Annotated in this window: 52 protein-coding genes, 2 tRNA genes and 2 pseudogenes (2 of these 56 cut by a window edge); 27 read left to right on the top strand and 29 right to left on the bottom strand. The window is 59.0% G+C overall.

The genetic code is table 11. The annotated features are described in order from the left end of the window. The 7 genes from AC2T9U_RS02955 to rsmI form a co-directional block, all read right to left on the bottom strand. Nucleotides 1-367: the beginning of a TatD family hydrolase gene (locus AC2T9U_RS02955; protein ID WP_493696915.1), read on the bottom strand. It extends 458 nt beyond the left edge of the window; the window shows 367 of its 825 coding nt (coding positions 1-367); the start codon lies at nucleotides 365-367; the stop codon falls past the left edge of the window. A gap of 38 nt (nucleotides 368-405) precedes the next feature. Beyond that, the gene (metG, locus tag AC2T9U_RS02950) at nucleotides 406-2,265 is read right to left on the bottom strand and encodes a methionine--tRNA ligase (protein WP_493696600.1); all 1,860 of its coding nucleotides are present in this window, start codon (nucleotides 2,263-2,265) and stop codon (nucleotides 406-408) included. A gap of 151 nt (nucleotides 2,266-2,416) precedes the next feature. Next, nucleotides 2,417-3,319, bottom strand: coding sequence for a hypothetical protein (locus tag AC2T9U_RS02945; protein WP_493696599.1), 903 nt, complete (start codon nucleotides 3,317-3,319; stop codon nucleotides 2,417-2,419). Between the two features lie 248 nt (nucleotides 3,320-3,567). Beyond that, the gene (locus AC2T9U_RS02940; protein WP_115031084.1) at nucleotides 3,568-4,326 is read right to left on the bottom strand and encodes a succinate dehydrogenase/fumarate reductase iron-sulfur subunit; all 759 of its coding nucleotides are present in this window, start codon (nucleotides 4,324-4,326) and stop codon (nucleotides 3,568-3,570) included. Beyond that, nucleotides 4,323-6,338 carry a fumarate reductase/succinate dehydrogenase flavoprotein subunit gene (locus AC2T9U_RS02935; protein WP_493696598.1) on the bottom strand — a complete coding sequence of 672 codons (2,016 nt, stop codon included), beginning with the start codon at nucleotides 6,336-6,338 and terminating at the stop codon, nucleotides 4,323-4,325. Before AC2T9U_RS02935 ends, AC2T9U_RS02940 begins: the two co-directional genes overlap by 4 nt. Nucleotides 6,339-6,355: 17 nt before the next feature. After that, entirely contained in the window at nucleotides 6,356-7,054 is a 699-nt protein-coding gene (locus AC2T9U_RS02930; protein ID WP_493696597.1) for a succinate dehydrogenase cytochrome b subunit, read from the bottom strand. A gap of 300 nt (nucleotides 7,055-7,354) precedes the next feature. Beyond that, complete coding sequence (gene rsmI, locus AC2T9U_RS02925; protein WP_493696596.1) at nucleotides 7,355-8,185, bottom strand: 16S rRNA (cytidine(1402)-2'-O)-methyltransferase; 831 nt, start codon at nucleotides 8,183-8,185, stop codon at nucleotides 7,355-7,357. 82 nt (nucleotides 8,186-8,267) lie between these two features. On the opposite strand from rsmI, the gene AC2T9U_RS02920 reads away from it, so the two are divergent. After that, nucleotides 8,268-9,860: a dolichyl-phosphate-mannose--protein mannosyltransferase gene (locus tag AC2T9U_RS02920; RefSeq protein WP_493696595.1), complete on the top strand. Its 1,593-nt coding sequence runs from the start codon at nucleotides 8,268-8,270 to the stop codon at nucleotides 9,858-9,860. Nucleotides 9,861-9,865: 5 nt separating this feature from the next. On the opposite strand, the gene AC2T9U_RS02915 is transcribed toward AC2T9U_RS02920, so the two are convergent. From AC2T9U_RS02915 to AC2T9U_RS02885, 7 genes and pseudogenes are all read right to left on the bottom strand, one after another. Then, nucleotides 9,866-10,345 (bottom strand): hypothetical protein, encoded by a 480-nt coding sequence (locus tag AC2T9U_RS02915; protein ID WP_147279222.1) that lies wholly within the window; start codon nucleotides 10,343-10,345, stop codon nucleotides 9,866-9,868. Nucleotides 10,346-10,467: 122 nt separating this feature from the next. Beyond that, nucleotides 10,468-10,543 (bottom strand) — tRNA-Ala (locus AC2T9U_RS02910). A gap of 54 nt (nucleotides 10,544-10,597) precedes the next feature. Beyond that, complete coding sequence (locus AC2T9U_RS02905) at nucleotides 10,598-11,254, bottom strand: hypothetical protein (protein ID WP_493696967.1); 657 nt, start codon at nucleotides 11,252-11,254, stop codon at nucleotides 10,598-10,600. Between the two features lie 132 nt (nucleotides 11,255-11,386). Next, nucleotides 11,387-11,431: pseudogene (locus tag AC2T9U_RS02900) on the bottom strand (hypothetical protein); the annotation flags it as partial. Nucleotides 11,432-11,768: 337 nt separating this feature from the next. Further along, the gene (locus AC2T9U_RS02895; protein WP_493696594.1) at nucleotides 11,769-12,371 is read right to left on the bottom strand and encodes a MogA/MoaB family molybdenum cofactor biosynthesis protein; all 603 of its coding nucleotides are present in this window, start codon (nucleotides 12,369-12,371) and stop codon (nucleotides 11,769-11,771) included. Continuing rightward, nucleotides 12,368-12,862: a cyclic pyranopterin monophosphate synthase MoaC gene (moaC, locus tag AC2T9U_RS02890; protein WP_493696593.1), complete on the bottom strand. Its 495-nt coding sequence runs from the start codon at nucleotides 12,860-12,862 to the stop codon at nucleotides 12,368-12,370. The genes AC2T9U_RS02895 and moaC overlap by 4 nt, the downstream gene beginning before the upstream one ends. Beyond that, complete coding sequence (locus tag AC2T9U_RS02885; protein WP_493696592.1) at nucleotides 12,859-14,112, bottom strand: molybdopterin molybdotransferase MoeA; 1,254 nt, start codon at nucleotides 14,110-14,112, stop codon at nucleotides 12,859-12,861. The genes moaC and AC2T9U_RS02885 overlap by 4 nt, the downstream gene beginning before the upstream one ends. Before the next feature lie 134 nt (nucleotides 14,113-14,246). Here AC2T9U_RS02885 and AC2T9U_RS02880 point away from each other — a divergent pair. Continuing rightward, nucleotides 14,247-14,339 (top strand): annotated as a pseudogene (locus tag AC2T9U_RS02880) (FmdB family zinc ribbon protein); the annotation flags it as partial. Nucleotides 14,340-14,401: 62 nt separating this feature from the next. Here the strand turns inward: AC2T9U_RS02880 and AC2T9U_RS02875 are convergent. Then, complete coding sequence (locus tag AC2T9U_RS02875; protein ID WP_306747321.1) at nucleotides 14,402-14,587, bottom strand: hypothetical protein; 186 nt, start codon at nucleotides 14,585-14,587, stop codon at nucleotides 14,402-14,404. A 53-nt stretch (nucleotides 14,588-14,640) separates the two neighbouring features. Here AC2T9U_RS02875 and AC2T9U_RS02870 point away from each other — a divergent pair, with 53 nt between their 5' ends. After that, entirely contained in the window at nucleotides 14,641-15,300 is a 660-nt protein-coding gene (locus tag AC2T9U_RS02870; protein ID WP_493696591.1) for an SAF domain-containing protein, read from the top strand. 155 nt (nucleotides 15,301-15,455) lie between these two features. Further along, nucleotides 15,456-15,860 (top strand): large conductance mechanosensitive channel protein MscL, encoded by a 405-nt coding sequence (gene mscL / locus AC2T9U_RS02865; protein ID WP_208303770.1) that lies wholly within the window; start codon nucleotides 15,456-15,458, stop codon nucleotides 15,858-15,860. Nucleotides 15,861-15,948: 88 nt separating this feature from the next. Here mscL and AC2T9U_RS02860 read toward each other — a convergent pair whose 3' ends face one another. Next, the gene (locus tag AC2T9U_RS02860; protein WP_493696590.1) at nucleotides 15,949-16,170 is read right to left on the bottom strand and encodes a hypothetical protein; all 222 of its coding nucleotides are present in this window, start codon (nucleotides 16,168-16,170) and stop codon (nucleotides 15,949-15,951) included. After that, on the bottom strand, nucleotides 16,164-20,078 hold the full coding sequence (locus AC2T9U_RS02855; RefSeq protein WP_493696589.1) for a PDDEXK-like endonuclease domain-containing protein: 3,915 nt from the start codon (nucleotides 20,076-20,078) through the stop codon (nucleotides 16,164-16,166). The genes AC2T9U_RS02860 and AC2T9U_RS02855 overlap by 7 nt, the downstream gene beginning before the upstream one ends. A gap of 283 nt (nucleotides 20,079-20,361) precedes the next feature. Here AC2T9U_RS02855 and AC2T9U_RS02850 point away from each other — a divergent pair, with 283 nt between their 5' ends. Beyond that, complete coding sequence (locus AC2T9U_RS02850; RefSeq protein ID WP_147279226.1) at nucleotides 20,362-21,345, top strand: MinD/ParA family ATP-binding protein; 984 nt, start codon at nucleotides 20,362-20,364, stop codon at nucleotides 21,343-21,345. 35 nt (nucleotides 21,346-21,380) lie between these two features. After that, a tRNA-Arg gene (locus AC2T9U_RS02845) sits at nucleotides 21,381-21,453 on the top strand. 436 nt (nucleotides 21,454-21,889) lie between these two features. On the opposite strand, the gene AC2T9U_RS02840 is transcribed toward AC2T9U_RS02845, so the two are convergent. The 5 genes from AC2T9U_RS02840 to AC2T9U_RS02820 all read right to left on the bottom strand — a co-directional run bounded on the left by AC2T9U_RS02840 (nucleotide 21,890) and on the right by AC2T9U_RS02820 (nucleotide 26,381). Beyond that, nucleotides 21,890-22,564, bottom strand: a complete 675-nt coding sequence (locus tag AC2T9U_RS02840; protein ID WP_493696588.1) for a hypothetical protein — start codon at nucleotides 22,562-22,564, stop codon at nucleotides 21,890-21,892. Nucleotides 22,565-22,590: 26 nt separating this feature from the next. Continuing rightward, the gene (locus AC2T9U_RS02835; RefSeq protein ID WP_493696587.1) at nucleotides 22,591-23,373 is read right to left on the bottom strand and encodes a hypothetical protein; all 783 of its coding nucleotides are present in this window, start codon (nucleotides 23,371-23,373) and stop codon (nucleotides 22,591-22,593) included. Nucleotide 23,374: 1 nt separating this feature from the next. Then, a complete protein-coding gene (locus tag AC2T9U_RS02830) occupies nucleotides 23,375-24,079 on the bottom strand; it encodes an ABC transporter ATP-binding protein (RefSeq protein WP_493696586.1) in 705 nt (234 codons plus the stop codon). Nucleotides 24,080-24,469: 390 nt separating this feature from the next. Next, on the bottom strand, nucleotides 24,470-24,922 hold the full coding sequence (locus AC2T9U_RS02825; RefSeq protein ID WP_493696585.1) for a hypothetical protein: 453 nt from the start codon (nucleotides 24,920-24,922) through the stop codon (nucleotides 24,470-24,472). Between the two features lie 205 nt (nucleotides 24,923-25,127). Then, the gene (locus AC2T9U_RS02820) at nucleotides 25,128-26,381 is read right to left on the bottom strand and encodes an MFS transporter (protein WP_493696584.1); all 1,254 of its coding nucleotides are present in this window, start codon (nucleotides 26,379-26,381) and stop codon (nucleotides 25,128-25,130) included. 633 nt (nucleotides 26,382-27,014) lie between these two features. Between AC2T9U_RS02820 and AC2T9U_RS02815 the strand changes: the two genes are divergently transcribed. Together AC2T9U_RS02815 and AC2T9U_RS02810 are read left to right on the top strand one after the other, a co-directional pair. After that, a complete protein-coding gene (locus AC2T9U_RS02815; RefSeq protein WP_493696583.1) occupies nucleotides 27,015-27,347 on the top strand; it encodes a hypothetical protein in 333 nt (110 codons plus the stop codon). A gap of 87 nt (nucleotides 27,348-27,434) precedes the next feature. Then, entirely contained in the window at nucleotides 27,435-28,820 is a 1,386-nt protein-coding gene (locus AC2T9U_RS02810; protein ID WP_493696582.1) for a TrkH family potassium uptake protein, read from the top strand. A gap of 15 nt (nucleotides 28,821-28,835) precedes the next feature. Here the strand turns inward: AC2T9U_RS02810 and AC2T9U_RS02805 are convergent, their stop codons facing one another. Both AC2T9U_RS02805 and AC2T9U_RS02800 read right to left on the bottom strand, forming a co-directional pair. Next, nucleotides 28,836-29,384: a hypothetical protein gene (locus tag AC2T9U_RS02805; protein WP_493696581.1), complete on the bottom strand. Its 549-nt coding sequence runs from the start codon at nucleotides 29,382-29,384 to the stop codon at nucleotides 28,836-28,838. A gap of 159 nt (nucleotides 29,385-29,543) precedes the next feature. Beyond that, nucleotides 29,544-30,053, bottom strand: coding sequence for a low molecular weight protein-tyrosine-phosphatase (locus AC2T9U_RS02800; RefSeq protein ID WP_493696580.1), 510 nt, complete (start codon nucleotides 30,051-30,053; stop codon nucleotides 29,544-29,546). On the opposite strand from AC2T9U_RS02800, the gene AC2T9U_RS02795 reads away from it, so the two are divergent. The 7 genes from AC2T9U_RS02795 to AC2T9U_RS02765 all read left to right on the top strand — a co-directional run bounded on the left by AC2T9U_RS02795 (nucleotide 30,052) and on the right by AC2T9U_RS02765 (nucleotide 39,113). Beyond that, nucleotides 30,052-30,213: a hypothetical protein gene (locus tag AC2T9U_RS02795; RefSeq protein WP_181816067.1), complete on the top strand. Its 162-nt coding sequence runs from the start codon at nucleotides 30,052-30,054 to the stop codon at nucleotides 30,211-30,213. The genes AC2T9U_RS02800 and AC2T9U_RS02795 overlap by 2 nt on opposite strands. 156 nt (nucleotides 30,214-30,369) lie before the next feature. Continuing rightward, nucleotides 30,370-34,212: a multifunctional oxoglutarate decarboxylase/oxoglutarate dehydrogenase thiamine pyrophosphate-binding subunit/dihydrolipoyllysine-residue succinyltransferase subunit gene (locus tag AC2T9U_RS02790; RefSeq protein ID WP_493696579.1), complete on the top strand. Its 3,843-nt coding sequence runs from the start codon at nucleotides 30,370-30,372 to the stop codon at nucleotides 34,210-34,212. A 106-nt stretch (nucleotides 34,213-34,318) separates the two neighbouring features. Further along, nucleotides 34,319-34,495 carry a DUF6104 family protein gene (locus AC2T9U_RS02785; protein WP_181816068.1) on the top strand — a complete coding sequence of 59 codons (177 nt, stop codon included), beginning with the start codon at nucleotides 34,319-34,321 and terminating at the stop codon, nucleotides 34,493-34,495. 6 nt (nucleotides 34,496-34,501) lie between these two features. Next, complete coding sequence (locus AC2T9U_RS02780) at nucleotides 34,502-35,203, top strand: GDSL-type esterase/lipase family protein (protein ID WP_371667277.1); 702 nt, start codon at nucleotides 34,502-34,504, stop codon at nucleotides 35,201-35,203. Nucleotides 35,204-35,358: 155 nt separating this feature from the next. Beyond that, the gene (locus AC2T9U_RS02775; protein ID WP_493696578.1) at nucleotides 35,359-36,261 is read left to right on the top strand and encodes a DUF4097 family beta strand repeat-containing protein; all 903 of its coding nucleotides are present in this window, start codon (nucleotides 35,359-35,361) and stop codon (nucleotides 36,259-36,261) included. A gap of 1 nt (nucleotide 36,262) precedes the next feature. Next, nucleotides 36,263-36,964 carry a PadR family transcriptional regulator gene (locus AC2T9U_RS02770; protein ID WP_493696577.1) on the top strand — a complete coding sequence of 234 codons (702 nt, stop codon included), beginning with the start codon at nucleotides 36,263-36,265 and terminating at the stop codon, nucleotides 36,962-36,964. Nucleotides 36,965-37,145: 181 nt separating this feature from the next. Beyond that, complete coding sequence (locus tag AC2T9U_RS02765; protein WP_493696576.1) at nucleotides 37,146-39,113, top strand: polysaccharide biosynthesis protein; 1,968 nt, start codon at nucleotides 37,146-37,148, stop codon at nucleotides 39,111-39,113. Here the strand turns inward: AC2T9U_RS02765 and AC2T9U_RS02760 are convergent. Together AC2T9U_RS02760 and AC2T9U_RS02755 are read right to left on the bottom strand one after the other, a co-directional pair. Beyond that, a complete protein-coding gene (locus AC2T9U_RS02760; RefSeq protein ID WP_493696575.1) occupies nucleotides 39,006-39,665 on the bottom strand; it encodes a sugar transferase in 660 nt (219 codons plus the stop codon). The genes AC2T9U_RS02765 and AC2T9U_RS02760 overlap by 108 nt on opposite strands. After that, nucleotides 39,662-40,924, bottom strand: a complete 1,263-nt coding sequence (locus AC2T9U_RS02755) for a DegT/DnrJ/EryC1/StrS family aminotransferase (RefSeq protein ID WP_493696574.1) — start codon at nucleotides 40,922-40,924, stop codon at nucleotides 39,662-39,664. Before AC2T9U_RS02755 ends, AC2T9U_RS02760 begins: the two co-directional genes overlap by 4 nt. Before the next feature lie 78 nt (nucleotides 40,925-41,002). On the opposite strand from AC2T9U_RS02755, the gene AC2T9U_RS02750 reads away from it, so the two are divergent. From AC2T9U_RS02750 to AC2T9U_RS02725, 6 genes are all read left to right on the top strand, one after another. Beyond that, nucleotides 41,003-42,304 (top strand): glycosyltransferase family 4 protein, encoded by a 1,302-nt coding sequence (locus tag AC2T9U_RS02750; RefSeq protein WP_115031127.1) that lies wholly within the window; start codon nucleotides 41,003-41,005, stop codon nucleotides 42,302-42,304. A 128-nt stretch (nucleotides 42,305-42,432) separates the two neighbouring features. After that, the gene (locus AC2T9U_RS02745) at nucleotides 42,433-43,425 is read left to right on the top strand and encodes a polysaccharide biosynthesis protein (RefSeq protein WP_243889214.1); all 993 of its coding nucleotides are present in this window, start codon (nucleotides 42,433-42,435) and stop codon (nucleotides 43,423-43,425) included. Continuing rightward, on the top strand, nucleotides 43,422-44,621 hold the full coding sequence (locus tag AC2T9U_RS02740; RefSeq protein ID WP_115031131.1) for a polysaccharide biosynthesis C-terminal domain-containing protein: 1,200 nt from the start codon (nucleotides 43,422-43,424) through the stop codon (nucleotides 44,619-44,621). Before AC2T9U_RS02745 ends, AC2T9U_RS02740 begins: the two co-directional genes overlap by 4 nt. Further along, a complete protein-coding gene (locus AC2T9U_RS02735; RefSeq protein ID WP_493696573.1) occupies nucleotides 44,618-45,259 on the top strand; it encodes a GNAT family N-acetyltransferase in 642 nt (213 codons plus the stop codon). The genes AC2T9U_RS02740 and AC2T9U_RS02735 overlap by 4 nt, the downstream gene beginning before the upstream one ends. Beyond that, entirely contained in the window at nucleotides 45,256-46,389 is a 1,134-nt protein-coding gene (wecB, locus tag AC2T9U_RS02730; protein WP_493696572.1) for a non-hydrolyzing UDP-N-acetylglucosamine 2-epimerase, read from the top strand. Before AC2T9U_RS02735 ends, wecB begins: the two co-directional genes overlap by 4 nt. Nucleotides 46,390-46,394: 5 nt before the next feature. After that, entirely contained in the window at nucleotides 46,395-47,573 is a 1,179-nt protein-coding gene (locus AC2T9U_RS02725) for a glycosyltransferase family 4 protein (RefSeq protein ID WP_493696571.1), read from the top strand. A 10-nt stretch (nucleotides 47,574-47,583) separates the two neighbouring features. Here the strand turns inward: AC2T9U_RS02725 and AC2T9U_RS02720 are convergent, their stop codons facing one another. Next, on the bottom strand, nucleotides 47,584-49,047 hold the full coding sequence (locus AC2T9U_RS02720; protein ID WP_493696570.1) for a lipopolysaccharide biosynthesis protein: 1,464 nt from the start codon (nucleotides 49,045-49,047) through the stop codon (nucleotides 47,584-47,586). Beyond that, the gene (locus AC2T9U_RS02715) at nucleotides 49,044-50,399 is read right to left on the bottom strand and encodes a glycosyltransferase (RefSeq protein ID WP_493696569.1); all 1,356 of its coding nucleotides are present in this window, start codon (nucleotides 50,397-50,399) and stop codon (nucleotides 49,044-49,046) included. Before AC2T9U_RS02715 ends, AC2T9U_RS02720 begins: the two co-directional genes overlap by 4 nt. A gap of 200 nt (nucleotides 50,400-50,599) precedes the next feature. On the opposite strand from AC2T9U_RS02715, the gene AC2T9U_RS02710 reads away from it, so the two are divergent. From AC2T9U_RS02710 to AC2T9U_RS02700, 3 genes are read left to right on the top strand one after another with little or no spacing between them, the layout of a single operon-like run. Beyond that, complete coding sequence (locus AC2T9U_RS02710) at nucleotides 50,600-51,742, top strand: YveK family protein (RefSeq protein ID WP_493696568.1); 1,143 nt, start codon at nucleotides 50,600-50,602, stop codon at nucleotides 51,740-51,742. After that, nucleotides 51,711-53,165 carry a hypothetical protein gene (locus AC2T9U_RS02705; RefSeq protein WP_147279231.1) on the top strand — a complete coding sequence of 485 codons (1,455 nt, stop codon included), beginning with the start codon at nucleotides 51,711-51,713 and terminating at the stop codon, nucleotides 53,163-53,165. The genes AC2T9U_RS02710 and AC2T9U_RS02705 overlap by 32 nt, the downstream gene beginning before the upstream one ends. 7 nt (nucleotides 53,166-53,172) lie before the next feature. Next, nucleotides 53,173-54,189, top strand: coding sequence for a glycosyltransferase family 2 protein (locus AC2T9U_RS02700; protein WP_115032740.1), 1,017 nt, complete (start codon nucleotides 53,173-53,175; stop codon nucleotides 54,187-54,189). Between the two features lie 76 nt (nucleotides 54,190-54,265). Here the strand turns inward: AC2T9U_RS02700 and AC2T9U_RS02695 are convergent, their stop codons facing one another. Continuing rightward, complete coding sequence (locus AC2T9U_RS02695; RefSeq protein WP_493696567.1) at nucleotides 54,266-54,871, bottom strand: acyltransferase; 606 nt, start codon at nucleotides 54,869-54,871, stop codon at nucleotides 54,266-54,268. 271 nt (nucleotides 54,872-55,142) lie between these two features. Between AC2T9U_RS02695 and AC2T9U_RS02690 the strand changes: the two genes are divergently transcribed. The 3 genes from AC2T9U_RS02690 to AC2T9U_RS02680 form a co-directional block, all read left to right on the top strand. Continuing rightward, nucleotides 55,143-55,496, top strand: a complete 354-nt coding sequence (locus AC2T9U_RS02690) for a MerR family DNA-binding transcriptional regulator (protein WP_220181610.1) — start codon at nucleotides 55,143-55,145, stop codon at nucleotides 55,494-55,496. Between the two features lie 19 nt (nucleotides 55,497-55,515). Then, entirely contained in the window at nucleotides 55,516-56,073 is a 558-nt protein-coding gene (locus tag AC2T9U_RS02685; protein ID WP_208303797.1) for a DUF417 family protein, read from the top strand. 213 nt (nucleotides 56,074-56,286) lie between these two features. Continuing rightward, nucleotides 56,287-57,671 carry the 5' portion of a glycosyltransferase gene (locus AC2T9U_RS02680; protein WP_208303798.1) on the top strand. 13 nt of this gene lie beyond the right edge of the window, so 1,385 of the gene's 1,398 nt are visible here — the first part of the coding sequence; its start codon is at nucleotides 56,287-56,289; its stop codon lies beyond the right edge, outside the window.

Here is a 57,671-nt window from a genome sequence, read left to right as displayed (position 1 = left end):
GTGCCTGAATGCCTTCAGGGCCAGTACGGAAGTAGTCCAGACCGGTCTCTCCGACTGCACGAACACGCTGGTGGCGAGCTAGTTGCTCAATCCGTTCTAGCGACGTCTCGAGCGTGCCCGCTTGAGCCAAAATGGGTGCCTCATTGGGGTGCAGAGCAACTGCTGCAACCAGCGCAGGATGCTCCTGCGCCAGCTGCACCGCAGCTTGCGAATCAGCTAACGAGCAGCCGACGTGGACAACCCGATCCACGCCGAAGCGGGCAGCTTCGGCGAGGATTTCCTCCACCGCGCGAGGGCTCTGCCCCTCGCGCGCCATGTCGAGATGGCAGTGGTTATCCACCACAGGTATTGGCAAGGGGTCGGGCATCTTCACTGGGCGAGATGCCCGACCTGACGTTGAGCTAGTCACTCGGACTCATCCTTGGAGTCACCGTTGAGACGAGCTAGTTCCTCGTCTACTACTGCGGTGTCCAACTTGACGAACACGGGCTTTGGTTTAGCCACAGGTGTACCCGCCACAACCGGGGTGGATTCCCACTTCGGGAAGTTTGAGTAGTCACCGGTGATGATCGGGAACGTTGTCAGTTCGGCAGATGCCCCTTCAACGTCGGTGAGCAATCCCTCCAGCGGCGCATCCAGGTCGCTTACTTCCTCCATGCGTGGCATGGGAGTCAAAGTGCCATCACCGCCGAGCACTGCATGCACTGCATTAGAGCTGTGCGGCAAGAACGGGGAAAGAATGAGGTTGAGGTCGCTGACGCACTGGGCGAGAACGTGCAGCACCGTCTCCAAACGAGGACGTTGCTCTTCGCTCTTGAGTTTGAACGGCTCAGTTGCCGAGACATAGGCATTGACTTCACCGACCACACGCATTGCCTCACCAATAGCAGCGCGTTGCTTATGGCGGGCGATGAGATCACCGACGGTGTCGAAAGCTTCCCGAACCTGGGAAAGAATTGCCTCATCCACAGGCTCCAGCTCACCTAGCGGAGGGATTTCACCGAAGTTTTTAGCAATCATGCTGGCAGTCCGGTTAACTAGGTTTCCCCATCCAGCCACCAATTCGGAGTTGGTGCGTTGGACGAATTCTGACCAGGTGAAGTCCGAGTCGCTGGTCTCAGGGCCAGCGGCAGAGATGAAGTAGCGCAGTGCGTCGGGCTGGTATCGAGAAAGCAGGTCGCGCACATAGATGACCACGCCACGGCTGGAGGAGAAACGTTTGCCCTCCATGGTCATGAATTCGCTGGCTACAACCTCAGTGGGTAGGTTCAGCTTCCCGAAAGTTCCTGGTTCACCACCGTTATCCCCAGCGCCGTTGTAGCCGAGAAGTTCAGCAGGCCAGATCTGGGAATGGAACGTGATGTTGTCTTTGCCTTGGAAGTAGTAAGACAAAGTCTGTGGATCGTTCCACCATTCGCGCCACCGCTCGGGGTCACCGATACGCCGTGCCCACTCGATAGAGGCTGATAGGTATCCGATGACTGCGTCAAACCAGACGTAGAGACGTTTGGTGTTCTGTTCACGCCAATCATCTAGCGGAATCGGGATACCCCAGTCGATGTCGCGGCTCATTGCCCGGGGCTTCATGTCTTTGAGCAGCCCTTGAGAGAAACGAATCACGTTGGTGCGCCAGGTGCCGGAAGCTTCACGCTCATCTAGCCATGCCCCCAGGGCTGTGGCCAGGGCAGGCAGGTCAAGGAAGAAATGTTGAGATTCGACGAATTCTGGTGTTTCGCCGTTGATTTTGCTGCGGGGGTTGATCAGGTCCGTCGGGTCGAGCTGGTTACCGCAGTTGTCACATTGGTCACCGCGAGCGTCGGTGGCACCGCAGATAGGGCAGGTGCCTTCGATGTACCGATCGGGCAGGGTACGGCCTGTGCTGGGGCTGATTGCCCCTTTGGTGGTTTTTTCGACCATGTACCCGTTGGCGTGCACTACGCGGAACATTTCCTGAACAACGGCGTAGTGGTTACGGGTGGTGGTGCGGGTGAACAGATCGTAAGACAAGCCGAGTTTCGTCAAGTCTTCGACGATTACTCGGTTATTTGTGTCTGCCAACTCGCGAGCTGAGACTCCCGCAGCATCTGCGCCGACGAGAATCGGGGTGCCATGTTCGTCCGTACCGCTGACCATGAGGACGTCATGCCCAGCCATGCGCATGTACCGGCTGAAAACATCGGAAGGCACACCGAAACCGGCGACGTGCCCGATATGGCGGGGGCCGTTGGCGTACGGCCATGCGACAGCGGAAAGCACCTTGGTCATGTCACGAGTCTAGAGCGGTACGGGGTGTCCTCTTCACCGAGTTCACGCCAACGCATGCCATAAACGCCGTTCTGGGTGTGTCCTTCAACCGCTCTAGCGTGCTGGGACGAGCAGGTCTGCCCGTTGTGGCAGGCAGATCTGCTCGTTGCCGCTAGGCCTTTATGCGGCCACTGGCCTGCCCGACCCTGCGAATATCTGTACCCAAGCCATCGTGGACATTTTCGTCGGCGAAAACTGTCGCGCCGCCGTTACGGTCAAAGGCGATGAACCCGCCCCTGTCTTCTGGGCACTGCAGCCGCCGCACCGACCGGTAGCCGGCAAATCCAGTTTTCAGCACATTCGTGGTGGCTTTGCCTGAAGCGTAGGGAACCGTGATTTCGCTCAGCTCCCCTGTGCCAGAGTTCACGGCAGTAAGGACGTCAGCCACTGTTGTCGTGGTCCCGTCTTTACCAGGTTGCTCTACGTAGCGCCCAAAAGACAGGTCAGTGATCGCCCCTGCTTTGCTAGCTACGACCTTTGCGCCGCCTAGCCCTTTGACATCGGAGTAGCTGTATCGACGAATGACGCCATTCTTATCTGCGGTGTAAACAAAACCGGCATTGTCTTCTAGCGGATCTACCTGTGCCGCCAAAGCAGTCGTCGTGAATCCGCGACCGATGGTTTTCACCTGCATTTTTGCTCGATAACCATGCTCACTGGCCGTCGCGACCGATATGCGCTGCATACGGCCGCTAGGAGTCACCGCGAAATGAACCCGCATGCCAGCCCCCATATCGCCAGCCTCAGCAGCAAACGTGAATGCCGCAGGACGGCGGTTGAGCTTGCCGTCACTTCCACGCAAGGTAACTTTTGCCCCCGCATCTTCTCCCATCACGTCGTAGGTATTGACCCGCCCGGAGGAATCCACAAATACGGCTTGTCCACCGCAGTCTGCCAACGATGGGGCGGCTGGTACGGCCGCTGATGCCGGGGCAGGCACACCTGCACCCATGCATGCCGCCACCATGACCGACACAGCTATACCAACCTGTCGCGACCTGTCCTTACCGAACATTTCAACCTCCTCTAACACAATCGACGTTTGGGGCCTGGCGCCCAATAGCCACGACGTTTCCCGCCGCCGTATATACCTATTGTGTCTAGGTGCCCCACCGCACAGATAGGTAAATCGGTGACGTTTTGAGCACGAGTTCATACCGACACGCAGACGCTCCCCACCTAAAAGGAAAGAGCGCCCCGGAACTCCGGGACGCCCCTAACTAATTCGCTTATCCCGTTGCTTTAAACAACGGGTAACCGTGGTCAGATATGCAAGAAAGATTTCCGCAGATCTGTATTAAGTCGCGAGATAACATCCATCGGGATGTCCTTCGGGCATGCAGCCGAACACTCACCAATGTTTGTGCAGCCGCCAAACCCTTCGTTGTCATGCGTGGCGACCATGGCCTGCACCCGATCCCAACGTTCTGGCTGCCCCTGTGGAAGCAAGCCCAAGTGCGTCACCTTTGCACCAAGGAAGAGCATTCCTGCCGCGTTCGGACATGCAGCCACACACGCCGCACAGCCAATGCACGCAGCTGATTCGAAGGATCGATCAGCATCTTTCTTCGGCACGGGCACCGAGTGCGCTTCCGGAGCAGCACCGGTGTTAACCGAAATGAATCCGCCCGAGGCAATAATGCGGTCAAAAGCCGTACGGTCCACGATCAAGTCTTTAATCACCGGGAACGCATTGGCTCGCCACGGCTCAATCGTGATTGTCTCGCCATCACGGAAGCTACGCATATGTAGCTGGCACGTTGTCGTGTTGGTGCGGGTAGCACCACCATCATTGCCGTGAGGGCGGCCATTGATAACCAAACCACACATGCCGCAAATACCTTCACGGCAGTCAGAGTCGAACGCGATCGGCTCTTCACCACGATCATTCAACTCTTCATTGAGCACATCGAGCATTTCCAGGAACGACATGTCCTCGCTGATGTCATCAACAACATAGTCATGCAGCGCCCCCTGAGCGGTGGGGCCGGCCTGACGCCAGATCTTCAGGTTGATTCTCACTTGTAGCTCCGCTGCTTCATCTCGATGAACTCGTACACGAGGTCTTCCTTATGCAGGATCGGCGGGTTGCCCTCACCATTCCATTCCCACGCCGCGACATATGCGAACTCGTCATCGTGACGCAACGCCTCACCGTCTTCGGTCTGCGATTCCTCACGGAAGTGACCACCACAAGACTCACGACGATGCAGAGCATCGATACACATAAGCTCACCCAGCTCGAGGAAGTCAGCCACACGGCCTGCCTTCTCCAAAGACTGGTTCAGCTCATCAGCCTTGCCAAGCACACGTAGATTGCTCCAGAACTCCTTGCGCAGCTGGCGGATCAAATCAATCGCCTTACGCAGGCCCTCTTCGCTGCGAGACATTCCGCAGTACTCCCACATGATCTGGCCGAGTTCTTTGTGGTAGCTGTCCACTGAACGGGTGCCGTTGGAGTTGAGGAAGTAATTAATTCGGTCCTGCACCGACTTACGGGCCTCGATAACTGCCGGGTGATCTTCACCCAGCGGCTCAAACGGCGCGGCCGCAAGGTAGTCACGGATCGTATTAGGCAAGACGAAGTACCCATCGGACAAGCCCTGCATCAACGCTGACGCACCAAGCCGGTTAGCGCCGTGGTCGGAGAAGTTTGCCTCCCCAGCAACGAACAATCCCGGGATGGAGGACTCCAGGTCGTAGTCCACCCACATGCCACCCATGGTGTAGTGAACAGCTGGGTAGATACGCATCGGAACTTCATACGGGTTATCGCCCGTGATCCGCTCGTACATGTCGAAAAGGTTGCCGTACTTAGCTTCTACGGCCGCACGCCCCATCCGACCGATCGCCTCGGAGAAGTCGAGGTACACCCCACGGCGAACCATGGTCTCAGTTCCGGTGCTGGGGTCAATTTCAGCGATAGCTGGCCCAACACCGCGGCCTTCATCACACATGTACTTGGCCTGACGCGAAGCGATGTCACGCGGTACGAGGTTCCCAAACGCAGGGTAGATACGCTCCAGGTAGTAGTCCCGATCCTGCTCAGGAATCTGCCGAGGGTCTTTATCGCAGTCCTCTTTACGTTTAGGCACCCAGATACGGCCGTCATTACGCAAGGACTCACTCATCAGCGTGAGCTTGGACTGCTTGTCACCGTGCTGCGGAATACAGGTCGGGTGAATCTGCGTGTAGCACGGGTTCGCGAAGTAGCCACCCTTACGGTGTGCACGCCACGTAGCCGTGACATTGCACCCCATCGCGTTCGTGGACAGGAAGAACACGTTGCCGTAGCCACCTGAAGCCAAAACGACAGCATCTGCTACGTGGGTCTCAATTTCACCAGTGACCATGTCACGCACGATGATTCCGCGCGCCCGCCCATCGGCGACCACGAGCTCAACCATTTCGTGGCGAGAGTACATCGTCACAGTTCCTGCACCGACCTGACGCTCCAGCGCCTGATAGGCACCGATGAGCAACTGTTGCCCTGTCTGACCGCGGGCGTAGAACGTGCGCGAAACCTGCACACCACCGAACGAACGATTATCGAGCAAACCGCCATATTCACGAGCGAACGGGACACCCTGCGCAACACACTGGTCAATGATGTTCGCGCTCACCTCAGCCAAGCGGTACACGTTCGACTCACGGGCGCGATAGTCACCACCTTTAACCGTGTCGTAGAAGAGGCGGTAGATCGAGTCGCCATCCTCTTTATAGTTCTTTGCCGCGTTCATACCACCTTGAGCAGCAATCGAGTGCGCTCGCCGTGGGGAGTCCTGATAGCAGAAAGCCTTAACGACATAGCCAGCTTCGCCGAGTGTGGCAGCAGCAGCAGCTCCAGCCAGCCCCGTGCCAACAACGATGACGCTCATCTTTCGCCGGTTGGACGGGTTCACCAGCTTCGCGTCGAATTTACGCTGCGCCCAACGCCCCTGAATCGGACCGCTCGGAGCCTTCGTGTCCTTGACTGGCTCACCGACGTAGTACAGGCCGTCGACGAGCTCTCCATGTGTGGAAGTCGTAGTCATGATGTCTAGCAGTCCCCTCAGTGGATCAGACCGAACTGGATGGCCAGCGGCGGGATGAGGAACCCAACCACCACAACCACCGCAACGAACAAACCAATGCCCTTAGCCCAAGAACGCGCTTTGGCGGTGTTCGTGAAACCGAGCGTCTGACAGGCCGACCAGGTGCCGTGATGCAAATGCAGCCCCAACGCCACCATCGCCCCGATGTAAATAAGCGTCACCCACCACACCTGGAAGCTCGAAACCACCAACGATGCTGGGTCAGCAGCCGGCAACGGACCAACGTTGAATTGCACGATCGTGAATTGCAGCAAGTGCCAGATCAAGAACAGCAGCAGCGCAATACCACCCCAACGCATCGCCTTCGAAGAGGCACTCGCAGCAGCGGACTTGTTCACCGCATACCTAGTTCCACGCGCTGCTTTGGCTCGCTTCCACAACGTGGCAGCTGAATAAATGTGTGCGATCACCGCAACAAGAAGAACAATGCGGAAGAGCCACAAGAACCCTGAATAGGGAAGGATGGGCATAAACATGGTGCGCAGGTGGTGCGCATATTCATTGAAAAGCTCATGTCCGGCGAGAATCTTCAAGTTTCCGTACATGTGCATCAGCACAAAGAAAACAAAGAGAAGACCCGAGACGGCCATCATGAGCTTGAGCCCGATGGTCGACCGACCGGGGGACGTCGGTTTTGTGAGGGTATTGGTAGCCACGGAAAGATCCTGCCTTGTCACGCGGAAGCTATGTCGGGTTTTCGATACTGCGCTCACGAATCACACGGGTTCGCTTGGGCCGCTGCCCCTGCCGGGACAGAGTGCGCGATGCGTGGACGCCATCACGGTTGATGCTAGACCTCTGAAGGACCTTGAAAGGTCAGGACAGCCTGATCCATGAACACAGGTCACGAAAATAAAAAAACTTCTCCGTGAAAAATGGGTAGACAGCACTGCAGTGCGGTGACAATCCTCACCATTTCGGCCTCCAAAAAGCCAAGCCGTACGTAAAATGCGCCGTTACTTCGCCACAAATGCGTTGTACAACTCTTTACGAGAGTGTCCCGTGGCTTTCGCCACAGTTGCCGTCACAGTGGTCAATTTCTCACCGGCCGCCACTCGCGCGGCAACTTCTTCCACCGCGCTCTCGAAGTCCACTGCCTGCTCCACTTCGCAAGCGCCAGCAACCACGATGACAATCTCGCCCCGGATTTCGCCGTTGGCCCACTCAACCAGCTCAGCCAACGTGCCACGCACCACTTCTTCATACGTTTTCGTTAGCTCACGACACACTGCCGCTGAACGGTCAGCGCCAAAGGCTTGCACCATCGCCGCCAAAGTCGCCGCTGTACGGTGAGGTGCTTCGAAATAGATCAACGTGCGACGTTCCTGCGCGACCTGTTCGAGCGCAGCGGCTCGAGGGCCTGCTTTGCGAGGCAAGAAACCTTCAAAGCAGAACCTGTCCACCGGAAGTCCTGAAACTGCAAGGGCAGTTAACGCAGCGCTCGGCCCGGGCAGGCATGTCACCGTCACCTGCGCTTGCGCTGCCTCTACAACGAGCCGGTATCCCGGGTCACTCACCGAAGGCATGCCAGCGTCTGTCACCAACAAGATATCCACTCCGGCTTTCAGCCGTTCTACTAATTCCGGGGCCTTTGACGCCTCGTTGTGTTCATGGAAGCTGACCGCCTCGCCGGTGTATCGGATACCTAAACGCTCACACAAACGCGTTAAGCGGCGGGTGTCTTCTGCGGCGATGACGGGCGCTGACTGCAGCAATTCGCGCAGCCTCAATGACGCATCACCGTCGTTACCGATAGGGGTTGCCGCCAGAAACAAAGTTCCACTCATACTCTGATCCTGCCAGGCGCCCACGGCACCTGAAGCGGCCTTGTGCAGAGCTGCTTCAGCTACGTCCCCCTACCATGTACACATGGCCGAGATCACTATGCTGCGCCAACGACTACTCGGTCATCGACCCCCGAACCTTCTTCGTGACTGGATAGCAGCCATCGCGATCACTCTGTGGGCCGGAATCATCCGCATCGTCGGGCTCGCACACCCCAACACCCTTGTCTTTGACGAGACGTACTACGTCAAGCAGGGATGGTCGATGATCCTCTATGGGCACGAACGTCGTGTCGAGAACTCTCTCGCTTCCGCCAATGCCTCTCCAAAGGTCGACGAGGTTTTCGCTGCCGGGACTCCGGACGTGTTTGGCCCGGTGGCAGATTTCGTAGTCCACCCTCCGGTCGGGAAATGGCTTATTGGCTTTGGCCAGTGGGCGTTTGGTGTTGAAAACCCGTTCAGCTGGCGTATCGCCTCTGCAGTTTTTGGCACGTTGTCGATTCTGATGATCATTCGAATCGGGCGCCGTCTTTTCGGTTCAACGACCTTGGGGCTCATCGCTGGTGTACTCATGGCTTTCGACGGTCAGCATTTTGTGCACTCCCGCACTGGCCTACTCGACGTGTTCGTCATGTTTTTTGCTCTTGCGGCATTCGGTGCGCTGCTTATTGATCGTGACCGTTCGCGTGAACGCCTCGCTGAAATTGTGGGGACATGGCGAGCCGAAGGCATGCGGGCAGATGACCCACGGTTGCGTTTTGGCCCGTGGCTTGGCCTGCGTCCGTGGCGTCTTGTGGCTGGGGTGAGTTTGGGGTTGGCCACAGGAGTGAAGTGGTCAGGTCTGTATTTTCTTGTCGCATTCGGCCTGTTGACCGTTTTCTGGGATATGGGTGCCCGTCGTGCTGCGGGGATTCGTCGATGGTGGTTCGCAGCGATGCTCATCGAAGCACCTCAGGCGGCAGTCACTATGGTCGGTGCGACGGTCCTCACGTATGTCGCTACGTGGACTGGCTGGTTCCTCACAGACAGCGGATTTGACCGGCATTGGGCTGATGAGAACCCCGCGGCAAAGACTTTTAGCTTTGTACCGGATGCTCTTCGTTCTCTATGGCACTACCACGTGCAGATGTACGAATTTCATCGCGGATTGCACACCAAGCACGATTACATGAGTAATCCGTGGTCATGGATTGTGCAGGGGCGCCCCACCTCTTTCTATTACCAGAGCTACCACAATGGTCAATCTGGTTGCACAACGGATAATTGCAGCGCAGCGATCACTAATCTCGGAAATCCCGTGATCTGGTGGGCTGGAGCATTGTCTATTGCTGTGCTTTTCATCATGTGGGCGTGGCGGCGTGATTGGCGGGCGGGAGCGATTCTTGCCGGCTATGCCGGTGGTTACCTGCCTTGGTTTACTTTGCAGGACCGCACTATTTACACCTTTTACTCGGTGGCTTTTTTGCCGTTCGTGGTGTTGGGAGTGGTGTACTGCCTCGGATTGGCAATTGGCCCAGCTACGGCATCACCAGGACGTCGCCGTAGTGGTCTCATCGCTGTAAGCATGTACGTGGTTCTGGCTGCAGCTGTTTTCGTGTTCTTCTACCCGGTACTAGCTGCTGAAGTCATTCCGTACGAGAGCTGGCGAGCCCGAATGTGGTTCCCCTCCTGGATTTAAGGAGGTCAGCGACGCCGCAGCGCGATGAGACCTACTACCGCTGCAGCAATAAGGAGTAGCAGCGAACCCACCAATTGAAGAATGCGCGCCTGATCATCTAAAACAACCCACGCCACTAAGGCCGCGCCCGCAAGAAGAATCAGGAAAGCCCAGGAGAGCGCAGCACGACCGCGCAGATCATGAGAGCGACTGGTCACCTGCTTGCGAGACCGCCGAGTTTCAGGCTGTAGTTGAGCCGCGGAGGGTTTACTCACGGGCGAGGGCTCAGCTCCTGGCCAGGACCCGCCGGGAGTAGGGCTGGGTGCCTTCCGTGCTGTGCGTCGCTGCCGGGTTTTGTTACCTTCTGGCGCGAGATGGATAGGGCCGCTGGGCCACGTTGGTACGTCCGGGGCTACCGATTTTTGCCCAGCAGCTCCTGGCCACGACTCCGGCGGACGTAACTCGTCCTCCACGGCTACGGGTGCCCCGAAGATGTCCTCGTCCATCTCGCCAGCGTGACATGCACAGGCGCAGTTTCTACTTCTTCTGAGACACATCAACACACGAGGAATTGTTCTGACATATGTAAAGGGTCTTTGATCAGTTGATCAAAGACCCTTTACATATGTGGTGGAGCTGAGGGGATTCGAACCCCTGACCCCCTCGTTGCGAACGAGGTGCGCTACCAACTGCGCCACAGCCCCAGGTGCGAAACCGACCATAGCACCACCTGATCGCCAACACCGAATCGGAATCGATCAGGCCCCCAAGACCCTCGACTGCCCCTCACCGTCGTCGTAATACGCGTCACCGTAATCAAATTCGACGGGAGCTGGAAGTGCGACAGGCTTCGGCGCCGCCGGGCGACGAGCCTTAGCTTTCATCGTGTACGTGGGAGGTGGAACCGGCTTGGGCTCCCAGCCACCGTCAGCAAAAAGCGGATCGACTGCCAGCTGGGACGGCACAGACGTAGCTGCCTGCGCCGCGGGAGTATCGCAGGTTCGATGGTCGCGAACATCAACGAACTCTTGAGCCACCGGCATGGTCCGCGCAGCGGGCCGTGCCTCATGTGCAGCTTCAGCGCGGTAACGCACATTTCGCTCGTATTCGCGGCTGCGCGCAGCCGCTGCTCGTGTGCGTGCGGAGTGGCGAGCCAAAACGGCCGCACGCATCCGCACGAATGTCAATACAGCTACTCCGAAAGCACTCACCGGAATGAAGCCAGAAACCATTCCAAGTATGGCCATCGGCACAGTGACGAGGAAGGCAACCAAAGACCCAAGGAGGAACACTGCACGGACTTGATTACGACGGATCTCACGGGCACGCACATGGGCGGCGCTTTGACGATCCGACTCGGAGTCAACATGGATCGCCTCCATCACAGTGCGACCCCCTACAGGAGCCGTACGCATAGAGGCACCCGCGACAAGTGGACGACCTATCCCGGAAGACGCGGATTTCAGTCTTACGGAAGGCTCCACATCAGCGCTGGCCACCGCCCGACGCTGCAAGACACGCATCTGATTTGAGAAGCGGTCGACATTACGAGCGGTCGCCAATTGCTCCCGTCGGCGAGCGACGTGGACCACGAAATAAATAACCCACGACGCCACGACGGCCACGAAGATCAGGCTGCTCGGCGACACACTCCAACCTTATAGGCATGTGACCTGCCCCAATCCGCCGAATTCGGCGTGTTGACGGAAAAGTTACAACGCTGTGATTACAACTATGGAATCCGATGCTCTTGGCAACCCTTAAGCACAGAGAATCCACAGGAAAAATCCAGCCGAGTCGCGTTTTAGCGCACTTTTCCCCAGAAGCATCAATGACAGCCATAGATCAAATCGAAAATAGATTTATCGCAATCTCCCCCACATGCCCACAAAAGCAACGAAACTCACCCCAAACCAAATTCAATCCCACTCAAACACTTCCCGTTTGAACAAGAACATGCGGAAGCACATCCGCCAAAACATCAAGAGCATCCCGAGTCGCCCCAGAAGACCCCGGAAGATTCACCACAAAAGACTCACCAGCCATCCCCGCACACCCACGACTAAGCATCGACGTAGGCACACCACGAGCAATTCCCACCGCCCGGATCGCCTCAGCAACCCCCGGCAACGGACGATCAATGAACCCCTCGGTCATCTCCGGAGTCAGATCACGCGAAGCAACCCCCGTACCCCCGCTGGTCAACACAACCCGCACCCCCGCCCGAACAGCAGCACCCACAGCTTCCCGAACAGGCTCACCATCACCAACGAGAACAGCAGCTACCTCAAACCCCCATGCAGTAAGCCGCTCACACAAAATCCGGCCAGAAACATCCTCATACTCACCCGAACTAGCTCGATCCGAGCAGGTGATCACACAAGCAGAAGCACCATCAGCAAAAGAAGAGCGAGCCGCCGCCCGCCCCACAAAAGGATCAGGAACCACTACCCCACCAGCACCATGCGGCCGCTCACCCTGCCCTGCCTGACCCGGCACACCAACCGCCCCCAGACCCTCAGCAGCACTCACTGTGATTCACACCAATCACCCGAACGACCACCCGATTTAGCAGTGACCCGCACATCCGTGATCCGACCGTGCTTATCAACAGCTTTCACCATGTCAATCAACGTCAACGCTGCAACCGTCACACACGTCAAAGCTTCCATCTCAATGCCGGTGCGATCGGCTGTGCGAACAGTCGCCGTGATGTCCACCCGATCCTGAGCAACAGACAAATCCACCTCCACCGCATGCACAGCCACAGGATGAGCCAACGGCACAAGATCCGGAGTGCGCTTAGCCGCCTGAATCCCCGCGATACGCGCCACCGCCAACGCATCACCCTTAGGCACCTCACCACACCGAAGCGCTTGAATCGCTGCCGCGCTCAACACCACCGAACCAGCTGCCGACGCCGACCGAGCCGTCACCGGCTTAGCCGAAACATCAACCATGTGAGCCGACCCATCAGCGCGAATATGCGTCAACCCCATCGCACCCTGCCCTTGATTACTCATACCTGCCCTCCCAATCTGGCATCCATCAAAACCAAGCAACGATACGTCGAGGCTCCAACCGCACCACCATCAGAAACAGCAGGAATCTCCATAAGCCCATCAGCATCAGCTAAAGCCTGCAACATATGCGACCCCTGACCAGGCAACACCGTCGCAACAGCACAACCAGACCCATCCCGCTCCAACCGCACCCGCACAAACTGCGTACGATCCCGAGGCTGCGGGCACTTCCCCACCACCTGCACCACCTCAACAGGAACGCCACACGGCTCAGCCCCCGCCATCGCCTGCAACGCAGGCAACACAAACACACAAAAAGACACATAAGCGCTCACCGGATTGCCCGGCAACGTAAACACCGGCACCCCACCCTCAACGCCTTCCAGCGCAAGACGCCCAAATCCCTGCGGCTTACCCGGCATCATCGCCACCTTCTCAAACCGCACTCCCCGATCCGCCAACGCAGCCTTCACTGCGTCATAGGCCCCCATCGAGACCCCACCAGTAGAAATCACCACAGAGCACCCCTGATCAACCCCCCGATCAATCGCCCCCAACACCTCCTCCACTGTGTCTTTCAACCCACTGATATGCACCGACTCAATCCCCCAGGAACCCAGCAAGGCCTCCAGCATCACCCCATTGCTGTCCACGACTTCACCAAAACCAGGCATTTGCCCCAGCGGCACCAACTCATCACCCGTGGAAAGAATCAACACCTTCGGCAACGGATACACCCAAGCCGAAACACATCCCGCCGCCGCAGCCAACGCCAGTTCCCGCGCCCCTAAAACACGCCCAGCAGGGATCACAACCTCCCCAGCACGCACGTCCTCACCCCGGCGACGTACATGACGACCATCAGCAACTGGCACATCCACCCGGACACGATCAACTCCACCATCAGTGTGCTCCACCTGCACCACCGCATCCGCGCCCTGCGGCATCGGAGCCCCCGTCATGATGCGCATCGCCGTCCCTGCAGCCAGCGACACTCGCTCACGTGAACCAGCCGCGATATCTGCCTGCACCGGCAAAAACACGGGCGTTTGTTCCCCAGCGTTGGCGACATCACCAGCCCGCACTGCGTATCCATCCATCGCCGAGTTATCAAACCCCGGCAAATCCACCGCACTGACTAACGGTTCGGCTAACACTCGCCCCACCGCACCTCGCAGCGGCAACTCCACCGCAGCCGTAACTTCCACCTGAGACAACACACGAGAACGGTATTCAGCGACGCTCAGCATGGTCACCACCCTAATCTCGACCATCGGATTAACCACGCCGCCTCCCATGTTGAGAACATGGGAGGAAAAAGCACGAATAGCGGCCTGGGGCGCTTGTCACAAGCGCCCCAGGCCGCCTCGAACCTGGAGACACCATGCCCACGTACCCCTACCAGTGCAAGAACTGCGACCACGCTTTTGAAGCCCACCAGTCCTTCACTGACGATGCCCTTACCGAGTGCCCCGAATGCGGAGGCAACCTGCGCAAGGTGTTTTCGTCTGTGGGGATCGTCTTCAAAGGATCGGGTTTCTACAAAAACGATTCCCGCTCTACCTCCGCAAACACCTCATCAAGCAGTTCCTCGAGCAGTTCAACAAGCAGCTCCAGCTCCTCCTCTTCCAGCTCCGCGAGCCCTTCAGCTGCATCATCAACCTCATCCACCAGCAGCAAAAGCTGATCGCTAACAACCCGGCACGGCGGTGCAGAGTTCTCCACAACACACACTCCGCACCGCCAACACAACCACCGAAGCGACCTACCGTGCCGACATGCCTCTGCCATCTCCGCAGCACTCCAGCACACGCGCCATCCCCTCCCGCCGGTCGCTCTACCGACGCACGCTCCTGCGCAAAGGCCTCGCGGGGCTGCTCACCATCATTGCCGTGTGGCTATTCACTACTGTTCTGGGGCTTACACGCGGGGCAGAAGCTAGCGCATGGGTAACCATCCGCGATATGGAAGCCGGTGAACAACTCACCGAGAACGATGTCCGCTCCGTCCCCATCGAAGCATCCCTACTCACCCCCTCCGCCAACGCCATTACTCGTGAATATCTGGCCTCCGGGAACGTGCTTACAGCCCCCATCACCTCTGGAGAAGTTGTCACAGCCTCCCGGCTTCGCAGTCCCGACTCTTTCGACAAACTGCCCGCCAACCGTCGTGCCGTGCGTATTCCCCTGGCTGACGTGGGGTCAGCTTCCATCCTTCGCGCCGGAAGTCACGTCGACATCCACTCCCCCGCCAACGGCGCTGTCATCGCCGCTGACGTGCCTGTTCTTCAGGTTGACACGCCCACCGGGGACAGCGACACCAAAACTGCTGGAGCAATCCTTGATGTCCCCGCTGACCGAGCACCCCAGCTCATGGCCACGCTCGGCGCCGCAACTCATGACGGCGGCGCAGTCACCCTTGCCATCCGGAGTCGCTGAACCGCAGCCATGTCCGGTGCATTGCCCTACAAGCACATAGATATGATCAGCTTGGTAACAGAACGTACACAGGTACGTTTCACCTTCATTCGGGCTCTCCTCTCACACGAGGGTCGAGCCCATTTCACTCCCCAAAATTTAGACAGAGGTTTTTCATGCTCCAAGGCTTCAAGGACTTCATTCTCCGCGGAAACGTCATCGAGCTCGCGGTTGCCGTGGTTGTTGGCTCCGCGTTCCAGAAGGTTGTGGACACGTTCGTGTCCTCGATCGTCACCCCGATCATCAACGCTGTCGGAGCACCACAGTCCAGTGGTTTGGGCTTCTCGCTGCGTCCGGACAAGGCTGAGGCCACTTTCATTAACTTCTCGACCATCATTAACGCGTTCGTGGTGTTCATCATCACCGCGGCAGTTGTGTACTTCATCTTCGTGCTGCCGATGAACAAACTCGCTGAGCGTCGCGCCAAGGGTGTCGAGCCCGAGCCCGAGGTCGTTTCTGAAGACATTGCTCTTCTACGCGAAATCCGCGACGAGCTCGCTGCGCAGCGCCGCCAAGCCTGAACCAGAAGCTGTTCTCGGATTCAGTGCCGAGCGTGAGGGAGGGGGCCGCCCGATCGGGTGGCCCCCTCCCTCACATGCGCGTTGATGTTCACCCCCAGTGAGGTGGGCGTTGGGAAAGGATCCACCTTTCGCGTTCACTCAACGAGGAGATATCTAAAGCAGGTGTGTTCTGGTCATCTGTGGTCGGGTCGATGATGGGGTCGACTTTTCCAGGCGGTGAGCTGACTGCGCGGCGTCGTCCTACTTTTTTGATACTGCGCTTGCCTGATTCTGCGCTCGAGGAGTCCGGCGGCGGAGGTGAAGTCACCATAGGTCGCTCGAGGTTCCGGTAGAACGATTGCGCGCCGACCGGCCAGCCACCCGGCCAGCTCGGGCATCGGCTGTGCGGATCGCTTCAATCACACGAGCGACGTCAGCACTTGGCTTTTCAGCGAGATCTTCGCTCCACACGCGCACATATTCCCATCCCATCGCGTCGAACTGTTCACCACGCAAACGTTCTCGTTCACGGGTGCAAGTCATGTCCGCGTATCGGCGCCCATCAGACTCGATCGCGACAACGATGCGTCCTGGCACGTACGGGTCTTCAACAGCCAGGTCCAGTGGCGCACAAGAACTGCCGAGGCGCTCATGCACAACAAGTCCCTCTTTGCGGAGCTGGAGCGCAAATTCGCCGAGGATGGCGTCATCACTGCGTCGGATCGTTCGCAACGGAGTGACGTTGGAGGCGTGCCCACCGACTTGGCGACGCAGCACCTCACGATCGCCCCCGGAATCTGCATAGGCAATGAGGTCGTGCAGGGCACGGGCTCCCCGACTTGTCATGCGTCCGCCGTCGAGGTCACTGGCAGTCAATGAGGTGACTACGGTCAAGCGGGAACGTGCTGCAGCAACGACACAGTTGATGCGACGTTCGCCTCCGTCAAGGCCCAGCGGACCTGCCCGGTGCAGAGCTCGCCCGTCTTGGCCAGCAGCGGTACCGATAGCGAAAATCATGCGGTCACGCATGTCTCCGGGCACGCGTTCAAGGTTTTTGACGTAGAACGGTTCGCCTTCAGGGCCTGCGGTGGAGTGTTCTTGCGCCTCGAAGAAGGCCAGAACAACCGGATCAGGCTCATCGGTGAGTCGGTGACGCAGTTCGCTGAGGATATGCACGGTGTGTTCAGGGCTGACCGTAGCGATACCGAGACTGAGTTCTGGTGTGTTCCTGGCATGTTCAAGCGCCAGGCGGACAACTTCGGCGACTTCAAGGCGGGTGAGATCGCGGCTGAAGGCAGTGCTGGTGTCTCCGGGGTGTTCTTCCGGGGCGCTGACGGTGACCAAATCGATAGGCCGATCCGAGCGGGTGCTCGCGAAGGTGACGAACTCCTCGTTGTATTCGTGCAGGTTAGCGAACCCGAAAATACGTTCGTCGTCGCATCCATATTGCCAACCGAGTCGATGCTGAGGCAGAACCGAGGAGAGCTGGCTAAGGACAGACTGCGCGTGTTGGCTGGTGGCGACCATGTCGCCACGTGCGGGAGTGGATGCGGTGAGCGAGAAGGGGGCCGGGGGCAGGCCGTGGGTGTCACCAACGAGAACGACTTGTCCGGCTCGTGCGATAGCGGAAATGGATTCAGCTGTGGTGATTTGCTCGGCGCCTTCGATGATGACCAGGTCAAACCATTGTCCGGGTGGGACGGTGGCACCGACGACGAGGGGACTCATCGTCCAGATGGGGCGGGCAGCTAAAAGCGCGTCAGCGGTGTACGTGAGTAGGTCGCGAGGACGGTCGTGGTGGCTGACTTGGCGTGCTTGTGAAGCGAGGTAGGCAGCTTGGTCTGCGTAGACAACTTTGGCGTGCTTCATACGGCTGGTTGCGCGTGCCGCGACACGACGCCCACCAGTTCGTATGTACTGCTGGTCGAGGCGGATGTACTCGGCTAGTGCCTCGGCAATGGTTTCCTCATGTGTGGGTTCGTTACCGAGAGTTTCGAGGATTGACTCCCACCAAACGTGTTCGAGTTCTTCGACGGCATCGTCGGGTTTGACGTTGCGGTTGGCCAGATCATCGACAAGGGGTTGCAGCCCCAGGCGGGTAAGTTCGTCCAGTAGTGGCGTGACAGTAGGCAAGATGGTGAGCCGGTCGGTGTGTTCGGCAAGGCGAGTGACCCGGTCAGCCACCTGTGGGACCGACTGGTGTAGAAGATCTGCACCTTCACGGCTGGCTGCGAGGACTTCTTCGAGTCGGGCGATGTCCGAAGCGAGCCCGTTCCAAAGGCGGATTGCTTCATCGAGCGCATCAGGGATGCGTGGCCCGCCTCGCCCGCCGAGTGTTTGCCAGCGGGTGCGTTCGTCGCGGGCGCTAACGAGGGGGGCATGGAGTTTGATGTGGCTGTTTTGGTTTTCGCGTAGTAGGTCTTTGGCTCGGCGGGTCAGGGAGTTGCGGGCCCACCAGCCCAGGGTGATTCCTGCACGTTCGCGTTGTTCTCGGTCGGTGGTGGCGTCGACAAGAGAGTCCAGGTCTGCGGTGTAGACGTCCTCGGAAAATATGCCCATGGTGCGGCGGGCTGAGGTGAGAATGGCGAGAGCTTCAGCCCAGTCAGCAGGGCATGTGGCGGCAGGTAGGCCAACGTCGGCGAAGATGGCGTCTAGTCGGGTGGTGTCGTTGGTGAAACGTTTACCGGCCAGGTCACGCACAAGGGTGGTGAGGCTATCGACTTGGGTTTGTTCGGTGACGCGGGCCCCAGCCCAGGGATCTTGGGGGCCGTGTGTCCAGGCACCTGCTAGCGCTGCTTGTTTGAGTGTTGCCCCTGCGGTTTCGCAGGTGGCGCGGTCCATGTGGTTGAGGACCTCAGCGGGCAGGCGCACGGTTGAGGTGGGTGGGACGCTGCGTCGAGCTAGGCGGGTACGGGCACTGAGTGCATCGAAGATGCTGACACCCCACGGGGTTCGGGGAGCGTGGAGGTGTTCACGGTGTGCGGCGAGGCGGGCTCGGTAGTGCTCGTGGCGTTTGGTGAGGTCGGTGATGTCGGGTTCATCGTCGTTGGTTTGGGTGGAGATGGAGTCGACGTAGGCGCGGCTGGGTTCTGCGGGTGAGTGGGCTCCGTCAGGGAAGTCCAGGACGAAGTCGCCAAGCTCGCATTGGTTGAGCCGTTTGTGTAGGTCGACCAGTGCTGTGCGCTTGTTGGCCACGACGAGGACGCGTTTACCGACGGCGAGGGCTCCAGCAACAATATTGGCGACGGTCTGGGTGCGGCCGGTGCCAGGTGCGCCGGTAATGGCCAGGGATACGCCTGCACGGACAGCGTTGATGGCGTTTTCTTGGTGGGAATCGGCGTCCAGGACAAGAAGTTCGCGCACGGCAGTGATGTCGCCGTGGTTGTCGGTGACGTCGTCGTTGGCTAGGAGCTCGCTGGCTTGGGTGTCTCCGGCGAGGGCGGCGATGACATCGTGATCGACAAGGGTGTCGCCAAGGTCGCGTAGGTCGGCGATCATGGGCAGTTTGGCTGGCGAGAAAGTGCTGACGACTTTACGGTCGATGACTTTGAGGTCATCGAGTTCGGCTCCGAGTCGTTGGATTTCACGGAAGACCGGTTGAGGGTCGAAGCGTTGCGAAGTGTAGGCGAGGTCGACGATGTTTTCGGGGTCGATGGTGATGCCACGGCTGGCGAGATAGTTGACCAGGACGGGGTTGAGGTCGAGATCATCGCCCAGGTCGATGTCGTAGTCACGGTGGGCGGGATCGACGGGGTGCAGGGTGCAGGAGCGGATGAGAACGGGGGCGCAGGCGCGCTGTTGGGCGCCGGGTACGTTCCAGGTGGCCATACCGATGGCCATGAAACAGGTGCGCAGGCCGCGTTCTTCTTCGAGTTCGATAGCTTTTCCGCGGATGAGTTCTACGGTGCGGCAGGCTTGAAGGAATGCGCTGCGCTCGCGGACGAGGTCAGAGAGGCGAGTGGCGCGGCCGGCCATGAGCATGGAGACTCCGCCGGGGTGGGCGGTGGTGAGTTCGAGGTCGCTTTCGACGGAGTCTTTGTGCCAGAGGAGGGTGTTGGGGCCGCCTAGTTCGGAGAGTTCGCGTTGCCAGCGGCGCACGGCGGTAGCGACGCGGTTGGCGCGGCCGGGGCGGCCGGTTTCGGTGTGGTCGTTGAGGGTGTCGCGGGCGGGGGCCTGGGCGACGTGGGTGTTGTCGGGGGAGGTGCCGGTGCCGTTGGGCTCGTTAGGCGTTGAACTCACGCTGAAATCCTATCCACTGGCGGGGGGTTCTCTTTGGAACGTATGGGTACTGGTTGTTGTCGTGGTGTGTGTGTTGCTGTGTGGGTGCTGTGTGAGCGGGGGTGCCGGTGGGGTGGTCGGGGTGATGGTGCAGGGCGTGTCGGGTGGTTTTTAGGGATGTTGCGGTGTGGGGCGGTCGTTCTGGACGATTGCGTGAATCTCCTTGACAATGTTGAAGTTAACGGCAAGGTCCCACATATCACGCGAACCGTCGTCCACTGTCTTCGCTAGGAAAGTTCGGTACATGCCTTCGGAATCATCTATTTCGCCGGATCAGCACATCGACGCTCATATGTTGCGTCCTGCTCCTCCTGTGCCTCGCACGGGATGGAGGGGGGTTGCTTACCGGGTGACTGATGGGCGCTGGAATCCGGGGGTTTCGAGTGCCGAGCAACGTCGCCGTGCTCGGGAGGCGCAGATCGGTGCGGCGTTAAATGGCAAGCATGTGACGGCGTACTTCTGCTTGAAGGGTGGGATTTCGAAGACGTCGACGACGGCTGCGGTGGCGACTGCGTTGGCGAATTTGCGCCCGGACCCGGTGTTGGCGATCGATGCCAATCCTGATGCCGGTGATCTTTCGGAACGTCTTGTTGGTAAGAAATTATCGGGCATTACGGAATTGGCGCGCAACATCGAGAGTGTGCACTCGGTGGAGGATTTGGCGCGGTTTACGGTGTCGGCTGGGCGGTTGGTGGTGTTGCCTGGTGAGCCGAACCCTGTGTTGGGTGATTCGTTGTCGTCGCAGGATTTTGAGCGGATCTTGGGGACGGTGCAGCGGTTTTATTCGAATGTGCATGTGGATTGCGGCACGGGGGTGACGCATCCGTTGATGAGTGGGATTTTGCGGCATGCGACGACGGTGGTGATTCCGGCTGCGTGGTCGGTGACGGGTGCGCGGCGTGCGATGGAGTCGATTCAGTGGTTGCGTGACAGTGGGTTTGTGCATCTGGCTGACAACTGTGTGGTGGTGTTGACGTCGAAGGACATCGTGTCTTCGCACGTGGATAAGAAGTCGGTGCAGCGTCATTTGGCTGCTCGTTCGGAACTGATCGTGGTGCCCGCAGATCCGCATATGGCTGATGGCGGGCAGATCGATTGGGAGCATTTGAAGCCCAAAACGCGTGAGGCGTTTTTAAATATTGCTGAAGCGGTGTCGCGGCGATTCGCGACACAGCAAAGCAATGACCACGCAGCGTCCACAGGTTCGGATCTGGTGCTGCAGTCATGAGAGACTAGCGTGGTCGTGGTCTTTGTAGACCATTTGCCCTCGTAGCTCAGGGGATAGAGCACCGCTCTCCTAAAGCGGGTGTCGCAAGTTCGAATCTTGCCGGGGGCGCTCAATAAATCCACTGGTCAAACTGTGCGTGGCGCCGCACCAGGTCCACTCTGCGGCGCTCATCGCTTCTCTCCGGATACCTCAGAATTCAATTCAGTGGACTCGGAACCCCTACTAGCCCCCCCATCTAGTCGGAACGCGCGTAGGAGTTCATGGCTGCCACCGGGTACCTCACAACAGGCCTAACGATCCTTGACGTCGAAACACGCATGTTCGGAGGTAACCCATCACCTTCTGGAACCCAACACAAATCGCTTTGAGAAGGCAATCTAAACAACTGCTGCACTATTTACTTTTCTAGCAAAGGTTGCCAACTGGGTAAGAAAAATTAGACACAATCAAAACGTCTAAAAACAGCAAGCCCTGAATTAAATTCTTAGCTCAATCAAAAATCCATACTGCAGTCAATCTGAATACGAATTCACGGCAGCACGGTTTATTCTTTAATATTTTGAGTCCCCAAAATCTGGGAAGTTAAATACGCAAGAAATGCAAGCGAAATTAGACAGTAGAACAACGCATCCATAACAATCCCCCCTATGAAGCTACTCGCATGATTCATCTCATCAAGGCGGGCCCCTAAGCCACGGGCAGCCACAAACGATGACAGGCGCATAACTGCAGGACCCAAAAGCACGGAGTAGATCAATAGGGACGAAGTTGAGAGCACTCCACTTCGAATCGCCATACCCACACTGTTCCCGAGAATCCCTAAGAGGGAGAATTCCAGTAGAGCAACAATCCCTTGCAAAGGAGTGATTTGCTGAAATTCTTTACCGGCGAACGCATTCATTATAATAAAAGCGCTCATTGTAACCGAGGCGGCTAGAATTAAATAGAACAACATGGACGCAACTAAGTTGTGTACCACTCGAGCTCGACTTGACAGCAAATAGAATTCAGCATCAAAACGATTGTAGGCACTGCTTGAGATCCATGCGGTAACTAATAGAAACACATACGAAAGAGCCGGGAAGACGGAATCTGCAGACATCTCGATGACGTGTCCATTAATTTCAGCACCAATTAGTTCCAGCCCCTGTAAAGCAGGCACGAAAGCAAAAAGCAAGAGCATTGCCACGCAGCATGATGGCAGGGTGCGGATAGCCAAGAAATAGCAATTAATTCGGCTAAACATCATCGACGCCCCCAAACAGACAACAGCAAGTATCCAAAGCTACAGGTGAGCGTCCAGCAAATCAGCAGCGCAACAGACTGAGCAATCGTAAAAACACCCTCACTGGCATCGAAAAACGCAAATGGCTTACCCCCAATTAGAGGTAGCATTTCATGCAGCACAGGTGACAGAACTTTAAAAATCCCGGAAAGCGAGGCCATTAGTAGCACTAAAAGTACGCCCACAGTAACAAATAAACGTCTCGTCAGTGCGCCAACAAACAAAGACAAACTAGTGAAAAGCAGAGCGAATACCGCCACCCTTGAATAAACGATAAGCGCATCAACGACGGACAACGCATCGCGTCCCACGGGCGCAAGCAGCGCGTAAGAAGCAGCAAAGTTGACTATTGCTGCAGTAAAGCTCGCAACGAGCGCCCACACTGAACAGCAGAAAAGAGTCGAGGTGCGTCTAAGTAAAATACGGCTTGATGAGATCAAAATCATCTCATGATCCCCGTTGGTGTATTCCATATGGAACACAAATGCAAGCGCCAGAGGAATTAATATAACCGATGCTTGATATACAGGTCCTAAATACCCCTCCAGCATCAGCTCTGAAATCGGCTTATTCAGCAAAGAGGGGTCAAGGTTTTGCGATTCCAGGTCTCCGGAAACAATGGCATTGAAAATATCGATATTCAACACAGAGAACACAAGACTTAGTACACCAACCGGAATAAAGGCAAAGTACGTTTCCGGCAACGACAGGAAACGTGTCACCTCTGATCTAAGTTCTCTCATGTCACTTCCCGATACCGGTAGAGTTAATAGTGAAGTACGCCTGCTCCAGAGAGCTGTACTTATCTTTCATTGCTACTCGGGAAATATTTTCCGCTACTCGACCTTCTCGTAAGAAAACAAATGAGGTAGCGAGCTGTTCTAATTCATTCATTAGGTGACTAGTTATTAGCACTGTATTCCCCGCATCAGTGTAATCTTTAAGAAAATGACGCAACCATACAATACCTTCTGGATCAAGGCCATTGACAGGCTCATCGAGAATGAGGACTGAGGGATCTCCAAGCAGACTAGTAGCAATCCTAAGCCGTTGCTTCATCCCGAGTGAGAACTTTTTGACCCGTTGACGTCCAGCCTCTTCTAGCCCAACAAACTTAAGTTTTTCGTAGCAACAGGCACTGGACAGACCCTTAGTCGCGGCAACCCACCTCAGATGATCAATTGCTTTTCTTGAAGGATGCGGATTCATAGTGTCCAGAGAAACACCAACGCCACGACTCTCAATGAACTGTGCATATGTCAGCCCGTCAATAAGAGCCTCTCCTGCATTCTGCTTTTCAAGTTGAAGCAAGATGCGCAATAAGGTGGACTTCCCAGAGCCATTGGGGCCAATGAGGCTGACGATCGATCCGGCTGGGACTGAAAAAGAAACCCCTCGAAGAACAAACTTGGCTCCAAACGATTTCTCGACATTTTTGAAGTGAATCACTTTCCCGCTCCTGCCTCCAGGCCATCTAGGCATAAAATTAAAAAAATTCTATATTTTTCTCCAGCAAGAATACCGCCCACCCACACCCGAGCATGCGCTATGAATGGTTTGGTTCGAAAACCACGGTGCCAAGTCAGGGGGATCGGATGCGGCATCGCTAGCAACATGACTGCTAAGGAGCGCTGTAAATATCCATTTCCCGCACATCGATCACTCACGTTGCTTACTTAAATACTGAAGACTGTCCCCTGCACGACGATTTTTTGCATGGGGCCGAAGCTCCAGTGAACCCGATTTCTGAATGGAAGTCGTTCCCGAAGCGCATTTGAGCTGACAGAGACGGCCATGATGGTGGCGGCTACGCGAACACCGCCACCTGAAGCATCGCGTTCAGTCGGCCGTTGGTCTCTGAGAGAGACGTTTGGAAAGCTTCGCGCTGTCTCGCGCGATTTCCTCCAAATCCGCTGTAGGCCAGCTAGCGTCAGGCGACTTGGAGTAAGTAACCATGACGTCCGTGACATATTCGGTTACCTCATCCACCTTGGCCGCAAGGTAACGACCCCACATCACAAGACCACGATCCGTCGCATCCGGCTGATCAACCAGTACGAACACATAGTTCGCCAAAAGCTCCGTTACCAGCTCGAGTGAGAGCTTCGCACCTGAAGCGGCGAGCACAGTTTGGATGAACGTGTCGAAACGCTCACCATTGGCCTCTTTCCAATCCCAGTTACACCCATGACCCCAGTCTTCGGGCACAGCCGAGCCGAGTTCTGCCACTACGCCAGCAACATTCCCTCTCTCCACACGTTCGACAAAATCTGCCAGCTGCTCGTCCCGCATTACTTCACCATCCGTTACTTATCTCGCGAGGCACAGGGCACCGCACACACCAGCGCTCAGCCACAGGCTAGGGGCCAGCACAACCAGCACAAGTTGCCCCAATGAAACAGTGCGAGCGCCTATCTCGCCTCATCACTTACCGATGCGGTTTAGCTCTACCGGTAATAGAACTTTCATATGCCAGATCTGGCTGACGACCACGCCATTACTCGTCTCTTGATGGTTCTGCTGTGTGTTCTTGCAGGAGCCGGTCCATGCCGAGGATCGGCAGAACTGTCAGGCACGAACCCGCAAGCCCTACCCACATGGCTGGGATAACACCCAAACCTGACCCGAGCCAGCCAGCGACGAGCGCTGCGGCAGGCATGCTCCCCCATACAACGAACCGGATGGAGGACGTCATTCGCCCTAGAAGCCGTGGAGGGCAAACTCTCTGGCGAGTACTTACTTGGGTGATGTTGAACAGCACCGCGCCTAATGTCATTCCAACTTGCCCCACCGTGAGCAGGGCGATAGCACCAGCTGGCCTGCCCGCACCGATCCACCCAGCGAGCGGAAACAACCCCGTCGAAGCGACGGCAAGACACAGCCCTAGCGCCATCGTTGCGCCAGAGCGGAGCCACTTGCGCAGCACCGGGAGAATGACTACTCCCGCGATCCCGCCGATGCTTCCAACGCCAAGAACAATCCCCATGACCGTCGCGCTGAGGTTGAGTTCACGCAGAACGAGGATGGGCGTGAGCGTCATGACGATGGTGGAGAAAAAGTTTGACGCCCCGGTGGTAGCCACCAAACGCCGCAGCACAGGGTGCGTAGCGACAAAAGAAAGTCCTTCGCGCACATCCTGAGCGATCGTGGTCGAGGCAGCTGAGCTTCTGGAGGGTTCACGGTCGGCGACTAAGTGGAGAAGCAATCCGCATACCAGGTATGCGAGGGCGTCGATAGCGATAAGTAGGGGCGCACCAACCACGGGCACCAAGGATCCCGCAATCGCTGGCCCACCTGCTGCTGCCACCTGCGTTGATCCTTCCAGGCGCGCGTTAGCTGCCTCGATGTCTTGGCGTGCAACGAGGAAAGGCACTACAGACTGGTAGGCGACGTCAAAGAACACTGAAGCGATCCCTACGGCGATGCCGATGAGGTAGAGCCAGTGCAGTTCCAGCGCTCCTGCGATCCACAGCAGCGGAACTAAAGCCAAGACGGTAGCGCGCACCCATGCAGAGCAGATCATGGTGCGTCGCTTATTCCAGCGGTCAACCCAGGCGCCAGCGGGTAGCCCTACAACGAGGTAGCACACTGTCAGTGAGGCAGTCAGGTATCCAACTTGTGCTGGGCTCGCACTAAACAAGTTAATCGCGACAATCGGGAGGGAAAACAACCCAAAACGCTGCCCGAACTGAGAGATTGTTTGTGCTGCCCAGAACCGAGCGAACATCGCAGACTTCGCTGCCGTAGTCACTATGCCCCCGATGATGCTGTTAAAAGCCCGTCCGCTGACACAACCGACTTAGCTGCCACCCTTGCCAACCCACAAAAGCGGCAAGGAATAATCATTTACGCGCCCCCAGTTAGGCATTTCCATCGCCACGCGCGAGCTCCCTCAAGAGGTTCTGGCGGCCCATGGCGAAGTCGGCACACCATTGCCACGAAGTAACAGCCATGTGATTTCGCCGCTGGTCTAGCTGGCCATCAGCGACGTCACAATCGACAGAATCCAACAGCCCACTTCAACGGCAGGATGTGCACGAGGCGTCACGGCCTTCATGCGAGGCAACCCACCGCTACGTCTGCAACCGCGAGCGCGACGCCACCAGACCTGACCTCCGGCACACCTTTGAAGCCGTACTTGACAGCGTGTTGGCCGCCGTCACTGCAGCGCCCAACACGCGAAGCCTTTACCGGAGGGGCAAAGCTGTATTCCATGCCCGGTGCGCCGCGCGATCCCTTCAACCGACATACAGCCACCTACACCACTCCCCCATAGGTGTCGAAAATCCTTAGAGCGCAACAATATTCGAGCTAGGTCATTACAGTCGCTCCCATAGCCCCCGCGCCAAAACACCAGGCCAACCCCAGCTACACGGAGCCACACATGAGCAAAAAACCACCCACCAGCATCGACACCTCCTCATGCACCCTCATCCCCTGGCTCCTCGTCACCTCCTGCGCCATGACATCCATCTACGCAGCCCACCCCTTCTGTCTCACCACCAACTTCCTCCTCGTCGCCGCCCACCTAGCCGCCCGCGCCCTATCCACACGCCACAGCCACCCCACCAGCACCACCCTCCTCCTGGTCGCCGCCACCCTGTGCATCCTCACTCTCTGGCACCGCCCCACCGGTGGAATCATCGCCATCGCCTTGACCTACCAGCTCATCCGCCAAGAACTCCAACACACCACCACCGCCGCATCCCGCACATAGCCCCCGCCCACCACCACCTGAACCCACCCCAACCACAACCCACCCAACAGTGGGTGGACTGCCATCCAGCGAGTAATCTCTCGCTGCGTGCCCTCACACACACGCACACCCCCGCACAAATCCCCGACAGCTACCACCCCTGCCCGCAAGCTACGGCTGCGGCCAGGACAAGCCGTCGTCGCCGGATTCGCCGCAGCCATCGCCGTCGGCACCGCCCTGCTCATGCTGCCCATCGCCACAACCGGCCCCGGCAGCGCCACTTTTGTTGAAGCACTCTTCACCGCAACCTCAGCCGTCTGTGTCACCGGCCTGACCGTCGTAGACACCGCCACCTACTGGACACCCCTGGGCCAAGTCATCATCATCGCGCTCATCCAAGTAGGCGGCCTGGGCATCATGACCGTCGCATCCCTACTCGTTGCGCTGCTCTCCCACCGCTTCGCCCTCACCACCGCACTCAACGCCGCCGAAGAAACCAAAGCACTCGGCCCCGGCCAAGCACTCGCCGTGGTCCGCCGCGTCGTCCTCTACTCCCTAGCAATCGAAACCATCACTGCCCTAGCCCTGACCGGACGATTCATCCTCCACTACCACCAAACCCCCGGACTAGCCCTCTGGCACGGCACCTTCCACGCCATCTCCGCGTTCAACAACGCCGGATTCGCGCTGTGGACCGACAACCTCATGCACTTCGTCGCCGACCCATGGATCTGTCTACCCATCGCCGCAGCCATCATCATCGGCGGCATCGGCTTTCCTGTCCTATTCGAACTGCGCCACACCTGGAACACCCCCAACCGGTGGACCATCCACACCCGCATCGCCCTATACGCCACCGCAGCGTTCCTCATCATCGGCTGGATCGCCATCTGCGCCCTCGAATGGACCAACCCCCACACCATGGGCCCCCTCGACACCAAAGGAAAACTCCTCAGCGGATTCTTCCAATCCGTCATGCCCCGAACCGCCGGATTCAACAGCCTCGACTACAGCACCATGCACTCCCAAACATGGCTCGTCACCGACATGCTCATGTTCGTCGGCGGCTCCAGCGCAGGCACCGCAGGCGGCATCAAAGTCACCACCTTCTCCGTCCTGGCTTTCGTCATCCTCGCCGAAGTCCGTGGCGAACCCTCCGTACGCGTCTACAACCGCCGCCTCGGGCACGGCATCCAACGAGCCGCCATCACTGTGGTCCTCCTCTCGGCTCTCCTGGTCATCACCGCCACCACCGTCTTCATCATCTGCACCGAATACAGCCTCGACCGCTCACTCTTCGAAGTCATATCCGCATTCGCCACCGTCGGCCTGACCACCGGCATCACCCCCACCCTGCCCACACCAGAACGCCTCATCCTCGTAGCACTCATGTTCATCGGACGGCTCGGCCCCACCACCTTCGCCTCCGCCCTAGCGCTACAGCACCGCCGCCGCGTCTACGAACTCCCCGAAGAACGGCCCATCATCGGATAAACCACCCAGCACACATCACCCCTGCGAGGTCTGCAATATCACCGGCACATCTCCAACAATCTTCTGCACCATCGCTCGCCCCTGCTCCACCTCCTTGCCGTACAACCGAACCCCCACACTGTTGCCCTTCACATCACTCCACACCGCAGCCACCCGCACCCCCCTGGACAACAACGAATCTGCCTGCGACTCCACCGCAGCCTTCGCCGTCTCCAAATCCGTCAACGAGTGATCCACCACCACAACCTCAACCCCATCCACATCAGCCAAACGCTCCCGCGCCATCACCGCACCCGCAGCAGTCACCTGAACACGCAACCCACCGGTTTCCTCATCCGCCACAACCCCAGCCTGAGCTTCCCGCGGAAACGTCCGCACAATCTCATCAACCCGCTGACGCACCTGAGCCTGCGACTCGTATGCGTGCACCGCACTCACTGGCTGCTGGCTACCCGACACCGCAGCATCCGTCACCATATACACACCCGTCAGCACGCACGCCCCCACCAAAGCCGCCACTACCAAACGATTCCGCTGCTCCGACACCCGGCTTTCACTATCCACTCCGCCCCCTTCAACGACAAAAAGTACTGACCGTGCCCTCTCCCATCGACGCATCCACGACGAAGTTCACCCGTTCAACACGAACGCATTAGTTATTTCTGAACCAACCAGAAACAAAAACCGAACCAAGTTTTTACACCCCACCCCAATCGCGCCCCCCTACCTGCTCTCTACCCAGTCCCGCACAAACCCAACAATCCCCGGCAACGCCCCCGCAATCTGCGCAAACGTCACATCAAAATCCTCATCACCGCCGTACCACGGGTCAGCCATACCAACATCACCCGAAGCCACCGCAGCCGGATCAAACTCACGAATCATCCGGATCTTCCCAGCCTCGTCATCCCCACCAGCCCACGAACGCAACATGCGCTCATGCCGATAATCCGCAGGCAACAGCAAATCCACCTCACCAAACCACCCCACCTCAAACTGCCTCGCCCGATGCCCAGCAAAACCCGAATCCGCAACCCCATGACGCCGTAACGCCGCCACCGCACGCCGATCCATCCCATTACCCACCTCCTCAGCTGAAACCCCACACGAAGACACTTCCACCACATCCCCCAACCCCTGGCTGTCCACAGCAGCACGCACCATGAACTCCGCCATCGGAGAACGACAAATGTTGCCCCAACACACCGTCATCACACGACACACCTCAGTCATGCCCGCGAGTATGCCAACCCCAGAGGGCCAACCCAACCCCCTTCCACACCACCCCAAAACCACCCCACCCGAACAGCATCAACACCACCCCACCAACCCCAGACACACATACGCCAACCGCTTCAGCAAAGACCGCCGAGATGTGACATGCGACATGTAGTGTGGTTCGTAAAGGATTGCCGAGACGGACTCGTTCCACTCGTCGCCAACGATCACGGAAAATGCACTCATCACACCGTGACCGCCCCACCAACGACGACGTGAGGCATCCGTCCGGTAGACAACGCAGTCGCCACAACGAAAGAGGCGTTTCCTCGTGTCCCAGCAGCCGCCCAACGACTCACCGTCGACCTCGTTCGGAGCCAACTCCTGGCTCGTGGACGAAATGTACGAGCAATACAAAGCCGACAAAAACTCAGTCGACAGCTCATGGTGGCCCCTCTTCCAAGAACGCGACGCCCAAGCAATCCCCACCCCCCCAGCCACACCCCACGACATCGGCACCAGCACCCCGCCACGCGCCAACCACACCGACACCACCCCCACCACCACACCAGCCTCACCCGCCCGCCAAGCCATCGGGAAAGGCTCCGCACCCCTATCGGGCACACGCACCAACTACGACGTCTCCCGCCGCAGAGAAGCAACCCACTCACCAGCGGCCAACGCCACCGTCATGAGCTCGGCCGAACCCGCACCCGACCGCGGCATCCGCCACCAACCCATGCCCGCTCAAATGCCCACCCCGCGCGACACCCCCGCCGTGCGCCCCACCAACTCCGACGCACAAGACACCACCAAAGCCCTCAAAGGCCCCGCAGCTCGCATCGTCAAAAACATGGACGCCAGCATCCATGTCCCCACCGCGACCTCATTCCGACAGCTGCCCGCCAAAGCACTCATCGAAAACCGCACCGCAATCAACGCCCACCTCACCCGCAACCGCGGCGGCAAAGTTTCCTTCACCCACATCATCGGCTACGCCATCGTCCGGGCACTGCAATCCATGCCCGACATGAACTACAACTTCACCGAAATCGACGGAAAACCCCACGTCGTACACCCCGCACACGTCAACTTCGGTCTCGCCGTCGACCTACCCAAACCCGATGGCACCCGATCCCTCGTCGTCCCCAACATCAAAGCCGCCGAACAACTCGACTTCTTCGGCTTCTGGCGCGCCTACGAAGACCTCGTCACCAAAGCACGCAACAACAAACTCACCGTCGACGACTTCGCCGGCACCACCGTCTCCCTCACCAACCCCGGCGGCATCGGCACCTTCCAATCAGTCCCCCGCCTCATGCCCGGCCAAGGCACCATCATCGGCGTCGGCTCCATGGACTACCCCGCCGAATGGCAAGGAGCCTCCCCCGAAACCCTGGCCCGCCACGGCGTCAGCAAAATCATGACCATCAGCAGCACCTACGACCACCGCATCATCCAAGGCGCTGCCTCCGGCGAATTCCTCCGCACCGTGCACCAACTCCTGCTCGGCGCCAACAACTTCTACGACGACATCTTCGAATCTCTACGGATCCCCTACGAACCCATCCGCTGGAGCATCGACCACTACGCCGGACACGAAGACGACCTATCCAAAACCGTCCGCGTCCAACAACTCATCCACGCCTACCGAGTCCGCGGACACCTCCTAGCCGACCTCGACCCCCTCGAATACCGGCAACGCATCCACCCCGACCTTCAACTAACCAACCACAACCTCACCATCTGGGACCTCGACCGCAAATTCGCCACCGGCGGCTTCGGCGGAAAACCCGCCATGACCCTGCGCGAAATCCTCGCCGTCTGCCAAGACTCCTACTGCCGCACCATCGGCGCCGAATACATGCACATCCAGGACCCCGAAGAACGCGCCTGGATGCAGAACAAAATCGAAGTCCCCCGCGAAAAGACACCCCGCGAAGAACAAATGCGCATCCTGCGCCGCCTCAACTCAGCCGAAGCATTCGAAACATTCCTCCAAACCAAATACGTCGGCCAAAAACGCTTCAGCCTCGAAGGCGCCGAATCAGCCATCGTGCTCCTAGACCAAATACTCCTAGAGTCCGCCCGCGAAGGCATGGACGAAGTCTGCATCGGCATGCCCCACCGCGGACGACTCAACGTCCTAGCCAACATTGCCGGCAAAAGCTACGGACAAATCTTCTCCGAATTCGACGGCACCCGCGCCCCCGGCAACGCCCAAGGCTCCGGTGACGTGAAATACCACCTCGGCACCGAAGGAACCTTCACCGCCGAAACCGGTGAACAAACCAAGGTCTACCTCGCCGCCAACCCCTCCCACCTCGAAGCCGTCAACCCCGTCCTCGAAGGAATCGTCCGAGCCAAACAAGACCGCCTAGACAAACACGGCGAAGCCTTCACCGTCCTGCCCATCCTCATGCACGGAGACGCCGCCTTCGCAGGACAAGGCGTCGTCATGGAAACACTGCAGCTATCCCAGTTACGCGGATACCGCACCGGCGGCACCATCCACGTCATCGTCAACAACCAAGTCGGATTCACCACCGCCCCCAGCTCCTCGCGCAGCTCCGTCTACTCCTCAGACCTGGCACGCTGCATCCAAGCCCCCATCTTCCACGTCAACGGCGACGACCCCGAAGCAGTCGTACGCGTGGCCACCCTCGCCTACGAATTCAGGCAAAAATTCGCCACCGACGTCGTCATAGACCTCGTCTGCTACCGCCGACGCGGACACAATGAAGGCGACGACCCCTCGATGACCCAACCCATCATGTACAACCTCATCGAGGCCAAACGCTCCTCCCGCAAGCTCTACACCGAAGCCCTCATCGGCCGCGGCGACATCACCGAAGAAGACGCCGACGCCGCCCTGAAGGACTACCAATCCCGCCTCGAGCAGGTTTTCCTCGAAACCCGGGAAGCGGCAAAACACCCAGAACAACAAGGCACACTCGAAATGCCCTCCGCGCAAGTTGAAGACGAACGCGCCCCCCTACGCCACATCAGCACCGCCATCGACAAAGACCTTCTCGAACGTCTCGGTGATGCCTGGGTCAACATCCCTGACGGATTCACCGTCCACAAAAAACTGATGAAGGTCCTCGAAAACCGGCAAAAGATGACCCGCGAGGGCAACATCGACTGGGCCATGGGCGAACTACTCGCCTTCGGATCACTCCTCACCGAAGGCACTCCGGTACGTGTCACCGGACAAGACACCCGCCGAGGCACCTTCACCCAACGCCACGCCGTCCTCATCGACCGCAACACCGCCGAAGAGTGGACACCACTGCTCTACCTCGGCAACCAAGCCCGCCTATGGACCTACGACTCGATGCTCTCCGAATTCGCCTGCATGGGATTCGAATACGGATACTCCGTCGAACGCCCCGACGCGCTGGTTTGCTGGGAAGGACAATTCGGCGACTTCGCTAACGGCGCCCAAACCATCATCGATGAATTCATTTCCTCCTCCGAGCAGAAATGGAACCAACGCAGCTCCGTAGTTCTTCTCCTGCCCCACGGATACGAAGGACAAGGACCAGACCACAGCTCCGCCCGAATCGAGCGCTACCTACAACTCTGCGCCCAAGACAACATGACCGTCGCGCACCCCTCAACCCCAGCCTCCTACTTCCATCTCCTGCGTGCGCAGGCATACACCCGCCCCCGAAAACCACTCATCGTGGCAACCCCCAAACAACTACTACGCCGCAAAGAAGCCGTCAGCTCCATCGAAGAATTCACCACCGGCAGCTTCCAACCCGTACTGACCGACAGCACCGACATCAGCAGCAACAACAACATCGACCGCGTCATCGTCTGCTCCGGCCGCGTCTACTACGACCTTGCCGCCGAACGCGAAAAACGCAACGACACAAACACAGCAATCATCCGACTCGAACGCCTCTACCCCCTGGCAACCGAAGAGATGAAAAACGAGCTAGCGAAATACCCCAACGCCGAAATCGTGTGGGTCCAAGACGAACCACTCAACCAAGGCGCATGGTCCTTCCTCGCCCTCAACCTCGTCCCCGAGCTGGCAGAAAACGGCGAAACCCGCACCTGGAAACGTGTCACCCGCCCCGCCTCAGCTGCGCCCTCCACCGGCTCAGCCAAAATCCACGCAGCCGAACAGGAGAAACTCATCCACCTCGCTTTCAAACGCTAACCGCCCCACCCTGCGCCCGCCCCATCCCCTACGGGCGCAGGGACCTACACCACGCTCAGGGTGTCCTGAACGTGCACACTCACTCCATTGGGGCAGAATAGAACTCGTGTACTTCACAGATCGTGGCATCGAAGAGCTGGAAAACCGGCGCGGCGATGAGATGGTGTCTCTGGAGTGGGTAGCCGAACAGCTACGGACCTTCACCGACCTGAACCCCGAATTCGAGTCGGCATTGGACCGGTTCGCAACCTGGCTCGCCCGGGTGGACGACGACGAGGATTGATAACGCGTGAGCAACGACGACTACGGCGACGACAGCCTCTACACCGACGGGGCAGACATGGACATCCCCACCCAGTTCACTCCTAGCGCCGACTACGTCGCGCACGACGGCCCCAGAGACGTCGGCATCGTCTTTATCGGCGATTCTTTCGTCTCCGGATACGGCGACCCCAAAGGCCATGGATGGGTCTCGCGCGTGATCGGCCGAACCCAACACCCCGAACTCGATCTCACCACCTACAACCTCGGCATCCGCGGTGACTCTTCCGCAGACGTACTCAACAGGTGGCGATCCGAAGGTATGCCCCGGTGGAAAGACCGCCGCGAACGTCGCCTCGTTCTGGGCGTAGGCATTCACGACATCGACCAAGGCCTCACCACAGCCCGCTCCCGCCTCAACCTCGCCAACGTCCTCGACGACGCAACAGCACGAGGCATCAGCCCCTTCGTGGTCGGCCCCGCTCCCACCCTGGATGAAGAACGCAACGCCAAACTTGAAGTAATCGTCGAAGCACAATCCGACGTGTGCTCGCGCCGCTCCATTCCCTTCGTCGACTGCTTTTACCCGCTTCTAGAACACGACCAATGGATCTCAGAACTAGCCAGTTCCCGCGACCAGATCCACCCCGGACAAGCTGGCTACGGACTCCTAGCCTGGCTCGTTCTCCACGGAGACTGGGCCACCTGGCTCCAAATCCCCCAGGAATAAACCCCTTTCGTTTCATGCGTGTGGCGGTGAACCCGACCGGGTTCACCGCCACACGCATATCCCACTCCTGCCCTCTATACACGCGATATATCTCAATCTACTCTTAAGAAGAAACGACATATCGCGTTCCAGTGCCCGCCACCGAAAGGCCCGCCATGACCACCTGGCGCATCACCTCCAACACCAGCCGCACCATCGACGACGGACGCCGCCGAAACCTCACCATCAACACCGGTGGCGGCTCCATCACCATCACCGGAGGCACCCCCGGCTCCACCGCCATCCTCATCGAAATCGCCAACGTCCGCGGACCAGAACTGACCATCATCGACGACGCCACCACCGTCAACATCGGCCACCTACGCAACGGCACCGACTGGAAACAAACCATCAAAGACTGGGTAGGCGTACGCGGCGACGTCAGCGTCGACCTGAATATCACCGTCCCCCCAGGCACAGACACATCCGTGCGATCCCTACGCGCCCACACCAAAATCAGCGGACTCACCGGACGACTACGCGTCCGCGGCGGCACCGGAAGCGTCCGTCTCGACTCCCTCAGCGGCACCATCGACATCATCACTGCCACCGCAGACATCGAAGGAAAACGCATCTCCGGAGACATCAAAACCAAAACCGCCTCAGGCAACCTCTCCCTGGACTCCTCAGCCCCAGCATCGGTGCGCGCCAACACTGTCTCAGGCCTGAGCGACCTATGCCTCACCGGCCGCTCCCTCATCACCATCAACTCCGGCGCCGGCGACGTACGCATGCGCCTACCCCAACACCAGGGCTACGACCTCACCGCCCACAGCAAAACCGGACACGTCATGGCCGACGGATCCACCATGATCAACCCACTCAGCGAAAAACGCGGCGGACACCGCTACGACGGAGACCGGTCTTTAGCTGCAAAGGTTAAAACCGTCTCCGGGAACATCGTCCTCACCCGCGGAGAAACACCACACCACTGCACACCAGGGGTGATCATCACCGGCGGACAACAGCCCCGCGGCCCCATCCAAGACACCCTCCCCGGCGACCGGAAAAATAACTGACATGGCCTCACCAGTATTCGGCCACGGACAACTACGCCTCTACCTCCTAGCCGTCCTTGACGAGGGTGGCCCCATGTCCGGCTACGACATCATTCAAGTCATGGAACGGCGGTTCCGCGGGCTCTACTCCCCCAGCGCCGGAACGATCTACCCCCGCCTAGCCAAACTCGAAGACGAAGGACTTCTGACCCGTCGCGACGAAGGCCGCAAATCTATCTACACCCTCACCAGTGCCGGACGTGAAGAACTCGACTCTCGATCCGAAGAGCTCGAAGGACTGCGCGCACATGTCACCAGCTCATCAGAACAACTCACCGACGAACTGCATCGACGCATGAGCGAAGGCGCAGCGCACCTCACATCACTGTTCGGAGCGGCAGCCGCCGCATGGGAGAACCAAACCCGATCAGCCACCGCTCAAGGATCATCACGATCTCCGCTGGCGGATATGACCATAGAAGGAATTGAGCGACTAGCTCGCGACTTCCGTCGAGGTGCAGCCTTCACCGAACACACCACCCCCCCACCTCCCCCACCCACCAACCCAGAACCCCACAACCTCACAACAGATACCAACCACCACACCACCAAATCCGCCAACATCTCGAGCGAGCAGGTGAACGCCATCATCACCATCCTGCGCGAAACGGCTGACCGCCTCGAAGCAGTGCTAGAAGAAAACCCTCAACGCCACAAAAAGTGAGCAGGTGGGCCGCACACACACCGGCCCACCTCCATATATACATATTCGGGGTGAAAAGCCCTGCAGCAATAAGGTCTTCTAGCAACTACTCGTACACAACACTCACTCTCTCATTGCCAAATACAGCGCTTCTTGCGTCGTAATGTGTCGAAGTACCGACAAACGCCGCGAGGAGCCAACCGTGCACGGAGCACCCACGAGCGGCACTTTGCGCCGTGACCACATAAAACGGACCATCACCTGGCCAGCAGTTGACTCCGCCATCTGGATATTCGCCGTCTATGCGTCAGTGTGGATGCGATACGACTTCCGCGCCGCCCTCGTTTTCACCGGCGGCGTCGCCAGATATGCGCTGCTTGCCGCAATAATTCACGGATGCGCAGGCACCCTCGTAGGCCCCTACCGTGTGCGCCACCGACGCGGATCAATGGAAGAAATCACCGACCTCGCCCGCACCTTCATCATCACTCTGCCCCTGCTGTTCATCACACCGTGGCTATCCTTCCCCCACCCAGTACCGCGCAGCACCGCAATCAGCGCAGGCGCTCTGGCCATGCTGACCATGCTCGCTGCGCGCCTGATCTCCCGAGCACGGCGCATGCGCGCAGCACGCCACCGCGGCGGACGTCCAGCCCTTGTTTACGGAGCCGGAGACGCCGGAGACCGCATCATCCGATCACTCCTGACCGAAGATGACTCTCCTCTAACTCCCGTAGGAATCATCGACGACGACCCAGCAAAAGCCCGGCTACGCATCCACGGCATCCGCGTCGTCGGAGACCGCAACGACCTCGCCGACTCGGCGCGCCAGTGGGAAACCCAAACGCTGATCCTCGCTATGCCCAGCGCACCAGCTGAGGTCATCCGCGAAGTATCGGCCTCGGCCAGAAACCTTGGCCTCGAAGTGCTTGTCGCCCCCAGCATGAGCGAGATCGTGGACCACTCCCCCGGCGCCCGCGACCTACGCGACCTTGACCTGGCCGATGTTCTTGGCCGCCCACCAGTCCATCTGGAATGGGAATCGATCAGCAGCGAAATCACCGGAAAAGTCGTACTCGTCACCGGCGCCGGTGGCTCAATCGGCTCAGAACTATGCCGTCAGATCGCGCGCTTTTCTCCCGCACGTCTGCTGCTGCTTGACCATGACGAATCCGGCATGCACGCCACAGATATGTCAATCCGGGGAGATGGGCTGCTGTGCGGCGGCAACATCATCCTGGCAGACATCCGTGACGCTGCACGGATCCGTGAGGTTATGGCCCAAGAAAAACCCGACATCGTCTATCACGCCGCAGCTTTAAAACACCTTCCGCTGCTGGAAGCGCACCCGTTCGAAGCATGGAAATCCAATGTGATGGGCACCCGCAACGTATTGGCTGCAGCCGATGCGGCTGAAGTGACCTCATTCGTCAATATTTCGACTGACAAAGCAGCCGCCCCCACGAGCATGCTGGGACTATCCAAGAGGTTTGGTGAAGTGCTCACTGCCTGGTACGCCTCAGCTCACGGGCGTCGGTACGTCTCCGTTCGTTTCGGAAATGTGCTGGGTTCGCGCGGGTCGGTGGTGCATGCGTTTACTTCACAGATCGCTTCTGGAGGGCCAGTAACGGTCACTGATCCTCGTGTGGAGCGGTACTTCATGCTCATTCCGGAGGCCTGCCAGCTCGTACTGCAAGCTGGTGTGCTCGGCCATGGGGGCGAGGTGATGGTGCTGGAGATGGGTGCTCCGGTGAAAATCGCTGATTTGGCGGAGACGTTGATTGAGCTGTCAGGGCGCCACGACGTGAGCATCATCTATACGGGATTACGGCCTGGTGAGAAGCTCTCTGAAGAACTGTTCGACTCCTCAGAGGTGCGACACCGCACTGGACATGAACTCGTCAACGCCGTTCAGGCACCGCCGTTGAATCCTCACGTACTAGAAACACTCTCAGCCACCGACGATGCTTCGCTGCGTGCCTGGATGTCTTCAGTGTTAGCAACTTTGAAGACTGAGGAGAAGGCAGTGCAGGCTGTGCAGGCACAGACCGCCGCAGCACAATCAGTTGCGGCCCAGCACAGCCCGGACCGTAGCGAGCAGTATTCGAAGATCGCTCATGAGCGAGGCGGAGCGCACATAGTCGACGTACCGGGCGGTTTTACGCGGTAGCAGAGTGTGAACGTAGTAGTCGGCGGGATCAGCAACGGTAGCGAGCAGATCCCCCTCGTTCCGGAATTCAATGCTGGCTGGGTCGGTGATGCCTGGCCGGACGCTGAGGATCACCGCGGCGCGCTCTGGTGACCAGTGTTCAACCCATTCAGGTACTTCGGGTCGAGGTCCGACTAAGGACATTTCTCCCCGCAAAACGTTGAGGAGTTGGGGAAGTTCATCAAGTTTGGTGGCGCGTAACCACGCGCCGGTGCGGGTCACGCGGGTATCACCGGTGGCACTGACTGCCAGGTGGGTTTCTCCTGAGGCGGGGACAGTCATAGTGCGGAATTTCATGATGGTGAAGGGATGGCCGTTGCGGCCAACGCGTTGCTGTCGAAAGAGCACCGGTCCTGGTGAATCGCGAGTCACTGCAATAGCGATGCCGGCCATCAGCGGTGCTGTAATCACGAGCCCCACAGCGGCGAGAGCGATATCGATGCCACGTTTGACCGGTGGGTACCAGGCATTGGTACGGCTGGGTGGGACGGACTGGGGAGTGCACCTTTTCATGAGCGTGCTCCGCATAGTTGGCGTACGGCTGTGATGACGCGGTCGATTTGGTCGTCGGTCATAGCCGAGAAGATGGGGAGGGAGAAGCAGCGGCTAAAGGCATCCTCTGCGACGGGAAAGACTGTGGGGTCAGGAGCGATGGTGTCGCGCCAGACAGGGTGGCGGTGCAGTGGGATGAAGTGAACACTGGCTCCGATGCGGTAGTGGTTTGTGAGCTTGTCGATGAGGGCGTCGCGCTGGATTGGTGCGGTGTCTAGCAGGTGAGGTGCGTAGATGTGGCGGGCGTGGATATCGCCAGAAGGTGCGTGTGGCGGTAGCTGTAAGGGCAGGTCGGCGAAGGCTTCGTCGTAGGCGTCAGCGATTTCTTCGCGGCGGGTTCGCATACGTATTGCTTTGGTGAGTTGTACGCGTCCGATCGCTGCGGCGGGGTCGGTGAGGTTGTATTTGAATCCGGGGGCGAGGACTTCGTATTTCCAGGCCGGGCCTGCCGACATGCCGGATTCGGTGTAGCGAGAGAACGCGTCACGGCTGATGCCATGCAGGCGCATCATGCGGGCGTGGTTGGCTAGGTCTGGGTTGGTGGTCAGGAGCATGCCACCTTCGCCGGTGGTCATGGTTTTGGTGGCGTAGAAACTGAATACGACTGCCTCGGAAGCTCCGAGTCCCACGTTGATGTTTTCGCTGACGGCGGGGAATGCGTGGGCGGCGTCCTCGATGACGGCGAGGTTGTGTTCTCGGGCGAATTCAGCCAAGTGTGTTCGGGCAACGGGTAGGCCGGCGAAGTGGACCGGCATGATTGCGCGGGTGTGGGGGGTGATCGCTGCGGCCGCGGCGTGTAGGTCGATGTTCAAGGTGGTGGGTAAGACATCGACGAGTACGGGGGTGGCGCCTACGTAGCGGACTACCTCTGCTGTTGAGGTGAAGGTCCAGGTGGGGACGATCACTTCGTCACCTGGGCCGATGCCCAGGGCTACGAGGGCTAGGTGTAGTCCTGCCGTGGCTGAGTTGACGGCGATGGCGTGGATTTCTGGGGGTGGTGGGGGCGTAGGGGGTGCGGGGGTGCCAGGTGTGGTGGTTGTGAAGTTTCCAGCCAGCGCGGCAGCGAATTCGGTTTCGAAGGCTGCGGCGGCTGGGCCGGTGGTGAGCCACCCGGAGCGGATTGCTTCTGCGGCGGCGCGGACTTCTTCCTCACCGATATCTGGTGGACCAAAGGGTATAAATGGCAATAGTTTTCGACTATCTGGCGAGGATGTATTCACATTTCTAGGCTAGGGGTTCCTCGCCACAGACAGCGGGATGGGCACGTCGGATTCGAAACTCGGAAGGAGGTGTCAGCGGTGCGGTACGGGATGTTGTCGCAGTGGTATGACCCTGAACCTGGCCCGGCAGCGTTGCCTGGGGTTTTGGCTCGAGGTCTGGTCGGGCGCGGACATGCAGTCAATGTGGTCACAGGCTTCCCGAACTACCCCAGCGGGCAGATCGCGCAGGGGTATCAGCAATGCCTTTTCCGTGATGAAGTCCTTGATGACGTGGGGGTTCGCCGAGTGGCGCTGTACCCCAGTCACGACTCTTCAGCGGTCCGGCGTGTGCTGAACTATGGCAGTTTCGGAGTGTCAGCGGCGATCTCTGGTACTGCATTCGTTCGCGGCGCCGATGCGGTGTGGGTTAACTACTCCCCCATCACGGTTGCTTTACCCATGTGGGTGGCTCGGTTACGTGATCGCGTTCCGTTAGTTGTTCACGTTGGTGACCTATGGCCCGACACGATGACGGCCGCCGGTTTTACCCCCAGCGGGTTCACGGGAGCAGCACTGGAGAAAGTGCTGCATGAATGGACTGACGCCATGTACCGCTCCGCCGCTGTTGTCACCTACATCTCCCCCGGGGTCCGAGACATTCTCATCGACCGAGGCGTGCCCGAACACAAACTTCGCTACGCCCCGATGTGGGCCGACGAAACCTTGTTTTCCCCTGCCAGCCAGGCCACCCGCACCGCTGCCGAAGCATGGCGGCGCAGCAACGGCGTCGGAGACCAAGACATTCTGGTCCTGTACGCCGGTGCGCTCGGACACGCCCAAGGTCTAGAAACTCTTCTGCGCGCTGTCGCCACCGCTAATGCCGAACTCGCCGACACCGGCGCACGCCGACGCCTGCGCTGCATCATCGCTGGTTCTGGCACCGCAGAAGAAGAACTACGCAGCCTTGCCCGCGATCTGCGCATCCCTGGGGATAACCAACCCATCACTTTCATAGGCCGGGTAGCACCTGAGCTGATGCCTACCCTCATGGCTGCCGCCGACGCCTGCTATATCGGTCTTCGCCGCGACCCTCTTTCCAAGGTCACCATGCCAAGCAAAACCCAAGCCATCATGGCCTCTGGCCGCGCAATCGTCGCCGCCGCTGACGGCGACATCAAAGATGTTGTCACCAGCGCTGGAGCCGGTTACGCCACAAACTCCGGCGACCAGCCCGGCCTCACACGAATTCTTTTGCGCCTGTGCGAAAGTGGCCGTGCATCACTGGAAAGTGTCGGCCTTGCTGGGCTACGCCACTACCGAAGCGAATACGCCGTAGAACACGCAGTCACCCGCGCTGAACAAGCCCTCACCTACGCAGCAGGCGGTGAAAGGACACCATGAACCACCCCCTCCCCGAACATCACCTCACCACCACCCCAGGAGATGAGCGAGGAGAACACCACCCCGGCGACGCCCTACACGACACCACCATCGCCATCACCGGCGGCACCGGATCATTCGGCTCCACCATGGCCCGACGCCTCCTCAAACACGGCGTCAAAAAAATCCACATCCTCTCCCGCGACGAAGCCAAACAACACGACATGCGTGTAGCCCTAGCCGACGAACGCATCACCTACTTCGTCGGCGACGTCCGCGACCGCACCTCCGTAGACGCAGCCCTACGCGGCACCGACCACGTCTTCCACGCAGCAGCCCTCAAACAAGTCCCCAGCTGCGAATTCTTCCCCCAACAAGCCGTACTCACCAACGTACTGGGCTCCCATAACGTCATCATGGCCGCCCACGAAGCCGGCGCCCGCTCACTGGTCTGCCTCTCCACCGACAAAGCCGTCTACCCCGTCAACGCCATGGGCATGTCCAAAGCCCTCATGGAAAAACACGCCCAAGCATTCACCCGCCAATACCCAGACAGCCCCACCACCGTCACCATCACCCGCTACGGAAACGTCATGTACTCCCGCGGCTCAGTCATCCCCCACTTCATCAACCAAATCCACACCGGACGCCCCATCACCATCACCGAACCCGACATGACCCGCTTCCTCATGTCCCTCGAAGAATCCGTCGACCTCGTCACCCACGCCTTCACCAACGGCACCCCAGGCGACCTCTACGTACGCAAAGCCCCCGCCGCCACCATCAACACCCTCGCCAAAGCCGTCGCCACCCTCCTAGGCCACCCCGACCACCCCATCCACATCATCGGCATGCGCCACGGCGAAAAAATGCACGAAACCCTGCTCTCCCACGAAGAAATGGCCCACGCCACCGACCAAGGCAACTACTTCCGCGTACCTGTGGACGCCCGCTCCATGGAATACGAGCTCTACTTCACCGAAGGCGACCACCACCGCGCCCCCCTTGAGGACTACACCTCCGCCAACACCCAACGACTCAACCTCGAAGAAACCATCACCCTCCTACTCACCCTCCCCCACATCCGCGAACTCGCCTACCAAGCCGGAACACTCCACCAGCACGAAACGGCACAGCCATGAACAGCACCCCCACCCAACGCCGCCTCAAAGCTGTCGTCACCGGCGCCAACGGATTCCTCGGCTGGCACCTACGCGCCCGCCTACTCACCTTGCCCAACATCGACACCTACCCCATCAACCGCACTGACTTCGCCACCCACGCCCTCGAAGAAGCCCTCTCCGACGCCGACCTCGTCTTCCACTGCGCAGGCATCAACCGCAGCAACGAACACGAACTCAACAACGGCAACATCGCCCTAGCCAACCGACTCGTCACCGCACTAGAAAGCACCGTCTCCGGCCGCTACACCGCAGGCAAACGCGAACCAGCCGTCGTCTACGCAGGCTCCAACCACGCCTCACCCGAACACCCCAACAGCTCCACCCCCTACGGACACGGAAAACGCCAAGCCGGCCACATCATCACCGAATGGGCCGAACACGCTGGCGGCGAAGCCAGCGCCACCGACCTCCGCTTCTGCGGACTCTTCGGCGAACACGGCCGCCCCGACTACAACAGCTTTGTGGCCACCTTCGCCCACACCATCGCCCACGACGGCGAACCCCGCATTACCGACGACCGCGAAATCCCCCTCTTACACGTCGGCGAAGCCTGCGAACGCATGATCGCCGCCGCACTCCAACGCACCAACGGCATCCGCGAACAAACCGGCACCATGATTCGCATCTCCGAAGTCGCCCGCACCCTCGAACGATTCCACTCCGTCTACGCCCCCACCGGCGAAATCCCCGACCTCAACTCTCCCCTAGGCATCCCCCTGTTCAACACCCTGCGCGCGGCCATGTGGCCCCACGCCTACCCCATCCCCACCCAACCCAACACCGACGAACGCGGCACCCTCATCGAAACCATCCGCGTCCACGGCAGCAGCGGCCAGGTATTCCACTCCACCACCAACCCCGGCTACACCCGCGGTAACCACTTCCATCTCAACAAAATCGAACGATTCCAAGTCCTACACGGCACCGCCCGCATCTGCCTACGCCGCGTCCTGACCAATGAACGCATCGACTTCGACGTCACCGGCGACACCCCCGTCACCATCGACATGCCCACCCTGTGGACACACAACATCACCAACACCGGAACCACACCCCTACACACCATGTTCTGGACCAACGAGCTCTACGACCCCAAAAACCCCGACACCACACCACACCCCGTCGACCCTGCCCCCACCACACCCCAACCATGACCCCCCACCTACCCACTCCCCCCAACCCCCACATCCACTTCACCGAAGGCATCGACCCCACCGATATCCCCGCCCTCGCCCGCCTGCACCACGACGCCTTCCCCAACTTCTTTCTCACACGCCTCGGACAACCCTTCCTCCGCGAGTTCTACCGCGCCTACGCCACCGACCCCACCGCCATCACCATCACCGCACGCATGCCCAACAACCAACCCATCGGCATCGCTGTCGGAACCACCGACCCCACCACCTTCTACACCCGACTCCTACGCCGCCGCGCCATTCCCTTCGCCCTCGCCGCAACCCGCGCCGCACTCACCCACCCCCGCACTGTCATCCCCCGACTCCTACGCGCCCTGCGCTACCGCGGAGACACACCACCAGGCAGCAACGGCGCCCTCCTAGCCTCCATCTGCATCAGCCCCACCCTCAAAAAAACCGGCACCGGCGCCAAACTCACCCACACCTGGACCACCTGCGCCCACCACCACGGAGCCACCAGCGCCTACCTCACCACCGACGCCGACAATAACGACGCCGTCAACCGCCACTACAGCCGCCAAGGCTGGACCATCGAATCCACCTACACCACCCCCGCCGGACGGCGCATGCACCGCTACGTCAAGGAGCTCCCATGACCCACGTCATGACCATCGTCGGCACCCGCCCCGAAATCATCCGTCTCTCCCGCGTCATCACCCACCTCGACAACACCGTCACCCACACCCTCGTCCACACCGGCCAAAACTACGACTACGAACTCAACGAAATCTTCTTCGAAGAACTCGGTCTACGCCGCCCCGATCACTTCCTCGCCATCAACACAGCCACCCTAGGAACCACCCTGGGCGAAACCCTCATCAAAGTTGAAGACATCCTCACCACCCATCGCCCCGACGCAGTCCTCATCCTCGGCGACACCAACTCCGCCATCGCCGCCCTCATCGCCAAACGCATGCGCATCCCCGTTTACCACATGGAAGCAGGCAACCGCTGCTTCGACCACAACGTCCCCGAAGAAACCAACAGACGCATGGTCGACCACATCGCCGACTACAACCTCGTCTACACCGAACACGCACGCCGCAACCTCCTCGCCGAAGGCATCCATCCCCGCCACATCGCCCTTACCGGCTCCCCCATGAAAGAAGTCCTCGATCACCACCGCTCCGCCTTCGACACCAGCACCGCCACCAGCGACCTCGGCCTCACCCCCGGCAAATTCCTCCTCGTCAGCGCCCACCGCGAAGAAAACGTCGACTCCCCTCAACGGCTGACCAACCTGCTGAACTGCCTCATCACAGCACGCGACACCTTCGATATGCCCATCCTTGTCTCCACCCATCCCCGCACCCGCAAGCGGCTCGACGCACTCCTACACCACCCCGACAGCCCTCGCCACAACCTCGAAGGCATCACCTTCCACCCACCCATGGGGTTTCTGGACTACAACCGCCTCCAAATGGACGCCGCCTGCGTCCTATCTGACTCCGGCACCATCAGCGAAGAATCCTCACTCCTGGGATTCCCGGCAGTCACCCTCCGTGACTCCATCGAACGCCCCGAAGCCCTCGACACCGGATCCATCATCATGACTGGCCTGGACCCCGACAACCTCATCGAAGCCATCCGCGATGCCATCACCACCGGCACTACCCCACCGCCAACTCCCACCGACTACCGCATCAACAACTGCTCACAACGAACCGTCCGATTCATCCTGTCCACCCACCGCCGTCACGAGACCTGGACCGGCCTGCGCAGCTGAACACCATGACTTCACCAACCGGCCCCCGCATACTGATAGCCACGCCCTACTACACCCCTGCTTGGCGTGGCGGCGGACCTATCCGCAGCCTAGCTGCCATCACCAACCAGCATGGCGACCGCCACCATTTCCTCGTGATCACCAGTGCATACGACTGGGGCGGTGTGCCTTTAGATGTCGATACCACCGATTGGGTCCGCACCGGCTCTGCACTTGTGCGCTACTTACCCACCACTTTTGGCTCCCTGAACACCATTCCTGCCTACGTTCGAGCCTGGCGCCAGGCCACCAGTAGCCCTTCTGAACCGCCAGAAATCACTTACCTCACCGGAGCATTCCCTCCGCTATGGACATTGCTTCCTTTGCTGCTTGCGCGCACCAAAATCCTGTCGTTGGGGCATGTGCTTATCGCACCTCGAGGAGAGTTCGGGACTGGCGCTCTAGCGCTGAAAGCTAAGAAAAAACGCTGCTTTCTTGCCGCGGCACGATTCGCTGGTCTTTATCGAGACGTCACATGGCATGCCTCTTCTCCTGCTGAAGCCGCCGACATTCGTAGCGTTTTCCCCAAAGCTCGTGTCCTTATACGGCAGAACGAGACTGACCTACCTACCTGCGCTACTCGACCGCACACCCCGACGACAGCTCCGCTGCGGCTGCTTTATCTAGGGCGGCTATCACCGAAAAAAGGTATCGAGACGTTCCTGGCTGCTCTGCGGTACGTGAATTCTCCAGTTCAGGTGACTATCGCTGGAACTGCTGACAGCGATGACTATGCCTCCACGCTGCACGCTCTTGCCAATAAGAGCAAGCATCCAGTGTCTTTCGTTGGCGGGATTGAGCGCGATCGTGTGCAGGAAACTTTCTGTGAACACGATCTGTTTGTTTTTCCCACCACTAACGAAAACTTCGGCCACACAGTGGCTGAATCACTTTCCGCGGCGGTACCTGTGATGTTGCATCGCGGTTCTACCCCGTGGCCTGTGATGCTTCCGCATATACCGGCCGGAGCGCTCGAGCTGCTTGACACGTTCGATCCACGTGACTGGGCTGAACATATTGATGCTGTCGCGGCTCGTGCTCCTGAGCAGCGTTTGTCGGATCGGCAAGCAGCTGCAGATGCCTACGACGCGTGGCGTGCGTGTACGCCGACGCAGTCAGTATTCGACATGCTGCTCGACCAGTGATGCTACGTGGTCAGCGTTGATGACGCTGTAGCCTCTTCGCCCAAGTTCGGGTTTGGTCTGGATGAGTGCTGCACCACGCCAACACGATGAGTGCAGCGATACCGATGCGGGGAAGGGTTTCAAGGTTTGTCAGGGTCGCGGCCAGGAAAGTGACCATGACTGCTGATATGACCAGAGCTGCTTCAGCTGTCCATCGCATCTGATATTTCTGCCAGGCGCGGGCGATGGTGGCTGAAGAGGTAGTCGATACACCTACTAAATATCCGATGGCGACTGCCTCAATTCCCCACGAACGTGGCGAGAGCGTCCATACCGTGGCTGCTGTTGCTAGCCCGGCAAGGCTGGCGATGGTTGTGTAGAGAATGCCGTTGCGTGAGCCGGCTGTGATGGCGTTGACGCAGGGAACCGCGATCATTGTGATGAGGACGGCCAGGAGCAAGGTCGCCATGATCGGGGCGGATTGGGTGAAAGCGGGGCCGTAAAAAGTTTGGATGATTTCGGGGGCTAGTAGGGATGCCACGACGACTAGTGGGAGAACAAGGAAGGTCAAACCGCGCACTCCGCGGTCAAGTTGTGTTGTGACTGCTGTGTTGTCTTTGCGGCCGAAAGCTTCGGCCATGTTGGGGTAGAGCACAAGGGATAGCGCTCCGGATAGCAGGGTCAGGGGCATGGCGAGGTTCCACGCTGCGGAGTAGGCCCCTGCTGCAGTGTGTCCGTGTGTGGATGCGATGAGTACGGATAGTTGCACGAGCCCGGCCGAGGCGAGGGAGCCGAGTGCGCCTAGGGTGACGAAGCGGTCAATTTCTCTGGTGAGCGCATGGGTTTGGGCTGTGGGCAGGGGTGGGTGGGGAGTGTGCCATGGCCAGCATGCTGCGGTCAGGAGCAGGAAGCCTAAGGCTGGTGGGATGAGCAGTCGTAGGTCGGTGATGTCCAGGGATATGGCGATAATGACGCCGAACAGGCCGATGAGGGATAGAGCGCAGTCGAGGGTGACAACGCGGGTGACGGCGCCTACTCCGTAGTGGATGCCACGGGTGTATTGCTGCCCGGCGATACCGAGGAGGAAGAGAGCGACGCAGGTAGCGCTGAGGGGGTCGTTTGCGCGGGTGAGGGTAATGGGGATGGAGATGAGGGCCAGGAGGAGGGCGGTGGTGATGACGCGGTGGTTGAGGTGGGTGGCGATGGTGTCGATTTCGTTGTGGTTATTTCGTCCGCGGGCTTGGGCGAGGAAGCGTGAGGCTGCTTGGCCGGCGGTGGTGGGCCACAGGAGGATGAGGAGTTGGGCGGTTGCTTGGCCGGTGGCGACGAGGCCTAATGCGCTGGCTCCAGCGTAGCGGCCGATGATGATGGTGATGGCTAGGCGGATGGCGCCTTGGCTGGCTAGTCCGATGAAGCTGGTGATGCCTCGGCGGGTGAGGTGGTGGTCGGTGGGTTGGTGGAGGTTGATGGGGCTGCGGAGGGGGTGGGGGTTCATGAGGTGAGTGCGCTGCGGAGTATGTCGATTTCGGCGGTGACGGTGTTGTGCCAGGAGTGGTTTTGGGTGTGTTGGGTCATGTGTTGGGGGCTGGGTGGGTTGGCGAGGATGGTTAGGGCGCGGGTGGCGAAGTTGTGGATGAAGTCGTTTTCGGTGGTGGTGTTGTTTGGGGGCGGGACGAGGGCTATGGCGTCGAGGGCTGATTCGCGTAGGCCGCCAGTGTCGGTGGCGACGACGGGGGTGCAGGCTGCGTAGCTTTCGGTGACGACGCATCCCCAGCCTTCTGCTCGGCTGGGGACGAGGAGGATGTCGGCTGCGTGCATGAGGGCAGGGATGTGGTGGTGGGGTTGGCGGCCCAGGAGGGTGATGTTGGGGTGGTTGGTGAGCTGGTTGCGTAGGGGGCCATCGCCGGCGATGACGAGGTGGGCGTGGGAGTGGGTGTGGGTGATGGTGTTGAGGATGGCTGGGAGGCGGTCGGCGCCTTTGATGGGGAGGAGGTTTCCTACGTAGAGGAGTCGGGGTCCGGTGGTGTGTTGCCATGGGTCGGGGGTGGGTGGGGGGGTGTTGGGGTTGGTGAAGAGGCTGAGGTCTACGCCGTTGGGGATGACGTGGCTGTTGGTGTGAGGCATGCCGAGGTTGGTGGCGTGGGTGCGTAGGGCATTGGAGACGTAGATGGTGGCGGCGGCGTGGTTGAGGGTGTTGGCAGCGGGGCGGGGGTTGTGGGTGATGGTGTGGGTGACATCGCTGCCGTGCATGGTGACGACGTAGGGGATGTGTAGATGGTGGGCTAGGGCGGCGGCGATGTGGCCGGCGGCGAGGCTGTACATGCCGTGTGCGTGGATGATGTCGTAGGGCTGGGGTTGTTGGTGGCAGTAGTGGATGAGTGCGGTGGTGGCGGTGCGGATGGCGTGGGTGGGGGTGTGTGCTGTGCGGCTGGCGATGGTGTCGGTGAGGTTCCAGTGGGCTGGGATGGGGAGCCATCCGGTGTTTTGGGCGTGGGGTGCGAGTTGTTGGTCGCTGTGTGTGGGTGCATGCATGGCCGCGCGTAGGAGGCGGACTGGGGGTGTGTAGGTAGGGGTTAGTGCGATGGGTTGGAGGTAGAGGTTGGGATGGTTGAGGTTGTTGATGGCGGTGACGCGGTGGGTCATGTAGGGGGCGCCGCTTGGTGTTGCTCGGGTGGGGTAGGAGTTGGCGAGCAGGAGGATCCGCACTGGGTCAGTGTGGCATTGCTGGGGGTTGTCGTTGGGGAATGTTGGGGGGGTGTTGCGTGGTGTGGATGGTGATGTTTGTGGCTGGCTGATGTGTTTGTGGGTTTTGTTGGTGTTGTTTGTTGTTGGGGTGTTGGTACACATGCTGGAGCTGGGGGAAGCCGGACGGTTGTTCTAGACGGGTATCGTGGTTGAGTCCACTTCCCGAACATCGCTTGTTCGTCGCTTCTGGCTGCACTTGCGAATAGCCCCGTGGGGTCAGGTGGCGTTGTTGCAGCGCCGCGCCGGGGGGATTGGCGTGTGGTGTCGTGGGCGTGAATAGCTGTCGTATTAGGGGGATTTACGTGGCCAGTCCGGGCCTTGCAAATATCGACCCGTGGGGTCGTTCGCTGATCGAGACGTTGCGTCGTTGGTGGTGGATCCCTGCCGCGTTGGCGTTTGTGGGTGCTGTGGTGGGAGGTGTGATTGGTGGGAATTCTCCGGCGACGGCGACGGCGTTGTTACGGGTGCAGTCGACTGCGAACAATGGTGATGGGTTGACGCAGGCGCAGCAGAGCGCGTTGACGGAGACGGGTACTTCGGAGGTTTTTCAGGCGGCTGCGAAGCAGTTGCGTTCCTCGGAGGGTGATCTTCGGGCACGTACTGAGCTGGCTGCGGTTCCGCAGTCGTTGATGATTTCGGCGAGTGTCACTGGTGATAGTCCTGAGGCTGCGGCGAATGCAACGAACGTGTTTGCTCAGGCTGCGGTGGCGGCGAGTAATGCTCGTGTGGCTGCGGATTTGAATTCGTTGAGTGAGCAGACGAGTCAGATTATTCGTGGTTCGCATTTGAATAATCCGCAGGCGGAGCAGGCGCGGGTTGCGGCGCTAGGTCAGGCGTTGGCGAGCAGTCAGGCCAATACGTTGGCGCAGTCGCGTCAGTTGACTGTGGTTCAGCCGGCGACGGCTGCGGGTGTGAAGCAGACGTCGGCTGCGGTGTTGGTTGTTTTGGGTGCTGTCGGCGGTGGCTTGGTTGGTGCGGGTATTGCGTTGCTCGTGGGTGGTCGCCGGGGCCGGATGGGCAAGCTGGCGGAGATGCGTCGTTTGTACCCGAATGTGGAGTTTTTGCCCACGCGTGATGTGGCTGCGGTATTGAGCATGGAGACTCCCTCGCCGCAGCGTGTGGTGGTCACTGGTGTGCGTTTGCCGGCTGCGGATGTGCAGGAGTTAGTGGGTCCGGTGGCTGAGGGTTTTGAGGCTCTTGGTCGTGAAGTGTCGGTGACGAAGAATATGGCGGCGTATGGGGCTTCGCAGCAGACGCCGTCGGATCCGAAGGGCCCTGTCACGGTATTGGAGACGGGCTTGTCCACTGCCATTGTGAAGCGTGTTGCTCGCGATCCTGAGGCTGTGTTGTTGGTCTTGGTGCGTTCGGGTAAGACACGTTTTGAGTGGCTTGATGAGTACGCGGGGCAATTTGGTGAGCGTACGTACATTGTTGTCGAGGGCTGATGGGGAGCGGGGCTTTGTCTCCGCTCCTTTGTCTCAGCATCAGCAGCGCGCGCACCAGCGGTTTGTGTTGCGTGAGTCGCATTTGGCTGGTGAACGTGAGTCGAAGTCGCGTTATCCGTCGCGGTTGCTTGATCCGGTGTGGTGGATCGGCGTGTTATTTGTCGCGAATTTCTTTCTCATGCGTTTGTCGGTTCCGGGGATTGATATTTCTTTGTCGGTGCCGTTGACGATCGTGTGGCTGGGATTGGCGTGGCGTTGTCACGTGATTGTGGTTGAGCCGCGACGGTTTTTGTTGTGGGTTGTTGCTGGTGGCGTTGCTGCTTTGGTCACTTTTCCGCAGATTCTGTTTGTTCCTGCCCCGTATGTGAGTGTGAACAGTTGGTTGTTGTGGATGGTGACCTGGCTTCCTGCAGCGTTCATGATGGCTGATCGCAGTCGTGGGACGTTTGAGCGTGCGCTGCGGGCAGTGAAGAACATCGGTTTGGGTTTGGCGAGCATTTCGGTGTTGTTCATGGTGGTGCAGGTAACTCCGATTGGGTATCGCGATTTTATTGGCGAGTCTTTGCCGTCCAATCTTGTGGTGAGCGGATTTAACACGTCGTATCCGCTTTTTTATGAGGCGAATATCTATAAGTCGAATGGCTGGTTCGCGTTGGAGCCGTCGTTCATGTCTTTCATTCTGGGTTTGTGCATTTTGGCGGCGTTGCTGATTCGTGCACGAATCTGGGAGGTCATGGTTTTGTCGGTTGGCATGCTGGTGACGGCTGCTGGTTCGGGCATGTTTGTGGCTTTGATTGGTGTGGTTGTGATGTTGTGGCAGCGGCAGTGGCCGTTGCTGCGTCGTTACTTGATACCGGGTTTGGTATTAGCTGCAGTGGCTGCTCCAACGACTATTGGTAAAACCATTTTGGATCGGTTGAGTGAGGGGTCGAGCGAGAATTCTTCGACTGCTCTGCGCACATTTGAGCCGTATCTGTATTTGTTTCCCAAGTGGGTGTCTGATTGGGGCATCGTGTTGTTTGGGGGCGGCCCGGGCTCGTCCCGGTATGTGGTGGATGCCTCAGGTGTGAATGGTCTGCTGGTGCCGACGGTGGGCAAGGTGTTCTTCGATTACGGACTTATCGCAGGGGCATTGCTGGCTGTGATCATCGTGGTTTCGTATGTGAAGGCTACTGAGCCTGCGATTGGGATGTCGGTGTTGGTGTCGATGTTGGTGTTGCAGCCGCCGGCGCAGCCGTTGATGGTTCCGGCATTTTTGTTGAGCACGCTGTGGGCCCCGGCGTTGCGAGACAACATTTTGGCGGGCACCGAGCGTCTTTATTCTCCTCGTAGGGCGGCAATATCTACCGCTGGTGTATCCGGCGATGTTGGTTCTGTTTCTTCTGCGGTTTCGGCTGGTTCTTCTTCCTCTGAAAGAGAGTGATCGCTTCATGTCTGAGTTGGTCAGCGTGATCATGCCTGTTCTCAACGAGTCGGCTTCAGTGGAGGGGGCGGTGAAGTCGATCCTGTCCCAGGAGGGCGTGGATGTTGAGGTACTTGTTGTCGATGGTCGTTCTTCGGATGACACAGCGGCGATTGTGCGACGACTAGCGTCACAGGATGAGCGTGTGCGTCTGTTGGATAACCCGAAAGTGGTGATCCCGTCGGGTTTGAATGTGGGGTTGGCTGCTGCGCGTGGTTCGTTTGTAGCGCGGGTTGATGGACACGCGACGATCACGCCGGGGTATTTCGCACAGGCATTGAAGCGTTTTGCAGAGAATCCGAAATTGGCTGCGGTGGGGGGGTTGCGTACTGGGGTTTCTTCTACTCCCACGGGGCGGGCGATTGGGCTGGTGCAGTCGAGTCCGTTCGCAATTGGTGATTCGATTAACCATTTCGGCACTGAGTATCAGTTGACTGACCACGCGTCGTTTGGTGTGTATCGCGCCGATGTTGCTCGTCAGGTAGGTGGTTGGGACGAGAACCTCATGGTTAATGAGGATGTGGATTTCGACCACCGGATTGCGTTGGCGGGGTATGAGATCGGTTTTGATCCTCAGATGGGGATCTTGTGGCATGTGCGTGACAACGTGCCGGACTTGTTCCGTCAGTATCGGCGATATGGGCGGGGTAAGGCGTTGATGGTGCGCAAGAACGGCCGGGAGGCGTTGCGGCCGCGTCACTTGGCGGCTCCGGTGGCGGTGATGGGCACTGTAGCGTTGGCGGCTTTGGCTTCGCGTCATCCGCGGTTGGCGCTGGCTGGTTATGCCCCGTATTTGGGGGGTCTTGCTGTTGCGAGCGCGAAGGCATTGAAGGGTCGTGAGGATTCAGCGCCGGTGGATGTGAAGTCGTTGCCGTTGGCGTTTGCGGGGATTCATTACGGGTGGGGTGTTGGGTTTTTAGAGGGGTATGTGTTGGGCAAGCAGCCTCGTCGTACTAGTGGCCGCGATAATTCCGATGCTGAGTAGCCCTGCGGGTTTGTGATCGTGCCGGTGGCTTGAGGGGGTGTCTCTGGCCACCGGCACACGTGTTTGTGCGGGGTTTTCAGTTTTCGAGAAGTTCGAGGGTTTCGCCGTTTTGGCGGTATTTCTCTCCTGTGCTGGGGCAGGTGAATAGTCCGTCTTCGCCGGGGGTGAGGGGTTGACCTGCGCGGCCGACCCAGCCGATGCGTTTAGCGGGCACTCCGGCGACGAGTGCGTGTGCGGGGACGTTTTTGGTGACGACGGAGCCAGCGGCGACTAGGGCCCAGGCTCCGATTTCGACGGGGGCGACGCATACAGATCGGGCGCCGATGGATGCTCCTTGACGGCAGGTGACGCCGACGTGTTCCCAGTCGTCTCCGCGTTTGAGGGTGCCGTCGGGGCTGATGGAGCGGGGGAAGTGGTCGTTGGTGAAGACGACGGCGGGTCCGACGAAGACGCCGTCTTCGAGTTCGGCGGGTTCGTAGACGAGGGCGTAGTTCTGGAGTTTGCAGTTGTCTCCCATTTTTACGCCGCTGCCGACGTAGGCGCCGCGTCCGATGATGCAGTTTTTCCCTAGTACTGCGTCCTCGCGGACTTGGGCTAGGTGCCAGACGGCGCTGCCTTCTCCGAAGACGGCGTTGTCGGCGACGTCGGCGCTTGCTTGGATGCGGACGGATGCCTCGGTCATGGTTCTCCTGCTGTTTGGGTGATGTGTGCAGTGCCGTTGTTGGTTGGTTTGTAGGCCTGCGGATCACGGTTGATGTGTTGGGGGAAGCCTAGTTGTGTTGGGGTGCCTTGGCGCGCGGGAGCTGTGGTGAATGCGGGTGGTGGGTTGTGCGTTGAGATGGTGTTGATGTTGGTGTGGTCGGGTTGCCTTGACCTTGGGGGCAGGGTTTTAGCCTGATCCGGTCATGGAGAGGGAAGAAATGAAGATCGGTGATCTCGCACTGAGGGCGGGCGTGACTGTGAAGGCTCTCCGGTATTACGAGTCGTTGGGTTTGTTGTCGCCGGAGCGCAGTGAGAATGGTTACCGCGTTTATAGCGAGAGAGATTTTCTCGTGACTTGTGAGATTAGGCATCTGGCGTCGTGTGGCATTCCACCCAGCCGGGTTCGTCCGTTTATTGAATGTCTCGATTCTGGGAATGAGTATTCGGATGATTGCCCTGAGGCTGCTCGTCTTTATGAGGAGACGATGGTGGAGATTGAGCGGGTGATGGGCGAGCTCGCTCGTCGTCATGCCACGTTAGGTGAACATCTGCGGCGACGTGAGGAGCGCAGGTTGGCGATTGGAAATTCTTCCCTCGGAGATTAAAGAGTTTGGGGAAGAAATCATGCGTAACGTCTTGGAAGCGGTGGCGAAGCTGGATCGGGTGAGCTTAACTCTCACGCGTATTGGTTTGGCTGTTGTTACTTTGTGGATTGGTGGCCTCAAGGTGGTGCCGTATGAGGCTGAGGGCATCGCTCCTTTTGTTGCGAACAGCCCTATTATGAGTTGGCTTTACAACGATCCGGCTGGTTACAAAAGTCACCGGAATCCGGAGGGCGCTTTGGTGGCCGCCAATAAGGATTGGCATGCCATGAATGGTTCCTATGTCGCTGCTCTTCTTATTGGCGCTACTATTGTGGCAATCGGGTTGCTGATTTTGGGGCATTGGATTCATCCCGTTCTTGGAGTGATAGGTGGCGTAGCTTTGACGGGGATGAGCTTTGTCACTTTGAGTTTTCTTGTGACTACTCCGGAGGCGTGGGTTCCTGCTTTGGGTTCGGCGGAGCACGGTTTCCCATATCTTTCGGGAGTGGGGCGGCTAGTGATCAAAGACTCGATCATGTTGGGTGCTTCTTTGGTCGTGGCGGTGGATTCAGCGCGTTGTGCATTGGCTCGCATGTGAGTGTGTGTGCCGCCCTGGCTGTTTGCTGTGGGCGGCACACTTGGTGGGCTGTGTGGCCGTGTCGTGCGGTGCGCGCTGAGGTTGTTTGAGGCGTTAATGTTGCGGAGAGCTTTTTGTTCCACCGTTTCTCGTGACCGTTTCTGCGTGTTGTGGGGCTTCGTGTTCGGTGGGTTTCCTTTGCAGCCGCATCCGTTTGAGGAGATGTCGTAACTCATGACCACCCCTACCCCGCCGCCGGATGCCGATCTTTTCCGTCCGCACATGTTGTATGTCGCGTGGGGTTTTCCGCCTTCACGTGGCGGTGGTGTGTATCGAGCATTGGCCACTGTGAATGGTTTCGTGCGTCAGGGATGGGATGTCACTGTTCTTACTGCTACGCGTGAAACGTTCATTGACTACACGGGTGCGGATTTTTCGCTGGAAGAGCAGGTGGATCCTGCAGTTGAGATAGTTCGGATTCCGTTTCCGTGGCCAAGCATGGACATGAATGTACGGAATTGGTCGCCTTTGCGGGCTTTGGCGCCGAAGGTGTGGCGACGCAGTCGCAAGTACCGGGATATGCGTGATTTTCCGGAGTCGAACTATGGGCCGTGGCGGCGTGATTTGGAACAGGCCGCGATTGATATCCATCAACGTAAGCGCGTACATATGACGGTGGCGACGGCGAACCCGAATGTGGATTTCATGGCTGCAGATGCGTTGTATCGGCGTTTCCGTGTTCCGTATGTAATGGATTATCGGGATGCGTGGATGCTGGATGTGTTTGATGGAACGTTCTTGCATCCTGAGGGTGGTCGCGTCGATAAGTTAGAGCGGCGTCTGTTGGCGGATGCGCATGAGGTGTGGTTTGTCAATGAGCCGATTCGTGCCTGGCATGCCAAGCGGCATCCGGAGGTGGCGGAGCGGATGCATGTGGTGGCTAATGGGTATGACCCTGAGTTTGCGCCAGCGCCAACGACTAAAAGCCCATCAGCTGATAAGCCGTTGGTGTTTGGGTATATCGGAACGGCTAGTGCGCGGGTACCGATCGCGGAGTTTGCGAAGGGGTGGGAGATTGCGCGGGGTCGTAGTGCTGAGTTGTCGAATGCGCAAGCGCAGTTGTGGGGGTATTTAGGTTTTTATTCGGCTCCGTCGCCAGCGTTGCTGAATTTGGTGGAGGAGCACGCCAAGGATGAGTTGTCGTATCAGGGCCCGGTGCCGAAGGCTAAGGTGCGGCAGATTTATGACACGTTTGATGCATTGTTGTTGGTTCTTGGCAAGGGAATTTATGTGACGAGCGGGAAGGTGTTCGAGTACGCGGCGAGCGCTTTGCCGATTGTTGCTGTGCATGATCCGGGGAACGCGGCGACGGATGTGTTGCGTGAATATCCGTTGTGGTTCCCGGTGAAGGATTTGTCGCCGGAATCGATTGCGGAGGCGTTGGTGGAGGCTGGGCGTGCGGCGCGGTCGGCTTCGGAGGAGACACGGGCGGCGTGTGCGCAGTTCGCGCGGAGGTATGCGCGGGATATCCAGCTGGAGCCGCGTGTGTCGGCGTTGAAGGAAGCTGTACCTGTGCCGGTTGGTGGGGTCGTGTTGGATGGTCCTGCGGGTGATGTGGA

It is taken from the genome of Dermatophilus sp. B7861-1, from assembly GCF_058996045.1.
This window is presented reverse-complemented; position numbering and strand designations above follow the sequence as displayed.

Bases quoted from the DNA above. Each gene is read 5' to 3' on its own strand.
- rsmI (WP_493696596.1), bottom strand. From the start codon at position 8,185: ATGAGTGGAACTTTGTTTCTGGCGGCAACCCCTATCGGTAACGACGGT.
- AC2T9U_RS02870 (WP_493696591.1), top strand. From the start codon at position 14,641: ATGCCTCTGCCATCTCCGCAGCACTCCAGCACACGCGCCATCCCCTCC.
- AC2T9U_RS02935 (WP_493696598.1), bottom strand. From the start codon at position 6,338: ATGACTACGACTTCCACACATGGAGAGCTCGTCGACGGCCTGTACTAC.
- AC2T9U_RS02860 (WP_493696590.1), bottom strand. From the start codon at position 16,170: ATGGTGACTTCACCTCCGCCGCCGGACTCCTCGAGCGCAGAATCAGGC.
- AC2T9U_RS02725 (WP_493696571.1), top strand. From the start codon at position 46,395: ATGACTTCACCAACCGGCCCCCGCATACTGATAGCCACGCCCTACTAC.
- AC2T9U_RS02825 (WP_493696585.1), bottom strand. From the start codon at position 24,922: ATGCGGGACGAGCAGCTGGCAGATTTTGTCGAACGTGTGGAGAGAGGG.
- AC2T9U_RS02815 (WP_493696583.1), top strand. From the start codon at position 27,015: ATGAGCAAAAAACCACCCACCAGCATCGACACCTCCTCATGCACCCTC.
- moaC (WP_493696593.1), bottom strand. From the start codon at position 12,862: ATGAGTAATCAAGGGCAGGGTGCGATGGGGTTGACGCATATTCGCGCT.
- AC2T9U_RS02695 (WP_493696567.1), bottom strand. From the start codon at position 54,871: ATGACCGAGGCATCCGTCCGCATCCAAGCAAGCGCCGACGTCGCCGAC.
- AC2T9U_RS02945 (WP_493696599.1), bottom strand. From the start codon at position 3,319: ATGTTCGGTAAGGACAGGTCGCGACAGGTTGGTATAGCTGTGTCGGTC.
- AC2T9U_RS02735 (WP_493696573.1), top strand. From the start codon at position 44,618: ATGACCCCCCACCTACCCACTCCCCCCAACCCCCACATCCACTTCACC.
- AC2T9U_RS02850 (WP_147279226.1), top strand. From the start codon at position 20,362: ATGCCTTCGGAATCATCTATTTCGCCGGATCAGCACATCGACGCTCAT.
- wecB (WP_493696572.1), top strand. From the start codon at position 45,256: ATGACCCACGTCATGACCATCGTCGGCACCCGCCCCGAAATCATCCGT.
- AC2T9U_RS02920 (WP_493696595.1), top strand. From the start codon at position 8,268: ATGGCCGAGATCACTATGCTGCGCCAACGACTACTCGGTCATCGACCC.
- AC2T9U_RS02770 (WP_493696577.1), top strand. From the start codon at position 36,263: ATGGCCTCACCAGTATTCGGCCACGGACAACTACGCCTCTACCTCCTA.
- AC2T9U_RS02795 (WP_181816067.1), top strand. From the start codon at position 30,052: ATGCCCGCGAGTATGCCAACCCCAGAGGGCCAACCCAACCCCCTTCCA.
- AC2T9U_RS02700 (WP_115032740.1), top strand. From the start codon at position 53,173: ATGTCTGAGTTGGTCAGCGTGATCATGCCTGTTCTCAACGAGTCGGCT.
- mscL (WP_208303770.1), top strand. From the start codon at position 15,456: ATGCTCCAAGGCTTCAAGGACTTCATTCTCCGCGGAAACGTCATCGAG.
- AC2T9U_RS02885 (WP_493696592.1), bottom strand. From the start codon at position 14,112: ATGCTGAGCGTCGCTGAATACCGTTCTCGTGTGTTGTCTCAGGTGGAA.
- AC2T9U_RS02775 (WP_493696578.1), top strand. From the start codon at position 35,359: ATGACCACCTGGCGCATCACCTCCAACACCAGCCGCACCATCGACGAC.
- AC2T9U_RS02715 (WP_493696569.1), bottom strand. From the start codon at position 50,399: ATGTGTACCAACACCCCAACAACAAACAACACCAACAAAACCCACAAA.
- AC2T9U_RS02800 (WP_493696580.1), bottom strand. From the start codon at position 30,053: ATGACTGAGGTGTGTCGTGTGATGACGGTGTGTTGGGGCAACATTTGT.
- AC2T9U_RS02720 (WP_493696570.1), bottom strand. From the start codon at position 49,047: ATGAACCCCCACCCCCTCCGCAGCCCCATCAACCTCCACCAACCCACC.
- AC2T9U_RS02835 (WP_493696587.1), bottom strand. From the start codon at position 23,373: ATGAGAGAACTTAGATCAGAGGTGACACGTTTCCTGTCGTTGCCGGAA.
- AC2T9U_RS02740 (WP_115031131.1), top strand. From the start codon at position 43,422: ATGAACAGCACCCCCACCCAACGCCGCCTCAAAGCTGTCGTCACCGGC.
- AC2T9U_RS02685 (WP_208303797.1), top strand. From the start codon at position 55,516: ATGCGTAACGTCTTGGAAGCGGTGGCGAAGCTGGATCGGGTGAGCTTA.
- AC2T9U_RS02760 (WP_493696575.1), bottom strand. From the start codon at position 39,665: ATGAAAAGGTGCACTCCCCAGTCCGTCCCACCCAGCCGTACCAATGCC.
- metG (WP_493696600.1), bottom strand. From the start codon at position 2,265: ATGACCAAGGTGCTTTCCGCTGTCGCATGGCCGTACGCCAACGGCCCC.
- AC2T9U_RS02905 (WP_493696967.1), bottom strand. From the start codon at position 11,254: ATGCGTACGGCTCCTGTAGGGGGTCGCACTGTGATGGAGGCGATCCAT.
- AC2T9U_RS02745 (WP_243889214.1), top strand. From the start codon at position 42,433: ATGGCCCGACGCCTCCTCAAACACGGCGTCAAAAAAATCCACATCCTC.
- AC2T9U_RS02915 (WP_147279222.1), bottom strand. From the start codon at position 10,345: ATGGACGAGGACATCTTCGGGGCACCCGTAGCCGTGGAGGACGAGTTA.